55 protein-coding genes, 1 tRNA gene and 2 pseudogenes (1 of these 58 running past the window's edge) are annotated in these 57,671 nt (G+C 35.4%); 19 read left to right on the top strand and 39 right to left on the bottom strand.

Translation table 11 applies throughout. The features are described 5' to 3' along the window. The 3 genes from BUA89_RS16140 to BUA89_RS16130 form a co-directional block, all read left to right on the top strand. Window positions 1–387, top strand: partial view of an SRPBCC family protein gene (locus BUA89_RS16140; protein ID WP_072960511.1) — the 3' portion only. 42 nt of this gene lie to the left of the window's left edge; only the last 387 of its 429 coding nucleotides appear in the window; its start codon lies beyond the left edge, outside the window; its stop codon occupies window positions 385–387. A 27-nt stretch (window positions 388–414) separates the two neighbouring features. Then, on the top strand, window positions 415–870 hold the full coding sequence (locus BUA89_RS16135) for an SRPBCC family protein (protein ID WP_072960508.1): 456 nt from the start codon (window positions 415–417) through the stop codon (window positions 868–870). Between the two features lie 119 nt (window positions 871–989). Beyond that, on the top strand, window positions 990–1,451 hold the full coding sequence (locus tag BUA89_RS16130; protein ID WP_072960505.1) for a DoxX family protein: 462 nt from the start codon (window positions 990–992) through the stop codon (window positions 1,449–1,451). 69 nt (window positions 1,452–1,520) lie between these two features. On the opposite strand, the gene BUA89_RS16125 is transcribed toward BUA89_RS16130, so the two are convergent. The 3 genes from BUA89_RS16125 to BUA89_RS16115 form a co-directional block, all read right to left on the bottom strand. Beyond that, window positions 1,521–1,793, bottom strand: coding sequence for a hypothetical protein (locus tag BUA89_RS16125; RefSeq protein WP_072960502.1), 273 nt, complete (start codon window positions 1,791–1,793; stop codon window positions 1,521–1,523). A gap of 84 nt (window positions 1,794–1,877) precedes the next feature. Continuing rightward, window positions 1,878–2,219, bottom strand: coding sequence for a hypothetical protein (locus tag BUA89_RS16120; RefSeq protein ID WP_072960498.1), 342 nt, complete (start codon window positions 2,217–2,219; stop codon window positions 1,878–1,880). Window positions 2,220–2,239: 20 nt separating this feature from the next. Then, window positions 2,240–2,794: an RNA polymerase sigma factor gene (locus BUA89_RS16115; RefSeq protein WP_228420582.1), complete on the bottom strand. Its 555-nt coding sequence runs from the start codon at window positions 2,792–2,794 to the stop codon at window positions 2,240–2,242. Between the two features lie 555 nt (window positions 2,795–3,349). Here BUA89_RS16115 and BUA89_RS16110 point away from each other — a divergent pair. Then, window positions 3,350–4,000 carry a J domain-containing protein gene (locus BUA89_RS16110; RefSeq protein ID WP_072960492.1) on the top strand — a complete coding sequence of 217 codons (651 nt, stop codon included), beginning with the start codon at window positions 3,350–3,352 and terminating at the stop codon, window positions 3,998–4,000. Between the two features lie 534 nt (window positions 4,001–4,534). After that, the gene (gcvP, locus tag BUA89_RS16105) at window positions 4,535–7,393 is read left to right on the top strand and encodes an aminomethyl-transferring glycine dehydrogenase (protein WP_072960489.1); all 2,859 of its coding nucleotides are present in this window, start codon (window positions 4,535–4,537) and stop codon (window positions 7,391–7,393) included. An 88-nt stretch (window positions 7,394–7,481) separates the two neighbouring features. On the opposite strand, the gene BUA89_RS16100 is transcribed toward gcvP, so the two are convergent. The 3 genes from BUA89_RS16100 to BUA89_RS16090 are packed head-to-tail and all read right to left on the bottom strand — an operon-like array spanning window position 7,482 to window position 9,876. Beyond that, the gene (locus tag BUA89_RS16100) at window positions 7,482–8,048 is read right to left on the bottom strand and encodes a tetratricopeptide repeat protein (RefSeq protein ID WP_072960486.1); all 567 of its coding nucleotides are present in this window, start codon (window positions 8,046–8,048) and stop codon (window positions 7,482–7,484) included. A gap of 31 nt (window positions 8,049–8,079) precedes the next feature. Continuing rightward, window positions 8,080–9,132 (bottom strand): WD40 repeat domain-containing protein, encoded by a 1,053-nt coding sequence (locus tag BUA89_RS16095; protein ID WP_072960483.1) that lies wholly within the window; start codon window positions 9,130–9,132, stop codon window positions 8,080–8,082. A 27-nt stretch (window positions 9,133–9,159) separates the two neighbouring features. Further along, window positions 9,160–9,876: a hypothetical protein gene (locus tag BUA89_RS16090; protein ID WP_072960480.1), complete on the bottom strand. Its 717-nt coding sequence runs from the start codon at window positions 9,874–9,876 to the stop codon at window positions 9,160–9,162. A 447-nt stretch (window positions 9,877–10,323) separates the two neighbouring features. Between BUA89_RS16090 and BUA89_RS16085 the strand changes: the two genes are divergently transcribed. Beyond that, complete coding sequence (locus tag BUA89_RS16085) at window positions 10,324–13,320, top strand: LamG-like jellyroll fold domain-containing protein (RefSeq protein ID WP_228420580.1); 2,997 nt, start codon at window positions 10,324–10,326, stop codon at window positions 13,318–13,320. 335 nt (window positions 13,321–13,655) lie between these two features. Here BUA89_RS16085 and BUA89_RS16080 read toward each other — a convergent pair whose 3' ends face one another. The 3 genes from BUA89_RS16080 to BUA89_RS16070 form a co-directional block, all read right to left on the bottom strand. Beyond that, window positions 13,656–14,408, bottom strand: a complete 753-nt coding sequence (locus BUA89_RS16080; RefSeq protein WP_072960473.1) for an SDR family oxidoreductase — start codon at window positions 14,406–14,408, stop codon at window positions 13,656–13,658. A gap of 70 nt (window positions 14,409–14,478) precedes the next feature. Further along, the gene (locus tag BUA89_RS16075) at window positions 14,479–15,054 is read right to left on the bottom strand and encodes a Crp/Fnr family transcriptional regulator (protein ID WP_072960470.1); all 576 of its coding nucleotides are present in this window, start codon (window positions 15,052–15,054) and stop codon (window positions 14,479–14,481) included. Between the two features lie 116 nt (window positions 15,055–15,170). Then, on the bottom strand, window positions 15,171–15,548 hold the full coding sequence (locus tag BUA89_RS16070; RefSeq protein WP_072960466.1) for a hypothetical protein: 378 nt from the start codon (window positions 15,546–15,548) through the stop codon (window positions 15,171–15,173). 410 nt (window positions 15,549–15,958) lie between these two features. Here BUA89_RS16070 and BUA89_RS16065 point away from each other — a divergent pair, with 410 nt between their 5' ends. Then, window positions 15,959–16,417, top strand: coding sequence for a hypothetical protein (locus BUA89_RS16065; protein ID WP_072960463.1), 459 nt, complete (start codon window positions 15,959–15,961; stop codon window positions 16,415–16,417). A 77-nt stretch (window positions 16,418–16,494) separates the two neighbouring features. Here the strand turns inward: BUA89_RS16065 and BUA89_RS16060 are convergent, their stop codons facing one another. The 8 genes from BUA89_RS16060 to BUA89_RS16025 form a co-directional block, all read right to left on the bottom strand. Beyond that, window positions 16,495–17,235, bottom strand: a complete 741-nt coding sequence (locus tag BUA89_RS16060; protein WP_072960459.1) for a YggS family pyridoxal phosphate-dependent enzyme — start codon at window positions 17,233–17,235, stop codon at window positions 16,495–16,497. After that, a complete protein-coding gene (locus BUA89_RS16055) occupies window positions 17,232–17,951 on the bottom strand; it encodes an AAA family ATPase (RefSeq protein WP_072960455.1) in 720 nt (239 codons plus the stop codon). The genes BUA89_RS16060 and BUA89_RS16055 overlap by 4 nt, the downstream gene beginning before the upstream one ends. 16 nt (window positions 17,952–17,967) lie before the next feature. Further along, window positions 17,968–18,579 (bottom strand): MarR family winged helix-turn-helix transcriptional regulator, encoded by a 612-nt coding sequence (locus BUA89_RS16050; protein ID WP_072960452.1) that lies wholly within the window; start codon window positions 18,577–18,579, stop codon window positions 17,968–17,970. Beyond that, on the bottom strand, window positions 18,579–18,842 hold the full coding sequence (locus BUA89_RS16045) for a DUF2024 family protein (RefSeq protein WP_072960448.1): 264 nt from the start codon (window positions 18,840–18,842) through the stop codon (window positions 18,579–18,581). Before BUA89_RS16045 ends, BUA89_RS16050 begins: the two co-directional genes overlap by 1 nt. 84 nt (window positions 18,843–18,926) lie before the next feature. Further along, window positions 18,927–19,160: a thioredoxin family protein gene (locus tag BUA89_RS16040; protein WP_072960445.1), complete on the bottom strand. Its 234-nt coding sequence runs from the start codon at window positions 19,158–19,160 to the stop codon at window positions 18,927–18,929. 1,165 nt (window positions 19,161–20,325) lie between these two features. Further along, complete coding sequence (locus tag BUA89_RS16035) at window positions 20,326–21,060, bottom strand: DNA-formamidopyrimidine glycosylase family protein (protein ID WP_072960442.1); 735 nt, start codon at window positions 21,058–21,060, stop codon at window positions 20,326–20,328. A 3-nt stretch (window positions 21,061–21,063) separates the two neighbouring features. Further along, window positions 21,064–22,125, bottom strand: coding sequence for a hypothetical protein (locus BUA89_RS16030; RefSeq protein WP_072960439.1), 1,062 nt, complete (start codon window positions 22,123–22,125; stop codon window positions 21,064–21,066). A 36-nt stretch (window positions 22,126–22,161) separates the two neighbouring features. Further along, window positions 22,162–22,704 (bottom strand): hypothetical protein, encoded by a 543-nt coding sequence (locus BUA89_RS16025; protein WP_072960437.1) that lies wholly within the window; start codon window positions 22,702–22,704, stop codon window positions 22,162–22,164. A gap of 159 nt (window positions 22,705–22,863) precedes the next feature. On the opposite strand from BUA89_RS16025, the gene BUA89_RS16020 reads away from it, so the two are divergent. Then, the gene (locus tag BUA89_RS16020; RefSeq protein ID WP_072960879.1) at window positions 22,864–24,219 is read left to right on the top strand and encodes a deoxyguanosinetriphosphate triphosphohydrolase; all 1,356 of its coding nucleotides are present in this window, start codon (window positions 22,864–22,866) and stop codon (window positions 24,217–24,219) included. A gap of 63 nt (window positions 24,220–24,282) precedes the next feature. Here BUA89_RS16020 and BUA89_RS16015 read toward each other — a convergent pair whose 3' ends face one another. From BUA89_RS16015 to BUA89_RS15990, 6 genes are all read right to left on the bottom strand, one after another. Continuing rightward, the gene (locus BUA89_RS16015; RefSeq protein WP_072960433.1) at window positions 24,283–25,359 is read right to left on the bottom strand and encodes an NAD(P)H-dependent flavin oxidoreductase; all 1,077 of its coding nucleotides are present in this window, start codon (window positions 25,357–25,359) and stop codon (window positions 24,283–24,285) included. Window positions 25,360–25,391: 32 nt separating this feature from the next. Beyond that, window positions 25,392–25,844, bottom strand: coding sequence for a nuclear transport factor 2 family protein (locus BUA89_RS16010; protein ID WP_072960430.1), 453 nt, complete (start codon window positions 25,842–25,844; stop codon window positions 25,392–25,394). A gap of 2 nt (window positions 25,845–25,846) precedes the next feature. Beyond that, window positions 25,847–26,578, bottom strand: coding sequence for an SDR family NAD(P)-dependent oxidoreductase (locus BUA89_RS16005; protein ID WP_072960426.1), 732 nt, complete (start codon window positions 26,576–26,578; stop codon window positions 25,847–25,849). A gap of 6 nt (window positions 26,579–26,584) precedes the next feature. Next, entirely contained in the window at window positions 26,585–26,803 is a 219-nt protein-coding gene (locus tag BUA89_RS16000) for a tautomerase family protein (RefSeq protein WP_072960422.1), read from the bottom strand. Window positions 26,804–26,835: 32 nt separating this feature from the next. Next, entirely contained in the window at window positions 26,836–27,369 is a 534-nt protein-coding gene (locus BUA89_RS15995; protein WP_072960418.1) for a YceI family protein, read from the bottom strand. Window positions 27,370–27,472: 103 nt separating this feature from the next. Next, complete coding sequence (locus BUA89_RS15990; protein WP_072960415.1) at window positions 27,473–28,051, bottom strand: Crp/Fnr family transcriptional regulator; 579 nt, start codon at window positions 28,049–28,051, stop codon at window positions 27,473–27,475. A gap of 224 nt (window positions 28,052–28,275) precedes the next feature. Between BUA89_RS15990 and BUA89_RS15985 the strand changes: the two genes are divergently transcribed. Then, window positions 28,276–29,175 carry an SPFH domain-containing protein gene (locus BUA89_RS15985; RefSeq protein ID WP_072960875.1) on the top strand — a complete coding sequence of 300 codons (900 nt, stop codon included), beginning with the start codon at window positions 28,276–28,278 and terminating at the stop codon, window positions 29,173–29,175. 53 nt (window positions 29,176–29,228) lie between these two features. Here BUA89_RS15985 and BUA89_RS15980 read toward each other — a convergent pair whose 3' ends face one another. Then, entirely contained in the window at window positions 29,229–29,576 is a 348-nt protein-coding gene (locus BUA89_RS15980) for a DUF4377 domain-containing protein (RefSeq protein WP_072960411.1), read from the bottom strand. A 139-nt stretch (window positions 29,577–29,715) separates the two neighbouring features. On the opposite strand from BUA89_RS15980, the gene BUA89_RS15975 reads away from it, so the two are divergent. Further along, the gene (locus tag BUA89_RS15975) at window positions 29,716–31,737 is read left to right on the top strand and encodes a DUF3857 domain-containing protein (protein WP_072960408.1); all 2,022 of its coding nucleotides are present in this window, start codon (window positions 29,716–29,718) and stop codon (window positions 31,735–31,737) included. Between the two features lie 134 nt (window positions 31,738–31,871). On the opposite strand, the gene BUA89_RS15970 is transcribed toward BUA89_RS15975, so the two are convergent. Next, complete coding sequence (locus BUA89_RS15970; protein WP_072960405.1) at window positions 31,872–32,207, bottom strand: Mpo1-like protein; 336 nt, start codon at window positions 32,205–32,207, stop codon at window positions 31,872–31,874. Window positions 32,208–32,325: 118 nt separating this feature from the next. Then, the gene (locus BUA89_RS15965; RefSeq protein ID WP_072960402.1) at window positions 32,326–33,996 is read right to left on the bottom strand and encodes an APC family permease; all 1,671 of its coding nucleotides are present in this window, start codon (window positions 33,994–33,996) and stop codon (window positions 32,326–32,328) included. Between the two features lie 250 nt (window positions 33,997–34,246). On the opposite strand from BUA89_RS15965, the gene BUA89_RS15960 reads away from it, so the two are divergent. From BUA89_RS15960 to BUA89_RS15950, 3 genes are all read left to right on the top strand, one after another. Further along, entirely contained in the window at window positions 34,247–37,210 is a 2,964-nt protein-coding gene (locus BUA89_RS15960; RefSeq protein WP_072960397.1) for a tetratricopeptide repeat protein, read from the top strand. Window positions 37,211–37,299: 89 nt separating this feature from the next. Continuing rightward, a complete protein-coding gene (locus tag BUA89_RS15955) occupies window positions 37,300–39,063 on the top strand; it encodes a TonB-dependent receptor (protein ID WP_072960394.1) in 1,764 nt (587 codons plus the stop codon). A gap of 74 nt (window positions 39,064–39,137) precedes the next feature. Next, window positions 39,138–39,209 (top strand) — tRNA-Arg (locus BUA89_RS15950). Window positions 39,210–39,756: 547 nt separating this feature from the next. On the opposite strand, the pseudogene BUA89_RS23510 reads toward BUA89_RS15950, so the two are convergent. Together BUA89_RS23510 and BUA89_RS15940 are read right to left on the bottom strand one after the other, a co-directional pair. Next, a pseudogene (locus tag BUA89_RS23510) lies at window positions 39,757–40,737 on the bottom strand (recombinase family protein); the annotation flags it as partial. A 49-nt stretch (window positions 40,738–40,786) separates the two neighbouring features. Further along, a complete protein-coding gene (locus BUA89_RS15940) occupies window positions 40,787–41,011 on the bottom strand; it encodes a hypothetical protein (RefSeq protein WP_072960391.1) in 225 nt (74 codons plus the stop codon). A 629-nt stretch (window positions 41,012–41,640) separates the two neighbouring features. Between BUA89_RS15940 and BUA89_RS15935 the strand changes: the two genes are divergently transcribed. Continuing rightward, the gene (locus tag BUA89_RS15935; protein WP_072960387.1) at window positions 41,641–42,084 is read left to right on the top strand and encodes a JAB domain-containing protein; all 444 of its coding nucleotides are present in this window, start codon (window positions 41,641–41,643) and stop codon (window positions 42,082–42,084) included. A 343-nt stretch (window positions 42,085–42,427) separates the two neighbouring features. After that, window positions 42,428–43,684: an MBL fold metallo-hydrolase gene (locus tag BUA89_RS15925; protein ID WP_072960381.1), complete on the top strand. Its 1,257-nt coding sequence runs from the start codon at window positions 42,428–42,430 to the stop codon at window positions 43,682–43,684. Window positions 43,685–43,781: 97 nt separating this feature from the next. Here the strand turns inward: BUA89_RS15925 and traN are convergent, their stop codons facing one another. The 11 genes from traN to BUA89_RS15870 all read right to left on the bottom strand — a co-directional run bounded on the left by traN (window position 43,782) and on the right by BUA89_RS15870 (window position 54,023). Continuing rightward, entirely contained in the window at window positions 43,782–44,681 is a 900-nt protein-coding gene (gene traN / locus BUA89_RS15920) for a conjugative transposon protein TraN (protein ID WP_072960376.1), read from the bottom strand. A 21-nt stretch (window positions 44,682–44,702) separates the two neighbouring features. Then, complete coding sequence (gene traM / locus BUA89_RS15915) at window positions 44,703–45,995, bottom strand: conjugative transposon protein TraM (RefSeq protein ID WP_072960372.1); 1,293 nt, start codon at window positions 45,993–45,995, stop codon at window positions 44,703–44,705. Between the two features lie 286 nt (window positions 45,996–46,281). Further along, window positions 46,282–46,905 carry a conjugative transposon protein TraK gene (gene traK, locus BUA89_RS15910; RefSeq protein ID WP_072960369.1) on the bottom strand — a complete coding sequence of 208 codons (624 nt, stop codon included), beginning with the start codon at window positions 46,903–46,905 and terminating at the stop codon, window positions 46,282–46,284. A 15-nt stretch (window positions 46,906–46,920) separates the two neighbouring features. After that, on the bottom strand, window positions 46,921–47,913 hold the full coding sequence (gene traJ, locus BUA89_RS15905; RefSeq protein WP_072960872.1) for a conjugative transposon protein TraJ: 993 nt from the start codon (window positions 47,911–47,913) through the stop codon (window positions 46,921–46,923). Between the two features lies 1 nt (window position 47,914). After that, complete coding sequence (locus BUA89_RS15900) at window positions 47,915–48,547, bottom strand: DUF4141 domain-containing protein (protein ID WP_072960366.1); 633 nt, start codon at window positions 48,545–48,547, stop codon at window positions 47,915–47,917. A 21-nt stretch (window positions 48,548–48,568) separates the two neighbouring features. Then, window positions 48,569–51,079 carry a TraG family conjugative transposon ATPase gene (locus BUA89_RS15895; protein ID WP_072960362.1) on the bottom strand — a complete coding sequence of 837 codons (2,511 nt, stop codon included), beginning with the start codon at window positions 51,077–51,079 and terminating at the stop codon, window positions 48,569–48,571. Continuing rightward, the gene (locus BUA89_RS15890; RefSeq protein ID WP_072960358.1) at window positions 51,076–51,408 is read right to left on the bottom strand and encodes a DUF4133 domain-containing protein; all 333 of its coding nucleotides are present in this window, start codon (window positions 51,406–51,408) and stop codon (window positions 51,076–51,078) included. Before BUA89_RS15890 ends, BUA89_RS15895 begins: the two co-directional genes overlap by 4 nt. 11 nt (window positions 51,409–51,419) lie before the next feature. Next, window positions 51,420–51,725: a DUF4134 domain-containing protein gene (locus tag BUA89_RS15885; protein ID WP_072960355.1), complete on the bottom strand. Its 306-nt coding sequence runs from the start codon at window positions 51,723–51,725 to the stop codon at window positions 51,420–51,422. Window positions 51,726–52,192: 467 nt separating this feature from the next. Then, window positions 52,193–52,822, bottom strand: coding sequence for a hypothetical protein (locus BUA89_RS15880; protein WP_072960352.1), 630 nt, complete (start codon window positions 52,820–52,822; stop codon window positions 52,193–52,195). Window positions 52,823–52,824: 2 nt separating this feature from the next. Beyond that, entirely contained in the window at window positions 52,825–53,253 is a 429-nt protein-coding gene (locus tag BUA89_RS15875) for a DUF3408 domain-containing protein (RefSeq protein ID WP_072960349.1), read from the bottom strand. A 2-nt stretch (window positions 53,254–53,255) separates the two neighbouring features. Beyond that, window positions 53,256–54,023, bottom strand: a complete 768-nt coding sequence (locus BUA89_RS15870) for a ParA family protein (protein ID WP_072960346.1) — start codon at window positions 54,021–54,023, stop codon at window positions 53,256–53,258. 700 nt (window positions 54,024–54,723) lie between these two features. Here BUA89_RS15870 and mobA point away from each other — a divergent pair. The 4 genes and pseudogenes from mobA to BUA89_RS15850 all read left to right on the top strand — a co-directional run bounded on the left by mobA (window position 54,724) and on the right by BUA89_RS15850 (window position 57,408). After that, window positions 54,724–55,158, top strand: coding sequence for a conjugal transfer protein MobA (mobA, locus tag BUA89_RS15865; protein ID WP_072960343.1), 435 nt, complete (start codon window positions 54,724–54,726; stop codon window positions 55,156–55,158). A 2-nt stretch (window positions 55,159–55,160) separates the two neighbouring features. Further along, window positions 55,161–56,441, top strand: a complete 1,281-nt coding sequence (gene mobB / locus BUA89_RS15860; RefSeq protein ID WP_072960340.1) for a conjugal transfer protein MobB — start codon at window positions 55,161–55,163, stop codon at window positions 56,439–56,441. A 365-nt stretch (window positions 56,442–56,806) separates the two neighbouring features. Beyond that, a pseudogene (locus BUA89_RS23325) lies at window positions 56,807–56,899 on the top strand (Crp/Fnr family transcriptional regulator); the annotation flags it as partial. Window positions 56,900–56,964: 65 nt separating this feature from the next. After that, window positions 56,965–57,408 (top strand): carboxymuconolactone decarboxylase family protein, encoded by a 444-nt coding sequence (locus tag BUA89_RS15850; RefSeq protein WP_072960337.1) that lies wholly within the window; start codon window positions 56,965–56,967, stop codon window positions 57,406–57,408. Window positions 57,409–57,671 lie beyond the last annotated feature (263 nt).

The raw sequence follows: 57,671 nt of genomic DNA, 5'->3' as shown, positions 1-57,671 counted from the left end.
GAAAAAGTTTGGAGTGTTCTTTGGGACGACTTTTCTTTCAGACAATGGACCTCCGCTTTTACTGAAGGATCTTTTTATCAGGGAGTTTTGGTGGAAAATGGTATCATAAAATTTCTGGATTCTCAGAATAATGGGATGTTCAGTGAAATTGTTAAATTAATATCCAATCAGGAAATAACATTTTTACATCTCGGAGAAATTTACAATGGAGTGGAAGTTCCACAGGATTGGGGAGAAGCGACAGAAAAATACATTCTCACCGAGCATGAAAATACAACCCGTTTAGACGTTGAAATTCAGACTTCTGAGGAGTTTAAAGCGTTTTTTGAGGAAAAATTTCCTAACGCTTTAGCTAATGTAAAGCATCTTTCAGAGAATCAACTTTAATAGGATTAAACCAATAAATAATATAATATGGAAACTTTATCTTACGAAAAAATCATAGATGCTCCGAAACAAAAAGTCTGGGATGCACTCTGGAATGAAAAAACATATAGTCAATGGACAAAATTTTTCAATCCGGTTTCTGATTCTTTTATGAAAACAGATTGGAAGGTAGGTGGGAAAACATATTTTACTAATGCGGAAGGTGAAGGAATGGTTTCTACAATCGACAGTATTGAAGAGCCGAATCAGATCATTTTTAAACATTTAGGAATGATTGATAAAGATGGAAACGAAGATACCGAAAGTATGGAGGTGAAACAGTGGAGCGGATGTTATGAGAAATATATTTTAATTGATTTTGATGGAAAAACCAAACTTCATGCTGAGGTTCAGACTGAAAAAGATTGGCAGGATCACATGAATACAGGCTTTACAAAAGGGCTGGAAATTGTGAAAGATCTTGCGGAAAATAATGAATATTAATCAAATAACTTATTTTAACTGATTGTAAAGATTTGCATAGATGTTTGCGCTGTATTTATTATAGAATATGCATAATTATCTGTGCAAATCTTTTAATTTGTGGGAGAAAAAAATTAAGCATGAAACTATTAACCATTCTTTTTGCCACCTTTCTTCTGGCTTTAATAGGAACGAGAATTTTTCAGGAAAGTTGGGATTTTCTATTTTCCGGGAACTTGGGGATGGCTGTTTTCATCATATTTACAGGCTTCGCTCATTTCAAATTTCAGAAAGGAATGACGATGATGATTCCTGATATTATTCCTGCCAAAATGTTTTGGGTTTATTTTACGGGAATTATTGAAATTGCTGCCGGGATCGGACTGATGATTCCTGCAATCCGTGAAACTACAGCAATTTTATTAATTATTTTCCTGATCCTGGTTTTCCTGGCCAATATTAATTCCTCAAAGAAAAAAGTAAATCTTTTTAAAGCAGATTATTCAGGTCCGGGAATGGGATATTTGTATAAAGAAAGAATTCCGATGCAGATTATTTTGATTGTCTGGACCTGGTACTTTGGAATTTATTTAAACGGATAAAAAAGGTTCAGGCGGAAAGCAAAGCTTTCCGCCTGAACCCAACAATTTCAATTTAGTTACTTTCTATTATTATGCTTCTGCAACATTTTCTTTTCTTTCAAAACCTTTGTGGTGGCATTTTGAAGCGAATTCTTTCTTGAATTTTCCTTTCAGCTCCTGATATTCCTCTTCATTCATTTCTCTGATTTTATCTGCCAATCCGAAAGGAGATCTTTCTTTGATTCCGTATTCCTCGAAAATACCTTTTACAAATCTTTTTCTTTGGATGGCTTTTTTAGCGATGATGGCAACTCCGGCAACGGCTAATGCTCCCAAAGCACCTTTTAATACTGAATTTCTCATTTTTTCAAAATTTTAAATTTTACTACTTTGTTTTTTATATAGACGAATGCACTATAATTTACTTTACTACTTCTAAAATTTTAATTATTCGTTTGTTCTTTTGTTTCTGTTGAAAAAGCTTCCTTCACATCTGTTTTTCCAGACTTCTTTGAATTTTTCTCTTTCTTCCGGAGATAGATTCATCATCTTTTCTCTCATTTTTCTTTCTTTAAAATCTTTCATCCCTTTTCCGAAATGGAAACCTCCGAAAAGAATTTTACAAAGGATTAAAATTCCCATCGCCTGCCAATATGTTACCGACTTTACCCCTAAAATATCTGGAAGAAGGCAGTTCCAAAGGGACATGACGATCCATGTAACTCCCAGAAAAATTAATGGCGGACATAGAATTAAAAAAATCCAACCTTTTTTACCTTTATGATTCATACTATTTTCTTTCTAATTTTCTAACTGTTTAAATCTTCATATAATCTTCTCAATCGGTTTCTTAAATGCTTTACGGCATAGTTTTTCCGACTGATGATTGTTTTGATGTTTTCGCCCTGTTCATCGGCAATTTCCTGGAGGGTTTTGTCGTTGAGTTCGTTTTCTACGTAGACCAATCTTTGTTTTTCCGGCAACTCTTCCAACGCTTCGAAGAGTTTTTTCCAGATCTCATCCTGAAACATTTTGACTTCCGGTCCTGCACTTTCGTCCATCAGCAAAATATCTTTGATTGAAAAATCTCCGTCTTCATCTTCATAGACGAAATCTTCTAAATTTTCTGTTTTCTTTTTTCGGTATTTATCTGTGATCTTGTTTGCAGTCACTCTGTACAGCCAACCGCCAACGTTCACAATCTCAGAAAGATTGGTAATACTGCTGAACTGATACCACACCTCCTGCAGAATATCCTCCGCATCCTCCGTATTTTTCACTTTCGGGCGAATGTACGACATCAGCTTTCCTCCGTACTTTGAAACGGTTTGCGAGATGATATTTTCCTTCTCCTTCTGTGGCATTGTTATTTTTTCGACAACCTCCATATTGCTATGACGATTGATCTTTTTGTTTTACTTTAATAAATTTAAAATATTTTTTGCAAATTCCAATTTTTCTTTTATTCATCGGATTTTAATGCATTCAAAAAATTACTCATTACCCATTATTTATTGCTAATGATAAGGAGCTTTATCCAGCTTTCCGCACTCGCTATTTTTTTGATTTCGGCGCGGTAGCTTCGCTGCCGCGCCGAAATCAAAAAAATGAGCTTAAACAATGCTGCAATCTGGGCTAGGGTAGTAGTCATTTTTTTCAATATACACGCAAGCCATTTGAACTGAATAAATTAAACTATCACCCTTTGCTGAGTCAAGCGCCTTTGCCTCAATTATATGATTAATTTATTTGAATCGGCGAAACTTCGTTTTGCGAACGAAAAATACCCCAAAATATTTCAAGAAAAATCTTCGAACTTTATGGTAAGAAAAAAGAGTTTCAATAATAAATATCAATAATAAAAGAGATCGTTTCGCTTTGCTTACAATGACAAAAAATCCTTATTTTTGCACAGTTCAATGAAAGATTACTATTATTTTCTCGGGATTTCTCATGATGCTTCAGAAGAAGACATCAAAAAAGCTTATAGAAAATTATCTTTAAAATATCATCCAGATAAAAATCCGGACGATGATTTCTTTTCCGACCGTTTCCGTGAAATCCAGGAAGCTTATGAAACGTTGAGCGATAAAAGCAGGAGATATTCTTATGATCAGAATTTAGAAAATCATCAGAAAAGTTTCAGATACAATATTCCGCCTTCCATTAAAACATTTACGGCGAACAAAATTCATGTAAAAAAAGGGGAGGAAATCATTATCAATTGGCAGACGCAAAATGCCGACGTAGTGAAGGTTTTGCCTTTTGGATTGGAAAAGCCTTATGGAGAAAGAGTTTTTAAAATAACAGAATTTAAGGACGGAAAATTCCAGATTTTGCTTCATGCCACCAATTCGTTATTGCATAAAACAGTAGTTCAGGGAATTACAATTACTGAAGTCTTTGAAAATACTACAGAAAAATTCAAAGATAAAACAGAAGACTTATTCAAGTCGCAGCCGAGAACAGCTGCCAACCCGCATGGTCAGCCAAAAATTATGAAAATTATGGCCGGTGTTGTATTGCTGATTTTAGCAATCTATTTTTTAATAAAGAGCTTCAGCCATTAAGCCATCTTTTTTCTTCCCGGACAAGACTTGCATCTTTTTCCTTTTTTGAATTTTTTGCAGCAAGATTTCTTGGTGCCACAGTATATTTCTTCAGTATTTGCAGAAAAAGCGGGAGCCAAAGCCGGAACTTTGAAAGGGACAATCATATTCATGCTGCAAATATATTAATTTAGAATAAATATAGATAATAAAAAGTCATAAATTTTATTCGCTTGGTAATTAATCATTTAAAGATTGTTTTTGAAGATTATTTTTATTTAACTCTTAAAATATTTACAAAATCTCTCTTTAGCTTTTCATAGAAAATATAAATCGTAGATTTTACGAATTTTCCAAAATTAAGCCATGAATATATTTTATTTAAAAAGTGAATTTTAACTATTTTTATACTTAAAATGACAATAAAAACCTATTAATTTTGAATAAGATAGAATGCTTTTAGTGATTTATTTGTGATTTTAATTTAGTTGTACAATTTTCCAAAAAATCGTAATTTTACCAATCTTTTTTTACAAACAAAATCTAATATAAAAAATGAATACAGAACAGTTTGTGAGCCGTCACATTTCCTTGAATGAAGCCGATAAACAGGCGATGTTGGAAAAAGTTGGCGTTTCAAGTATCGAAGAGCTCATCTCTCAAACCATCCCTTCTTCTATCCGTTTAGAAAAAGATCTTGAAATCTCAGAACCGCTTTCAGAATACGAAATGCTGAACCATTCTAAGGAATTGGCATCGAAAAATACTGATTATACAAGCTACATCGGTTTTGGATATCATAATACATTGTTGCCATCGGCTATTCAGAGAAATATTTTTGAAAATCCGAGCTGGTATACAGCTTACACACCTTATCAGGCGGAAATCGCACAGGGAAGATTGGAGGCTCTTTTGAATTTCCAGACTGTTGTGTGTGACCTTACAGGTTTTGCTTTGGCAAACGCTTCATTGTTGGATGAATCTACGGCTGCTGCGGAAGCAATGCATATGTTCTTCAACAACAGAACGAAAGATCAGAAAAAGTCAGGAGCAAATAAATTCTTTGTTTCAGATCTTGTTTTGCCTCAAACGGTTTCAGTTTTGAAAACAAAAGCAGAGGGATTAGAAATCGAAATCGTAGAAGGAGATCACAGAACGCACGAATTTGATGCTTCTTATTACGGAGTTTTATTGCAATATCCTGGTAAAAACGGAATCGTTTTAGATTATACAGAAGATATTGTTGAATACAAGAAATTAGATCTTCAGGTTGCTGTAGCTTGTGATCCTATGGCTTTGGTTAAACTAAAATCTCCTGCTTCAATGGGCGCTGATTGTGCAGTTGGAACAACTCAGAGATTTGGTATTCCATTGGGTTACGGTGGTCCTCACGCAGCATTTTTCTCTTGCAAAGAAGATTATAAGAGAGATATTCCGGGAAGAATCATTGGGGTTTCTCAGGATGCGTACGGAAAACGTGCGTTGAGAATGGCACTGCAAACCAGAGAGCAGCACATCAAGAGAGAAAGAGCGACTTCGAACATCTGTACGGCTCAGGTTCTTTTGGCAGTAATGGCTGGAATGTACGCTGTTTATCACGGGCCGAAAGGTTTAAATTATATCGCAGATCAAATCCACTTTAAAGCAAATGCTTTGAAAAACGGATTGAAAGCGCTAGGATATCAAATTGTGGAAGAACCGATTTTTGATACGGTAAAAATCACAATGACCGAAGATGAAAAAGGAAGATTAATGAGAATGATGCTTGATCACAGACTTAATCTTAACTATTTCACAGAAGGAGTGGTAAGTATTGCGATCAACGAAAGTACAACATTGGATAAATTGAATTATTTAATGGCGTCTTTTGCTCAGTTCAAAGACAAGCAGACTTTCAAATTGGAAATTAAAGAAGGGTACAGTATTCCGGAGGAGAATTTAAGAAAAGACGAAATTCTTACGGAAGAAGTATTCAACAAATACCATACGGAAACAGAATTGATGCGTTACATCAAGCGTCTGGAAAGAAAAGATTTATCGTTGACTCATTCAATGATTTCTCTAGGTTCTTGTACAATGAAATTAAACGCTGCAACACAGATGTTACCGCTTTCATGGGAAAACTGGGGAGCAATTCATCCATTTGTTCCTGTAAATCAGGCTGAAGGTTATCAGGAAATGATCAGAGAATTAGAGAAAGATTTAGCAGAAATCACAGGTTTTGCAGGAACTTCTCTTCAGCCTAATTCCGGAGCTCAGGGAGAGTATGCAGGGTTAATGGTGATCAGAGAATATCATATTTCAAGAGGTGAAGGCCACAGAAATGTTGTATTGATTCCTCAGTCTGCACACGGAACAAACCCGGCTTCTGCAGCAATGGCGGGAATGAAGATTGTTGTGGTTAAAAATCTTGAAAACGGAGAAATTGACTTTCAAGATTTAAAAGCTAAAGCAGAACAGCATTCTGAAAACCTTTCTTGTGTAATGATCACGTATCCGTCAACGTACGGATTCTTTGATGCTAACATTAAAGAAATTACAGCACTTATCCACCAGCACGGCGGACAGGTATATATGGATGGAGCCAACATGAACGCTCAGGTAGGATATACAAGCCCTGGAAACATCGGAGCAGACGTTTGCCACTTAAATCTCCACAAAACTTTCGCAATTCCTCACGGAGGTGGAGGTCCTGGAGTTGGTCCAATCTGTGTGGCTAAACACCTGGTTCCTTTCCTGCCATCAAACGCAAACATCAGAATCGGAGCTAAAGAAGCTATCGACGGTATTTCTGCTGCACCTTACGGTTCTGGTTTGATCTTGAATATTTCTTACGCTTATATCAAAATGTTAGGAAATTCAGGGTTGAAAAAAGCAACTGAGCATGCGATTTTAAATGCTAATTATCTAAAAGAAATTTTAGCTGAGCATTTCCCGATTTTATATTCAAACGAAAATGGAAAAGTGGCTCACGAATGTATCGTAGACTTCAGACAGTTCAAGTCTTTAGGAATTGAAGTTGCTGATGTTGCGAAGAGATTGATGGATTACGGATTCCACGCTCCAACAGTTTCTTTCCCGGTTGCAGGTACATTGATGATCGAACCAACTGAGTCTGAAAGTAAAGCTGAAATCGATCGTTTTGCAGAAGCTCTAATTTCTATCAAACAGGAAATCGACGAGATCGCAAACGGTGAAGCTGATGCTACGAATAACGTATTGAAAAATGCTCCACACACTGAGCAAGTTGTAATCTCTGATTCCTGGGATAAACCATACAGCAGAGAAAAAGCAGCATATCCGCTGGAGTGGGTAAGAGATCACAAATTCTTTGCTTCTGTTTCAAGAGTTGACGAAGCTTATGGAGACAGAAACTTGGTTTGTACTTGTGAGCCGATTGAAGCTTATATGTAATTAAAAGTTTTTTAAATATAGAAACTCCCTTTCTTGATGAGAGGGAGTTTTTTTATTATTGCAAGTTATTTTGGGTAATTTACTTCTATTAATTCCTATCTATAATTTCACACAAAGCAGTCACAACTTCATGATGCTTTCCGTCCGGATATTTGTCTGAATAAATTTGATTTAACGCTAAAGAGTTATAATTATCATCATTCTGCAAATCAGTTGTTACGGCATAAATATAATTAAGCTCTTTGGCTTCTTCAGCATATTTACCATTTGGGAAAAGATTTTCGTATTTTTTTATAAGATCATTGGCTGCAATAAATTCATGGGTATCTTTGATCATCAGTTTGCAGAAACCTTCTTCACTGTCGATAAGGAATTTATAGGAATCTACTGCGGATTCCCAAATGTTATCTTCACAGGCATCAGCATCAAATCCATATTCCAATGCTTTTGAATAATGATTGGTAGCGCCCCAATAATCATTTTTTGAGAGGTAAATCATTGCACCGATCTGGTTATGATAGATGGCTTTATTGTTAGGAAACTTTTCCAGTAAAGTTTTAGAAAGATCTAAAGCTTCTTCATAATTTCCGGCTTGAATAGTATTTGAAAGTTCCCAGAAACCTTCTTTTTCTTCATCTGATGTAAAATTGATCATAGTTTTAGTTAAATATTACTGTTGTTTTAGTTTAATATTGATTATCTCTTTTTAAAAATATGGGTTCTGTTCCTCTGATATTTACCTTTATAACTCTGTAATTATCCAAAAGTGCTACAAAATGATTATCGTCTTCCCAAATCATAGCATAAGCATAATCAATTAAATTTCTGGTAAAAGTTCTGTACGTCAAATCTTCAGAATTAGCACTGATTAAACTTAACAATCCAGAACGATCATTAACTAAAAAACGTTTTCCGTTCGGGCTTAATGCGGGAAGCGTTGTCCAGGCTGTACATGCGGGATCGTCTTCATCTTGCCCGCTGTGATGTACTCCATGTTTTCCGTTGTAATAGTGTTTTTTTATCTCTTCTAAATCTTCATTCAATGTTAAAACAAAATTTCTGCGCTCAAAAGGAATCCAGAATACTCGATTTTCTTCCGAATAAAAAAGTTCTCCTGAGTTACGTAATTCTTTTGTTTTTACAGTTTCACCTGTTTTAAAATTTAGAATGCTGATGCGATCTCCATTCGATTCCAAAACTGTGATATAATCCTCATTTTTACTGTGTAAACAAAGCCCTGAAATAAATTCAAAGTCATTGCCGTTTATTTGATCGATTGTTTTTATGAAATTACAATCAGAATCGAAAACAAAAAGTGTATCAGAATTACTTCCAACAATATAATTATTCTTTGTCCAAACTAATTCTGAAATGTAGGATTTGCTTGCAGCACTGGCGAGTAGCTGTCCATTTTGTGCATCAAAGATCGCAATTTCTTTATCATCACTCGTTGTTACAATTTTTGTTTTATCCGGACTTACAGCAACAGATCTTCCAAATCCGTCTATGGTATAGAGAACATTTCCATTCCAATCTCTGCTGACGATAAATTTTTTCCAGCTGGCACAAAAGCCGTTTGCTAAACGATCTAAACGGAAATCTCCTTTTACTGATGAATACGTAAAATCGTACGGTTCGGGAATAACGTGATATTCTTTTCCATCATCTACATAGTCTTTAGGAAATTCGTCTTCGGTGATGTCTGAAATAATATTTTTTAATCGGTTAAAAAAATTCATGGGTTTAATTTTATTTTTATAGATGAATTAGTTGCTGTTACTGGTATTGGTCATTGCTTTCCATAAATCAACCAAAAGTTTTTTTAAAACTGGTGGTTTGTTGTTGGTTTTTTCTTTTTGTGCAGAGCTTAATGCTGTTCGTGAAGATTCAGGTTTTCTATATATAACGTAATCTGAAATATTACTTGGGTTGGGAACATCTATTTTTATATTTTCATTAACATAATTTTCTCCTTCACTAAATCCTGCAGAATCAAACTCCTGATATGTTTTTAAGTGCTCTGTCCATTTGGGATCGGTTGTAGTAATTCTGTAAATTGCCCAAGGAATTCTCGTGTAATCTTTCCAGAAAGCTCTCCAATGGGTGTCCCAGGCACTGCGCCAATTATCATCGCTTTCTTGTAATCCATCTTTTTCGCACAAAGCATTCATTTTTTCATGTGCTTCATCTTCATCCCACGGAAGGTTTTGTGTTTCGTATATGATAGTATCTTTTATGTAGGTATCTACCAATTCTACTAAATCTTCGGGTAAGAATTTTTCATGAGGAATTGCATGTCCCAAAGGACAGGTAGGAAATGTTGTGAAGTCTCTGGCATAGCCATAAGCTTCATGAAGTAAGAGTTGTAAGGCAAAATTTTTATCTTCGGGAAAGGGTCCTGCATCAGGATGATCAAATTTAACAAGTAAGTCGATGTAGTCATCCTTTTTTTGCATGACTGTCATTTTCCATAGTGTACTCATGTAGTAATTAGTTTTTTGTTTTTAAAATGAGTGTATCATGCACTATTCAGATATAGGTAATGTGCTGATCCAAACTGTAAGTTTTATAAAAGTAAACAAATATTTCAGAATTAAAATAAATATTGTAGATAAAGCTGCTTTAATTTGTTTTATGTTAAGATTTTGGGCTTTTAATTAAATACTTTTTCAAAGTCCTTTTTATCAAAAGTAATTAGATAACCAATATAAAGAAGCTATTAATTAAAATCTGAATTAAAGAAAATGTAACTATCAAATTAAAATCATGCTTAATTTTCTTCAATGATTTTCAATACATTAAATTTTGCTGACTTAGTGTAAAAACAATGATTTGAAATGTAATTATTTGATTTTTAAATGAGTAGCAGGATGGGGCAGGATGCCTGTGTTTTGGTTTGTGATTAGATTAGTTAACATAAAATTAATCTCATGAAGAAACCATTACTATTGAAGCGGATGATAACATCTTTGCTGTTTTGTGGGGTATCATTATCCACCTGTGACCTCGATGCACAGACATTGGCATTTCCGGAAGCTACAGGCTTTGGAAGATATACCACCGGAGCTAGAGGAGCTGCAAATCCTCAGATTTATTTAGTAACCAACTTAAACGACAGTGGTCCGGGATCATTCCGTGATGCAGTGAGCCAACCGGGAAGATTTGTCATTTTTAAAGTAGGAGGTATTGTTAACTTACAATCCATAGTTGCTGTTGCGCCTAATACGACTATTGCAGGACAAACTGCACCAGGGGAAGGAATTTTGTTCTTGGGGCCAAGGGTATCTTTTTCAGGTGCCAATAATACGATTGCAAGATATTTCCGGATCCGTTATGGCGGGACTTCTCAAAATCAGGATGCTTCAGGTATTTCTAATGGGGCGAATATCATTTTAGATCACATGACCTTTACCTGGGGAACAGATGAGGTATTTTCTGTGAATTGGGATAATAACGGTACAAGCCCGGATAATATTACCATTCAGAATTCTATCATCGGGCAGGGGATGCACCGTCATAATCACTCAGCAGGAGGATTAATGCAGCCACCGGCAGGTGGGAAAATCAGTTTGATCGGAAATTTATATATCTGTAACAAAACCCGTAACAATAAGGTAAAAGGGATTAATGAATTTGTGAACAATGTTGTCTACAACTGGGGCAATTACGGAAATACGTATGGACACACACAATCCGGAGAGGCTTATATTATGGGAGGAGATTCTGCAGGAGCTTCTTATGTGAACATCATCAACAATTATTTTATCGGAGGCCCAAATACAAACAGTGCGGTTACAACACCTTTCAGCGTAGGAAATGCTAATTTTAACTTATACGGTTCAGGAAATTATTTTGATAATAATAAAAACGGAATTCTTGACGGGACCTTGGTTCCTCAGGATTTAACAGGCTATCCGGTAGGTGATATGGCAGCCATACAGCCTACTTCTTACGATTATCCTATGAAAAACCCTACGCTTACTGCTCAGGGTGCTTTTGATAATATTGTAGCGGGCGTTGGAGCTTCTTACCCAAGACGTGATCAGGTGGATCAGCTAATGATTTCGGATCTGCAATCGAAAGGGACAGTGGCTACCTATGTTTATGTGCAAAGTGATCTTACGACCCAGTTTGGCTTTACTAATGGGGGAGCAGGACATGTTTATGGTGCTCCGGCTCCTCTCGATACCGATAACGACGGGATGCCGGATGCTTGGGAAACTGCCAACGGACTGAATCCAAATGTTTTTGATGCTTTAGCGGTAAGCACTACACATGCTCCGTATCTGAATATTGAGGTTTATATTAATGGTTTGCCAGGTACAGCACCGGCAGATTTCGTGATTCCGCCAACCAATCTGAATTTTACGAATGCTTTAACGGGGGGAACTCCGGCTGCCAGTTCTTTAACAGTAAACTGGAATGATAACGCAACCAATGAAACAAATTATGTATTGGAACGTTCTGCCAACGGAACTACTTTTAATGTTATAGCAACACTGCCTGCCAATACAACCAGTTATAACGAATCGGGTTTAACGCCTAATACTCAGTATTATTACAGAGTAAAAGCGATAAATGCTACAGATTCTTCTGTCTATACTACTAATGGATCTATCACTACACCACCTATTCCATCAGCCCCGACAAAAGCTGCCAACCCGGCTCCAGCAAATGGTTTTAATAATGTACAGCTTAATAGTGGCGGAGTACTTTTAAAATGGACAGGAAGTAGCAATACAACTAACTATGCGGTATATTTCGGAACAGATCCTTCCAATTTAAACAATGTAGCGAATGTAGCTTACAGCGCCACACCATCATATCAGCTTAACAATTTAAATACGGCAACCAATTATTATTGGAGAGTTGATGCTTCCAATGCTTTAGGAAGTGTAACAGGAGATGTATGGAGTTTCCGTGCATTAACGCCGGGCCTTGTGGGGAATTGGCCGTTTCTGGAAGCTCCATTGTCAGGTGAGCAGATTTCGGATCTTACTTCTTATGCCAATAACGGAACACTGAATGTAGCGTATGATAACTCGAGTGTAAGAGTGCCCGGAAAAGAAAACTTTGCCTTGGATCTGGCAACAGCACCGAATACTTATATCGCAAGTATTCCTCATCAGGAGCAGATCGCATTCGACAATAATTCGTTTACCGTTTCCTATTGGATGAAAGCTCCGACAAGTATGATTCCGTCTTCTTCGGCAACGAGTCTCTATGTATTGTGTAAAGGCTCATTTACGAAAAATACGACGACGGGAGCAACAGGAAAACGTTTTAATGTAGAAATCAAAGGCGGTCAGCTGAGATATGCGATTGATGATGATATTACGAAAAAGGAAATTACATCACCTATTGCGAATTATTTTACAGGAAACTGGGTACATGTGGTGATTATGAGAGATATCGCGGCACACAAGATGAGAATTTATACTAATGGTGTTTTATCCGCTGAAGGAGACGAAACTGCAGTTACAGGTATCGGGGAAGCAAGTGATCTTATCATTGGAAATATTGGTGAACTGGAGTTCCTGTCCACAACAAACGCTCCGGCTCCGTATAAAGGTGCCATCGACGAACTGAAAATGTACAATTATGCATTAACTCCGACAGAAGTATCTTCTCTGTATAACCAGGCGGTATTGGGTAATGAAGAATTCAGCATCAGTAAAAATGTAGGATTTGTTTATCCGAATCCTGTAAAAGACCAGATTTTCATTAAGCTTCCTGAGTATAAAAAATCAAGTCTTACAGCTACTTTATTTGATATGACGGGGAGAACCGTAGTGAAAGAAAAGCTTACTGCTGATGGAAAGAGCACCTTCAACTTACATCTTTCAGGCAGAAAAACATCAGGAAACTATATTCTGAACGTTTCAGGTGATAATCTGAACAGTAACTTTAAAGTTATTGTCGAATAATATTAAGAGCACTTTGTTAATTTCATATTCATTCAATGAAATCCTTTCAATTTTTTGAAAGGATTTTTTTTGTATTTTTAATTAAAAGAGAGTTTTATTTTATTGGTTACCAATATTTTATTTAAAGTTACACAAAGTCTTTCCGGTGAACAAGATTTTCATCCAGGTTAATAAGATATCTGTTTACAATGATAGGAATTCTTCTTGTAGTGTAAAGAGATGATAAAATTAAAAAGATTTATTTTTTCCAGATTAAAAAAGACTTTCCCAAACAGGAAAGTCTTTACCATTTACCCGGATAACTTAAAATTCATACAGGCAAAGTCATTACCAATTTATCTTTGATTTTGAGGATTGACGATCCAATCTTCATACTTTATCGTACTTTCAAAAGTCGCTTTCTGAGGAACCAATGCTTCGTATTCTAACGGGGCACCAAAGTAAGGCGCTTCTTTTTGTCCGAATACCTGCAGAGGGCTTTTCATTGCTGAAAGATAGTTTTCTATCCATGTGCTCATCGGCATTTTTTCGGGACCTGCAATTTCTGAGATACCCATTGTAGGAGTTTCTGTTGCGGTTTTTGCTAAGAATGCCGCTACTTCTGAGCTGGCAATAGGCTGTACCAGCGAGCTTGAAATAAATACCTCGTCGCCTTTTGTACCTCCGGCAGCAATTCCTCCGGCGAACTCGAAGAACTGGGTAGCATGTACAATAGAATAAGGAACCGGAGATTTTTCAATCAAATCTTCCTGAGCCTGTTTTGCTTTGAAATATCCGTTTACACTTAGTTTTCTTGTACCTACAATAGAGAGTGCAATATGATGTTTTACACCTGCTTTTTTCTCTGCCTCCAAAAGATTGGTCGTAGAAGTGGTAAAGAAATTCATCACATCATCGTCGGCAAAAGATGGTGAATTTGAAACATCTATTACCACCTCTGCATTTTCCAGTGCGGCGTCTAAACCTTCACCGGTTAATGTGTTTACTCCTGTGTTAGGCGATGCTGCCACTACTTCGTGGTTGTTTTTTAAAAGATTGGTAACCTGAGAACCGATAAGTCCTGTACCTCCGATAATTACTATTTTCATTGTTTTAATTTTTATGAATTAATTATACAACAAAGGTCAGCCACTTTGGTTTTAAAAAACTTAAACTGGTTTAAGAACGAAAATTTTTATTAAAATCATCAAGTTCTTCTGTAGAAATTCCCATATAGGAAGCGAAAACTTCATCCGGGAAACGTTGTATCAATACCGGATAAAGGTTGGTGAAATAACTGTGGAAATCTTTTTTGCTTGTGATGGCGAAGGTTTTTTGTTTCTGCAGGGCGGCTCCGTAGGCTCTCATGTGTATTTTATTGAAATAAAGTGCCATCAGCGGAAAACTAAGCAGCATCTCTTCAAATTTATATTTTTTTATGACCAATACTTCCACGTCTTCTAAAGCAGCAATACTGAAGCTGGCAGTCGGATTTCCCAGAAATGCGTTATATTCTGTCACCCACCAGTCTTCGATGGCAAAGTGAATGGTGTGGTCTTCTCCGTTCTGATCCGTGTAATACATATGCAGGCATCCTTTTAAAACAAAATAAAAAAAGTCCACTGAATCTCCCTGATCGATAAGTATGTGGTTTTTGGGAAAGCTCTGCGCTTCAAAATAGCCGGAAATTTTATCTATTTCGTTCTCAAAAGTGGGGATTAGCTTTAGAATATGCCGGGATAATTGATTATTCATGGGGTGCTGTTTTCTGAAAATATTCGTTAAAAATAAAGAATTTTGATAACAAATAACTGTTGTTTTCTTTGTATATTATTTTGACATACCAGAGATTCAAAATAAACAACAGATTTTCATATGCTTTTATTTTCTTCATACTCTTTTACCTGTTTTTTAGTGGCCAGACCCTTCCAGCTCAGTTCAAGAATTTCTTTCAGTAAAACCAGATCGTAGTTGTGGATCCACATACAAAGATAAGGATATGCTTTGAAGTGATCCGGAAGATGGAAAATCTCAGGATAACGCTCTAAATAATGATCTCTGATTTTAAAATCGAGCCGGATCGGGATAAATTCTCCGCTGTCATGAAGCCTGCACATTAATTTTCCACGCATTTTTACAGAAGGAGTTCCTTCATGGGAAACGCTTTCTTCCGTATTGGGAAAAGTTAAGGCTATATTTTTGACGGCTTCAAAATCTGTATAATCAAAACTGTGCATCTTATTTTTCATTTTCAGGTCTTTAGCGGTAATTTAAATTTAATAAAAAAGTATGTTATGAATAACCTGTCATCAAAATTTTTACTGATAAAGATCAGATAAGAAGCTTTAGTGAACATCTGAAATTAATTGATCTTCACAATTTCTTACTGTATGTATCAATCCTGTTGAAAATAATCTTTCAAAATGACACGCTTCCGCAAGTGTACTTAAAATTCTCTTGATAGAATATTTTCATTTCCGTTGTAATTCGAAGCCTTCAGTGCGATTTTATACTTTTAAGCTAATTCTGTGGATCCAGTTTTCTACTTCAGTTTTCTTTAATTTAATATGATCTGCTTTTTCTGACAGAAATAATTTAAAAAAACATGATCTTTCAAAAGAAAATTCTGAATATTCCGTTTAATTCTTAAATTTGACCTATGCGAAAGAACCTTTATCTCATCATCATATCATTTTCTCTTGTGAGCTGCTATACCTATCAGGTTAAAAAGCAGGTGAATCCGGAAACCGACAATAAGCAGGGATCTCAAAAAAAAGCAGCAGTTGTGAACAATACTGCTCCACAAGCGATGGAATTACAAAATACAAACCCACAGCAGGCTGCTCCTCCGATCAATATTCAGGAAAAGCTTACCGCTAATAAAAATGTTAAAATTGATGTGGAGGGTAGGTCCTATAAAGTGATAGTTGACCGTTGGGAAAGTGACAGTCTGGTGGCACATCCTGTTCATAATCCTAAGAAAATTCTGAAATTCCATAAAAACCAGATCAATGCAGAAAGGATTGCGGAAAAACGTTTTTCCCAACCCATTGCTGATATTATTACTATCGTTGCTTATGCGGGTATTGGTGTTGCAGTCTGGTCTCTTTTGCGCTAATTTTTAAGCTTTACAGTTTTGGAGTCTGTTTAAATTTTATTCAGCAATAAAATTTAAACAGATTTTGAAAGGTTTTATTAAGAATTTTTCCCGGTTTCGTCCCAATAATAAGAATCAGGATAATTTCTCGCGCCAAAAACAGCTGTTCCCACTCTTACAATCGTAGCTCCTTCTTCAATTGCTGTTTCCAGATCACCGCTCATTCCCATCGAAAGCTCTTTCATTCCGACATTCGGGATGTTTTGTTGGATAATTTCTTGCTGTAAGTTTTTAAGAATTTTAAAACATGCTCTTACTTTTTCGGTTTCTGCACTGAACAAGCCAATTGTCATTAATCCTTTGATTTTTAATGTTTCAAATTCAGCTGCCTTTTTCACTAAATCAATCGCAAAATCAGGATGAATTCCAAACTTACTTTCTTCATTGGAAGTGTTTACCTGAATTAAAACATCAATTGTTTTTCCTTCTGATAAAAGCCTTTGGTGTAATTTTTCGGCGAGATCCAGGCGGTCAAGTGACTGAACACAACGCACATCATATTTTAAAATATCTTTGATTTTGTTGGTCTGCAAATGTCCGATAAAATGATTTTCATGTGGAATATCTTTCAAATCGTCAAACTTATCTTTGAGTTCCTGCACCTTGTTTTCGGCAATTAATGTTTGTCCGTTTTCCAGAGCAATTTTAATTCTGTCAGGAGAAACGGTTTTGGTTGCCAGCAATAACTTCACATCATTAACATCCCGACCCGACTTTTCACAGGCATTTTTTATTCTTTGATTGATGATCTCAAGATTGTGAAGGATATCTTCTTTCATAATTGGATTAGGTGTTGATTTTCTAATTTTTTAATTAAATTTCCTTTTACAATCGTAAATGTGTGATCTTTCGCTTCAGCAAAAGAAACATGATATTTTCTGTCGATTTGTCTGAGATCTTCAGGGAATTTCGAAAGTAAGCTATCATAGAAACTATCCAAAAATTCCTTGGAAGGCATCCCATAATTTATTTTCAACTGAAAACGTCGGATCAAAGCTGTATCAATGATTTCGGGATGGTTTGTCGCACACAGTAAAAGTGCATTTTCAGGATAATAATCAATCAGCTGGATCAAAGTATTTACCAATCGTCTCATTTCGCCCACATCCTTGTCGTCGCTGCCTCTCGCTTTCCCGATCTGGTCGAGTTCATCAAGAAAAAGAACGGATCTTTCACGCGCTGCCTTATCGAAAATCATTTTGATATTTTGTGAGGTTTCTCCAATTCTTGAGGAAACGATATTGCTTAAGTTCAGGATGATAATATTTTTGCCCAAAGCATTGGCAATGGCTTTTGCAGTCATGGTTTTTCCACACCCGGAACTTCCCTGGAGCAGTATTTTATTATTTACCGGAAGTCCGTATTCCTGCAGTTCTTTAGAATAGGTATTTTCCTTAATGAGCTGTGTCAGCTGTACCTTATTATGAGGTTCAAGGAATATATCATTCAGCGTCACTTCTTCTTTATCCTGAATAATAAGGTTGTACAGATTCATTATTTTTACTTTTTAATTAGGCTTTCATTTGATGTTCAGGACAGTCGATTCTCAGGTCTTCGGAATAGAGCACTTTTTCCAGAAGCCCACATACTGGTTCTTTTCCTTCCGCAGAAGGTCTGAAATAAGCACAGGTAGTACACATCCGCTGAATTGTGATGACGCCCGTTCTGTTTAAATAATGGATAATATCAAAAAGATTCTGAAGCATATCTTCTTTACTTTTTTCATCAAGTTTTTGGATAGGAGCTGTTATTTCTTTAGTGAAATAAGAGGTTTTATCAGCAGTTTCCTTTCCTTTTTGGGTGAGATGGATGATGTAGCTTCTGGTGTCGTGGGGTTCATATTCTTTGGTAATCAGATTTTTTTGTTCCAGAGATTTTACGGTTTCGCTGATCGTGGCTTTCGTCATGTTGAATTCATCTGCCAGATAACTTACTTTTCTTTTTTCGTCGCTGTGATTCAGAAGAAAAATTAATACCTGTACCTGAATAGGGCTTAAAGCGTGTTCTTTACTTTCCTGCCAAAGCAAAACACGGAAAGCCTGTGAAATCCTTTCTAAAGAAGCCACAATTTTGCTTTCCGTGTTCTGGTTTTGATGCTTTAAATTAAAATCTGATTCGTTCATCAATTACAATTTTCCATTTCTATAATGGTGTAGCCCTTTTCATTAATTTCAGCTTCCCATTGTGGCAGAACGGTTTCTATGTGGCAAAAACTGCACTCTTTAGAAGAAAGTTCCTGGCCTTCCTGATCTTTTTCTTTTAAATAATCTTTTCCGTAACTGTAGATTACGTCCGTTGCGGTAATATCTTTTGGAGCAATAATATCAAAGTGCATTACTGATCCGTCTTTTTTAGTTACATAGGTGTCCCAAACTGCTACTTGCATTTTATATGTTTTAATTTTTTGTTTTTCTTAAGAATAAAATGCTTCACAAAGGTAGTAGTCCTAACTATGTGAAGCAAATTTTTTTTAACTTTTTACTTCTTTCATAGAAGCACCAAAGTTAATGTGTAGAACATTTCCGTTAGGAGTAACCAAAGCCGGAACAGATTTTACGCCCGCTTTATCTGCTTCTTCAATTCTTTCCTTATTGTCACCAAGATGAACGATTTCTACGTTATCCTGTCCGATTAAGCTAATAATGTCGTGTTCTGCACTTACACATACCGGACATCCCGCATGATAAAAAACTGATTTTTTCATTGTTGTAAATTTTATGTTAAACTTATTTTTTCTGATGCAAACATAGTTAGTATTCCTAACTAAAATAATTAAATAGAAATTTTTAACATTTTTTTAACGTTAATTAAAAATAATAAATAAAACGTATTTTTCAGGAAAACCGCTTGTAGAAGGGACTTGTAGGAAGATTATAAAAAAAGCCGAACACAGAATATGTTCGACTCTATCGGCTATTATAAAAATTAAAATTGTCTGATTAAAATATTGCTTATGTTTTTTCGCCCTTTTACCCGTTGTGAGTAAAAGAGCATCAATCTTAGGATTGAAAACATAAACAAGAGTGCGCGATTCCGAAAGCTGAAAATATGTCCAGCATATCCGGATAAACTAGTTCCCTTCTCTCTTAGCTGTAACGAAGTAAGAAGCGAATACTACTAAACATGTTGCAATTCCGATGTAAGTGATCATTTTGATATATTTTTAATTATTTGACTTTTTATTATCAATTTTACATTTGCAATATTACAACTTTCAAATGATGTGCCAAAACAAATAATTATGATGTATATCAGTGTTTTAAGGTGGTTGTGTTTAAGATTTGTATAAATTTTGTTTACATTAATTTAATATAAAATCAAAAAAATATAATAGGTTTTATTGTGTTATCTTTAAAAAATTATTAATCCTTCAATGTTTTCATATTTTGTATTTACAATTTAATAATCCAAAAAAGAAAAAATGCAATACATAATAACATCTTTTGGGACAATATGATGCCTTAATTTTTAGGATTAAAAAAAATATTATGTTAACAATATTTATTATTACTCATCCCGAAGTGAATTGATTGCCCTTTATTTTTGTAGATATAAAGGCTGTTATTACGGTAGATATGGTCAAAGAAATGTTTTTTAACTACTTTATAGACTGACTTTTGACTATTGGGGCGCAGGGTATTGATCTGATATCCGCATTTTTCGAAATTGCAGTTAATGCTTTTTTGAATATTGAGGGATATCCATTATAAAGTTGAATGAAGTTCTGGTAACAGCCTAAAAGATGTGATTTCTGAAGGTCTGGTTTTTTTAAGAAATAATAGAACTTAGCGCTGTATATAATATTGTTTTCAAACTATGGTGAAAGCTGACTCTTTTAGCAATAACTCCGGATCCTTTAAGTTTAAAAATTAATATAATTTCTGATCATTCTCACAGAAAAAACTTGTTCGTTTTCCGGAGCCGGTATCTTTTTTAATGATTTCTGCACCACATTTCGGGCAGTTTTCCTGATGGTATACCTGAAAATTCTTTTTCAGAACGTTCGCTTTTTTCCACTTTTTGAAATCGAAACTGTAATTTCGGGCTTCTGCAATTAATTCTTTTAATTTTTTTGAAGGTAAATTTTCAATCAGACTTTCGGGATGTACACCAATTCTGAATAATGCCTCGTTCTTAATAATATTGCCAACTCCTGAAAAGATATTCTGATCCATAAGGGCATCACAAACCATCATTTTAGGATTTGATTTTAACTTTTCCTCGGCTCTTTTAGGATTCCAATTATCACTCATCACGTCGGCTTCCCAATCGATTTGTGATAAAAATTCATCCTTTACGAGTTTTACATTGCAGGTATAGAAATACATTCCGCCGTTTTCGAATTTTAAACCTAACCGGAGATTATTTTCCTGATCTCTTTTTTCGTACAAACTGTAAGAACCGAACATCAATAAATGAATCCTGATATTCGCCTTATCAAAAATAAGGAAAGTCTGCTTCCCGAAAGTTTTGATTTCCCGTAAAATATGATTTTTAATTCCGGAAGTTTCCATAATGGAATTCCCCTTTACTTCAAGCACTTTTTTACCTGCAAATTTTTGCAGATCTTCTTTCATCAGAACAATAGTAGGACCTTCGGGCATGTTTTAAACTTTAAATTGCAGGTCTTCAAAAATAGACCATTTTCCATTTTTATATTCTGCAATTATTCTGCCACCGCTTGATTTTTTAAAGTAGGGGATATAAAATGTTTTTTCATCGGATCCATTTTTTATTCTGCCATAAAAAGTACCCAATAGATTTCTATAATCATCGTTAAGTTGGTATGCTTGAGTTCCTGAGAGAATCAAAACTCTTCTTTTCTGAGGATTCACTTTTTGAAAATATTCGCAATCCGAATCGTATAATTCAAACGAATAATGATTTTCCGAATTGCAATAAATGCTTGCATCCAGATCAATAATTTCTTCGTAAAGACTTATAAATTTACCTTTTTCAGATTTATGCAGAGGATTTAAATCGTCAAAATCAGAAATTCCATCACCATCGGTATCTTTAGATTGTGGATTCAAATAAATTAATTTTTCAAAAAAATCGTTGTATCCGTCATTATCAGAATCTTTTTTTATATCAGCAAGATTAACTTCAAAAGTTAAATAATCTTTTACGGCTTCCATTTCTGCAAACCGTATTTTTGATTTCACAGTAAGGAAACTTCCATCCAAATAAAGTTTATTATTTTGTATAAATTTTTCTTTTTGATTTCGATTGATATAAGTGTTCTTGCTGAATCCAATATAATATGCTTTCGGCTTTTTATTTTTTATTTCCAAAAGCCAATAACCAGATGAACTTTGTGCAACAGCATATAAAGAATTTTTCTCTTTCTGAAACTGAATATAGCTAAACTGGTTATTAAAAAAAGAACTAAATTTTTCAGTTATTTTCTTATTTTCTGTCTGTTTTTCAATAGAAATAGTTGGTGAAGCGGAGTCACCAAAATCATACATTTCATCTTTTTCATAGCTCGTATTGTTCTTATTTTCTTTAAACTTTACATGTTTAGGATTATTAAATAAAATAGATTCCAATGTATCTTTAATATCTAATAAACCCATTCCGGATCGATAATGTTTTTGTCCGTCATCAAAACAGTTTTCTTGAGAAAACAAACAAACCGGGAACAGTAACAAAAATAATTTTTTCATCGATTAAAATTTAGAACAATAATATAGATAAATTTTTTATTTGTGCAATTCATTAAACATTTCAATATACTTTTCCTTAAACATTTTCTCCGCATTTTCTGGAAAGCGAAAACCGTCCGGACCTACATAAATTTGTTTCAAACTGTCGTCCTTATTCAAAATTCGGATTTGATTATACTTTGTTAACCAAATATCAAAATGTTCAATCAGTTTTGTGGCTTCGTCTAATAATTTAGGTGGTAAGAAATGACCGTTATTAATCAATAAATTTCTGATATGCTGATTGGATTTCAGGATAATTTCATCTTCATAAAACTGATCATAATCCTTTATTTTAGAATATTTGTTTTGAAAAGCAAGCTTTAATCGATTCAGATGAATATAAACCTGTCCCAATAATTCAACAGTATTTTTTCGCCATTCGAAATAAGAGTTGTCTTTTTTCGATAAAGTTTCGAACTCTCTTTTGATTATAGAATTGTATCGTTCCGTTCTTTTGTGAAAATAGTACGCGATGATTGCTGTAAAAAAAGCTGTGACAATCGTGTTTCCCAGGATTTGTTGTAAAAATTCAGGCATGATTTCGGTCTTGGTTGTTAGTTATCTCAAAGTTAAGTTGAAATTTACTCAAAATTTCGGGTGTTTTTACGGAAAATAAAAGTTGTAAATACGAGTTTTTTACAAAAAATCATCCGATTAGTTCATAAAAAATAAAATTTGGAGTAATTTTGAAAAATGATGAACTTAAACGAGATTTTCACCAATCAGCGTACAGGAAACAATCCACATACAAAGGCTTCAAGAACGGATTTTCAGAGAGATTTTGACAGAATTATTTTTTCATCGGCTTTTCGGAGACTGCAGAATAAAACGCAGGTTTTTCCGCTTCCCGGAAGCGTTTTTGTACATAATCGTCTGACGCATTCGTTGGAAGTTTCCTCTGTCGGAAGAAGTTTGGGAAGTGTGATGGGTGAGTTTATTCATGATGAATTTAAAAATGATCTCACGGAAGATGCTAAAAGTTTTTATCTTCATAATTTAGGAAATGTAATCGCGGCGGCCTGTCTGTGTCATGACGTTGGAAATCCCGCTTTCGGACATTCGGGAGAAGATGCGATCGCAAGTTATTTTGAAAGAAATGAATCGGAATTAAAGCCGAAATTCAACGAAAAAGAATGGGCGGATCTGGTCAATTTTGAAGGAAATGCCAACGCCATCAGGGTTTTGGCTCAGCAGCAGCAAGGGAAAGATGCGGGGGGAATTCAGCTGACATTTTCAACATTGGCAAGCATTGCAAAATATCCTTGTGAAGCGATTGCGAAAAAGAAAGGAATTATTCACAGGAAAAAGTTTGGTTTTTTTCAAAATGAAAAGGATATTTTCCTGGAAATTGCAAAAGGCACGCAATTAATTTCAGAAAGTGAAGAGCCTCATATTTTCAAAAGACATCCGTTTGTTTGGCTTGTTGAAGCTGCCGATGATATTTGTTATAATATTATTGATATGGAAGATGCACATCGATTGGGCATTGTTTCGACAGCGGATTGTAAAAATCTATTTTTCGAACTGGTAAAATCTGAAACGGATGATGTAGAACGAGTAGAAAGGAAATTAAATTCTATAGGAAATGAAAACGAACAAATTTCATATTTAAGAGCGAAGGTAATTAATGCTTTAATTAATAAATCTGTTGAGCTTTATAAAAATAACTTTAATACAATCCTTGAAGGAAATCTGGAAAAAGGACTTCTTGATATTTATAAATCCGAAAACAGCGCTTTGCAGGATATAGAATCTTTCTCAATCGAGAAAATCTACAATCATAAAGCTGTTGTTGAAATTGAAAATGCGGGCTACAATGTTATGTATGAATTATTAGATCATTTTATTCCGTCGATTTTAAAGTCTAAAGAAAGCAGAAAATCCTACGATACAAAAGCATTAAAATTATTACCCAAACAGTTCGTTTACGATGAAGGAACCGATTATCAAAAGGTTTTGGGCGTGATCGATTTCGTTTCCGGAATGACCGATAATTACGCAACCGACCTTTACCGAAAAATCAAAGGAATTGAGATTGGAATGACGGTTTAAGTAAGGTGGAGGCTGGAAGCGGGAAGTTTTTGCAGACTTTTATTTAACTTCCAGCCTCCATCTTCAAACTTCCAGCAAGTTATTCGCTTCCTCGATCAATGATTTCATTAAAGTTGAGGCTTTTTTATGTTTTAAAATAGGGGCTATTTGTCCGCTCCAAAAGAAAACCAGATCATTTTTTTGCTGTTCTAAAGCTGCTTTTCTCAATGCTCCCATGAAGGTTGTCTGTAAAGGAAAAGGTAGTGTTTTATCGGTTGCGGCCAATACATTTCGAGTGATTTTTGTCGTAATTCCGCGTCCTAATCTTCCTGTGTATGCTCTGGAAAGAGTAGTGGATTTTGCTGCATCAGAAAATAAAAATTCTTTGTGAATCGGCAATGCACCAGATTCTTCGGTGGCTAAAAATGCGGTTCCGATCTGTACAGCTTCAGCTTTCAAAGTAAATGCTGCGGCAATGCCGCGACCATTGGCAATTCCTCCGGCTGCCACCACAGGAATTTTCACTTTTTCTTTGATTAATTGAACCAAGACAAAGGTTCCCGTCGTAGAAAGTTCGGATTTATCCAAAAACGAAGGCCGGTGGCCACCACTTTCGAAGCCTGAAGCGACAATAACATCAACTCCCAATTTTTCTAAAGCAATGGCTTCGTCCAAAGTTGTAGCATTTCCGAAAACGATAGTTCCCTGTTTGTGAAGATCTTCAATAATATTGGGATCTAAAAGACCAAACATAAAGCTGAAAACTTTAGGTTTAATATCAAAAACGACCTGCAACTGATTCTGAAATCTTGATTCAAAAGATGGTGGAAGTGGCGGAACTTCTGTATTCAATATATCAAAATAAGGTTTAAAAGTTTCTACAGCCTTCTCATATTGCTTTTGCGTGAGAGCATCATTGATAATGTCGTGATCATTTACCCAAAGATTAAGGTTATATGGTTTGTTGGTTTTTGCCTGTATTTGTTGATGAGTATTATAAATTTCCTGTGGTGATAGTGTATAAGCTCCAAATCCGCCCAAACCGCCGAGATTGCTCACAGTTGTCGTCAATTCAACCGTCGATAAACCTCCGCCAAATGGACCTTGCATGATGGGATATTCAATGCCTAATAATTCCGTAATTCTGTTCTTATTCCACATGATTTTGCTGATTTTGGTTAAAAAAAATTGCGTTAAGGTTGCACGTCGGTTAATGTTTTATTGACAATAAGCCATTCACCGTTAATTTTATTGAAAGTTATAAAATTATAGTAATTAAAATCATACATTTTTACATTTAATTTCGCTGTGGCAATTGAATTGATCACATCAATCGAGATAATTTCTGCCTTAAAATCTTTCCCCGATTTTTCAGGACTGATACGATTTCCAACACCATCAATATATTGTGCTGCCGTTTTAAAATAAGGAACCCCTTTTACATCTCCGAAAAGCAATGCATCTTTATAAAAAGCTTTTTTAAGAAGTTCGGTATTTCCTACATAAATTCCTTTGAAATAATAGTTTTCAATAACGTTTTTTATTTCTGTTTCCGGTGTCTGATCTGTTTTCATACCACTTGTTTTTTGTGCATAGCTGTTCAATGTGAAACTGAACAGCCATGCGATAATTAATAAAGTTTTCATTATTATAAACTGTGTCCGGCGCCCATTCCTCCGTCTACATTGATGATGGCTCCGGAAATTAATTTGTTTTTGGCAATGGCATGAATCATCTGCGCAATTTCCTCAGGTTCTCCGATTCGGTTGATCAGGTGCATTCCTGCATTATTGTCAATGGTTTCGTCGTGCATCGGAGTTCTGATGAGTCCCGGTGCTACGGTGTTTACTCGGATATTATCTTTTCCGAATTCTGCCGCCAGTTGCAAGGTTAAAGCGTGAATCGCTCCTTTACTGGAGATCGGAGCCGTTGATGGAGATTGTGCGATGGCATGATAAACCAAAGGCGTTCCAACGTTGATCACAACTCCGTCTTTTTGCTTCTGCATTTGCGGAATGACAGCCTGAGTGGTGAAGAAAGTTCCTTTTAAATTGGTCGTTAAAAATTGATCCAGATATTCTTCGGTAACTTCTAAAAACGGTTTGTTGTCATAGATTCCGGCATTATTTACCAAAACATCGATTGATCCGAATTTTTCAAGAGCAATTTTTGCTAACGCTTCCCCGGTTGATTTATCAGCTACATTTCCGGCTAAGAAAACAAGATTTTCACCAGCTCCCAACTCTTTATACACTTCTTTTAATTTTGATTCTGTCTGTGAATTAATTACCACATGATCACCTCTGTCTAAGAAGTAACGGGCAACTTCCAACCCAATTCCCGATGATGCGCCTGTTACAATTACTGTTTGTTTTTTCATTTTAAATTACTTTTTTGCGGTTGAAAATCCTTGTTCTTTTAATGCTGAAACCTGTTCTCCTGCGTATCCCCAGTTATCATCTTCGATTTCGTTGATCACGATATGGGTTAGGTGCGGATCTTTGTTTAAGACTTCGGTAACTGCTTCGTTGATTTTTCTGATTAACTGTTGTTTTTTCTCGCGGTTAAGATCTTCACGTAAAACATCTATTTTAATAAATGGCATGATGTAAATTTTTATGGTTAATGAATTTTGAGTTAAATGGCTTCTGCAACCAAATGAACATTCAGATCAAAGTTGTTGTAGATCAGCGTATCACCCAGATTGGTAAAGAAGTTTGATGATCTGAATTTGATGTTGAATTTCGTTCTGTCTACCACAATTTTACTGTCTAAAACTGCTGTGTTTTCTGTTTTTACAATTTGTAAAGTCGTGTCAATTTCGTGAGTAATCCCTTTAATAGTAAGGTTTCCTGTAACATAATAAAGATTGTTATCGCTTGGTTCAGCGTGAGTGATTTCGAAAATGGCTTCAGGAAAATGATCAGAATTGAAGAAATCATCGGAAGCCAAATGTCCTGCAAATTGTGCGTTGGTTTCAGCATCCTCAATATCAAGAATTTTGATTGATTTTGTATCAATTACAAACTTTCCTGCGCTTAATATTCCGTTTTCAAATATGAAGTTCCCTTCCTTTACATCGATCGTTCCGTTGTGGGCTCCGGTTACTTTTCTTCCAATCCAGTCGATATTACTGTTTTCGTTGCTTACTTTAAAATTTTTTGTGTCCATTTCGATTTGTTTTAAAATTATAGGACAAAGTTCAGCCGAATCCAATGAAAAGTTATGTGAGGTACATCACGAAATTATGGGAAGATTAAGGTCGAAAAATAGTTTAATGTTTTGCCTGATGCAATCTGCTCAGAGTTTCTCTGGTAACCCCTAAATAGGCAGCAATAAGATGTTTTGGAACAAGGTTGTACAATTGTGGATACAGCGCCAGAAGTTCTTCATACCTGAATTTCGCATCGTTATCCATAAAAGAAAGAAGGCGTTTCTGCAAAGCAATATATCCTTTATTGGTGCGCCATCTGAAGAAATGTTCTATCTCATGGATTTCATGGCAGATTTTTTCCCGGTCTTCATTAGAAATAGATAAAATGGTTGAATGAGAAATACAATCTACATTAATCGTTGCTCTGGTTTTATTGTAAAGCGCATCAAAATCCGTCACCCACCAGGTCGGCATGGCAAACTGAAGGATAAACATTTTCATATTGTCATTTAAATAGAATGCCTTCAGGCAGCCATCGATCACAAAATATTCATGATTCACAAAATCCCCTTCAGAAATCAGGCTTTGTCCTTTTTTCAAATGAATAAGATTGAAGTGCCCGAAAACATAATCCAATTGTTCATCAGAAAGAAAAGTGAATTTCGAGATATGTTCTTTTAATATTTCTTTAGCATCCATGGTTGATAATTAATATTCAAAAGTAAGTTTTTTGTGGAAATAAATGGGGAATATTGGTTGGAAGTTGGATGAGGGAAGCTGGAAGTTACAATTAAAGTCCTCAAAACTTCCATCATCCGGCTTCAAGCTTCCAAACTCCATTCCAAATATTTTTCCTTATATTTAAAAAAATACAAAGAGGATTTCTCTTGACAAACAGAATTATTACGAAAAAAATTAAAACTATGAGTCTTTTTTTTGCACCAATTATTTTTATTGGATTAATTATTTTATTTGCTTCATTTTTTGTAGTAAAGCAGGAAACAGCGGCAATTATTGAACGTTTCGGCAAGTTTCAGGCAGTAAAACATTCCGGGCTTCATCTTAAGCTTCCGATTATCGATCAGATTGCGAAAAGATTAAATCTTAGAATTCAGCAACTGGATGTAATTATTGATACGAAAACGCTGGATAATGTTTTTATCAGAATGAAAGTTTCCGTTCAGTATCAGGTCATCAGGAATCAGGTAGGAGATGCTTATTACCGCCTGGAAAATCCTGAAAACCAAATTACTTCTTTTGTTTTTGATGTGGTAAGGGCTGAAGTACCAAAATTAAAACTGGATGATGTATTCGTAAGAAAAGATGATGTGGCGATTGCTGTAAAGAGCGAACTTCAGGAAGCGATGAACAGCTACGGCTATGATATTATCAAAGCATTAGTTACTGATATTGATCCGGATGAGCAGGTAAAACATGCCATGAACAGGATCAACGCAGCAGAAAGAGAAAAAACGGCCGCAGAATATGAATCAGAGGCCCAAAGAATCAGAATTGTAGCAGTTGCAAAAGCGGAAGCTGAATCTAAAAAGTTACAGGGACAAGGTATTGCAGACCAAAGAAGAGAAATTGCCAAAGGTCTTCAGGAATCTGTAGGAATGCTGAATTCTGTTAATATTAAGCCTCAGGAAGCTTCAGCATTAATTGTTGTAACACAGCATTACGATACCTTACAGTCAATCGGTGCAAATAACAGAAGCAATCTGGTTCTTTTACCGAATTCTCCGACTGCAGCCAGCTCGATGCTGAATGATTTGGTGGTTTCCATGGCAGCTTCTCAGAAAATTGATGATGCTATTGGCTAATTAAAATAATCTTGATAATAATAAATAGACCTCTCAAATCTGAGAGGTCTATTTTATTTTTTAATTTTAGAAACCTGCTTTATTAAGGTATATTTTATGGAAGAACCGTCTGCAGGCGGATTTTCTATCTTTTCTGTTTTTACTTTTAAAACGTATTCAAAACCGGGTTCATAGGTAAATCCTTCAATATTGCTGTAGAAGTTGGTCCAGTTTCCGGCAGGTGTTTCTTTCACCTGTAAGCATTTCATCGGAACTACACCGTTACAGTCTGCGGTTTCGGGACCCACAATAAATGTTTTTTCATTTCCGTTAGAGGTATTGGCGGAAGCGGTACACTGCGACAATACGAAAATAATCATCGCGGAAAAAAATACTTGTAGTAAGGCTTTGCTGTTTTTCATAGTTTGGGAATTTAGAACGGAAGTGGCAATATTTATGCCGAATAATAGTAATCTTAATATTTCCGGCTCTTGTTTTTTTATTTTATATTAAGTAATTTGACCGCTCCTTTTAGACCAAGTACACAAAATAAAAACATATATGGACAAGCAGATTGAAATTGAAAATTACAGAATCAGGAAATCCGAGGAGTGGGCGGGGAATATTGATGATCAGGATCTGGTAGACAGAATAAAAGATTCTGAATTTGCGAAGCGGCAGATTGATGAAGGAAAAGATTTCTGTTATTTTTTAGACAAAAAATATTACACGAGCAATACCGAAAACAGTGAATATATCTGCATGGCTTATACACTGAATGAGCCTGCCAATCTTGAAAGAGCATCGGTGTCGGATATTGTGGTGGAAGAGAATGAGGTGTATAATATTCATCGAATTAGTGTATTGCGAGACGGAGTTTTGATCGACAAAATCCCGGATACCAAAATAAAAGTTCTGGACAGTGAAAACCAAAGCAGCGGTGGAATTTTAAGCAGCAATAAAAAGATCAATATTACCATTAAAGATCTCAGGCTTTATGATATTCTGATCATGGAGGATTCCCGGGTGAAAGTTTTCACAGACCGTGATTTTTTAAGAAAAGAATTTTCCAAGCATGTCTGGGTAAGTCCGGATAATTACTGGGCTTACGGAAGTTATAAATTTACCTTTATTAATGATAGGGAACAGAAAATTGCCTACAAAAAAACGTTCTTCAGAGACGAAAACGGAAAAGTTCTGCAGCCGGAGATCGGCTATTTAAGCAAAGGAGAAACGTTTGTTTTTGAAAAGCAGAATTACATCAACCCTGTAGATGCGAACCGCGAAATTTTTCCTTATATAGATTTTGCAACGGACGACAGTTGGAAAAATCTTTCAAATTATATTGCTCCGATCTACGCAGAGATTTTTGATAAAGCCTCACTAAAAGATTTTGCTCCGAATTTAATTGAAAAGCTTGATGAGATTGTTGATTTGGACGAAAAAATACAGTTTGCAGTAGAATACGTTCAGAATAATGTCTACTATGTTTTCAATGCCGACGAAATGAATGGGCACAAACCGCAGGAACCATCTGTAACATACGAAAACAAACAGGGTGACTGTAAAGCCAAATCAGTTTTATTAAAGACAATTTTAGACTATATCGGAGTGGATTCCTCCATTATTTTGGTTAATTTCCATACAGATTTTTATATTAAATATTACTTGCCGTCACTGCTTACTTTCAATCATGCTATTGTAAAAATCAATCATAAAGGAGAAGAATACTTTGTTGATGCAACGATTCGTGATGAATTCGGCTTGCTGGAAAACCGTGGACTTATTTATTTCATGCATTATCTTGAAGTAAAACCGGATCAGGAATTAAAGGAGAGAAAACCCTATAAATATCCTTATTTCTGTATCGATGAAAAAGTGGAATTCAATACACAGAATTCAACAGGAAATTTAGTGCTAACGACTACATACAAAGGGAACCGTGCCAATGCGATGAGGCGTTATTTCAGGAATACAAATAAAAGGGAAGTAATCGACAGCTGGAATAATTTTCTTTTTTACAGCCTGAATTATTCAAACGACAGAAACGGAACAGATGTAAGGAATATCTTTAAAGAAGCTTCGATAGACATTATCAGTGATGATAAAAAACTGAATGAATTTAAGATCCAATACAAGGCTTCGGTTGACAATCCGTATTATGTTGATCCTAAAAATAATCGTTTTTTAATGTATTTTGACAGAAATGTGGTAAAAGCGAGTGCCAGGGATTTTATGCATGAAGATCTTACATTCTGGCATAACTTCGATAGTGAGAAGTATGAGATTAATTTATACACCGACCAGAAAATCGATACTCAGGAGAAATACACGGTTCAGGAAAGTACGATTCATAATCCTTATTTTGATTTTACAAGCCGTAAGAAGATCACTAAAAATGGTGCTACGGTAAATATTGAATTTAATCCTTTGGTAAACCTTGAAATTCCTAAGGAGGATTTTGAAAAATTCAGAACAGATCATCATACGGTTGCAGACAGTAATTTCGGTCTGGGAATTGATATTATTGAACCCGGATTAATAAATATGCTGAAATTCAGCTTTAAAAAGAAGTTCAAATAAATCATTGAAGGATTTTTTAATTTGAATTTTTATAAAATAGTTTCGGCGGGTTTGCGAAGCAAACCTGCCGAAACTATTTTATTCGAAAAGACTACCCCAAGGCTTGCCTTGGGGTAGTCTGTTTATAAAGAAATTTATTCCAAAGGTTTCTGCTTGGGAATTCCCGTAAACTTCTGTCTCCTGATCAACAGTTCAAAAAATAATCTGAAATCAGAAATCAATGACCATAGAGGATATTTAAAAGTAGCAGGTTTGTTCTTTTCAATTACAGCATGACTGAACCATGCAAAGCCATACCCGAAAATCGGAATATACCATAGGAATCGCTCTTTTCCTGAGCTGATGACGTATCCAATGACAAAAAATACTAGTAAAGTTCCAATAAAATGAAAAATACGTGTTCCCATTTTACTGTGCTCTGTTAAGTAAAACTGGTAAAATTCTTTGAAGGTCTTAATTCTTTCAGACATGGCGTTTTTAGTTTAAAATTTTAAAATTTAAAGCAAGAAGTTCGCCAATTTGTGAACAAAAGAAAAAGGCAAAACTGCGATGTGCAATTTTGCCTTAAGTTTTATATGGTATTGAAAATTATGCTTTACCCAACTTGCTGTTTTTATATCCGTAGCAGAAATAAATAACCAAACCTATAGCGAACCACAGCCCGAACCAGAACCAGTTTTCATGGCTCATTCCGGTAAGAAGATATAGGCATGAACTTAAACCGATCAATGGGATTAACGAAAGATTTTTAACGAAAGTCCATACACAAAGCACTAAATTAATCAGGATAAAGAAGAAAATAGATGCTCTGAATTCCCCTTCTTTAGGATCGCTCCAATTCATTAGATGTTCAAAAAAATCAGGCTGCCAGGTATAGAAAAATACCAAACTTCCTATAAAAATGGTAGGAAAAATAAACTTCCCATTCACATAAGGCAAATGAAATCTTCCTTTGATTTTCTCTTTTGCAGGAAGCATTAAAACCCCTGCGCAAACCAATACAAATGCGAAAATAGTCCCAATGCTGGTAAAATCCAGGATGAAAGTTTTATCCGTAAATAAAATAGGAACTCCCACCACAATACCAGTTACAATCGTAGCAAAAGATGGCGTTTTATATTTGGGGTGAACTTTCTGAAATCTCTGAGGCATCAGTCCGTCCCGGCTCATGGCGTACCAGATTCTTGGCTGCCCCATCTGGAAGACTAAAAGAACCGTAGTGATGGCAACAATAGCGATGAAAGAAACAGTAAGTTCCATCCATGCAACATTGGCATTTCCTTTTTCAAAGATAAAGGATAGAGGATCTCCCACACCGTCAAACTTCTTATAATCAACCATTCCGGTTAAGACCAAGGTTAATGCAATATAAATGAAGGTACACAGTACCAAAGAAATAATCATCCCTTTTGGTAAGGTTTTTTGTGGGTCTTTTGTTTCTTCCGAAAGTACGCTTAACGCATCAAAACCAATGTAAGCAAAGAAAACTCCGGAAACAGCGCTCATTACTCCTACAAAGCCATTCGGCATGAAAGAAGGAGTTCCGGTTTCAGGGCTTATCGGGGTCCAGTTTTCTGTATTGATATAAGCAAAACCTACCAGAATTACCAAAACAATGACGGCCAATTTCAGGATAACCAATGAATTGTTGAAGTTTTTACTTTCTTTTACACCTACATAGCAAAGCCATGTAATCAATCCGTTGATAACCAATGCAGGAACATCAACGATAAATTTTAAACTTCCTAATAAAGGTGCTGTTTGCCATGCATTCAGCAGTTCCTTATTTTCAGAGCCGTTCAGAAATGCTTTCTGAGCTTCGGTATAACTACAGGTCAGATAATCAGGAATATGCATCCCTAAACGATGCAGGAAGCTGGTGAAATAATCAGACCATGAAAAGGCTACGTAAATATTTCCGAAAGAATATTCCATAATCAAAGCCCATCCGATAATCCATGCGATTAATTCTCCGAAACTGGCATAAGCGTAAGTGTAAGCAGAACCTGCAGTTGGAATTCTGCTGGCAAATTCGGCATAGCATAAAGCTGTAAAACCGCAGGCAAAACCACAGATTAAATATAGTAAGATCACTCCGGGACCTCCTCTGAAAACGGCTTCTCCCAAACTGCTGAAACTTCCTGCACCTATAATCGCCGCAATACCAAAAAATACGATGTCCCAAACACCCAAAACTCGCAGTAAACTGGTGGATGTATCTGAATCTGAATAGATTTTTCTTCTAAAAAGTTGACTCATTCAATACTATATTTGATTTTGAAAAAAGCAAATGTAATTATTTCTCTTAAATAATTTTTATTTTCTTAAGGTTTCTTATAGAAAAGTTAAGAAGTCTTAAAAAAATATTGAGTTATTAACAATGTGTTAAAAGGCTTGTTTATACAATATCTTTTCAATATTTTCGTTGATAAATTGTGGATAAATATTTCCCGTAATTTTAAATATTAGCCTTGATTATCAGGCTTTTTCATTTTAAAATTTAAAATTAATGAAATCAAAAAAAATACTTTTAGCGGTTGCTGTCATGTATTTCGGAATCTCCGATGCCCAGCAGTCTCAGTACTTTACCCAACAAGAAAACTACAGATTCAATTTAGCTGAAAATCTTTATCAGACCAAAATATACAATGCTTCCCAATACGAATATGCCAGACAGTATTTCTATAATCAGAATTTGTCGAGGTCGAGGAAAGAAGCTGCGCAGTTTTTTGATAATGTGATCGGGGTGATTCTTCAGAAAAATCATGCGGAAGAAGGATTAACGGCTTTCATGAAAGAATATCCGAATTCTGCTTATTTTGCGCAGGCAAACTTACCGCTGGCTGATTATTATCTGGCGAAAAAAGATTTCCCGAAAGCATTGGAAACCTTGAAAAAGGTGAACCAGTATCAGCTTTCAAAAGAAGAAAATACACAGTACATTCTGAAATTGGGATACGCCAAATTCATGATGGGCGATTCTAAAGGGGCAACAGATGCTTTAGAAGAGGCATATAAAACGGTAGACGAATCCCAGAAAGGCGATATTGCTTATATGTTGGGACATTTGTATTATTCCAACAGACAGAATGATAAGGCGTTCCGTTATTTTGATTCGGTAAAAGATCAGCCAAAGTATTCGAAATTGGTGCGTCCTTACTATGTTCAGATGTATTACAACGATAAGGATTATGACAAGGCGATAACAGAAGGAACAGCTTTGCTTAACGAAGATATTTCAGATTCTTACAAGGCGGAAGTACACAAGATTATTGGGGAGAGCTATTTCATGAAAAATGATTATACTTCGGCATATCCTCATTTGAAAGATTATTTAAGCGTTCAGCAGAATCCGTCTGAAAATGATTTGTATGAAATGGGATTTGTTGCTGCTCAGCTTAAAAAATACGATGAAGCGGTTTCTTACTACAACCAATTGTTGAACAGCAATTCTGCATTAGCTCAGAATGCTTATTATCAGCTTGGAAATGCTTATTTGGCGGTGGGCAAAAAGCAGGAAGCACTTTCGGCATTCCGTTCGTCTTACCAGATGGATTATGATGCTAAGGTGAAAAAACTGGCGCATGAACAGTACGCAAAACTGAGTTACGACATTGGTAACCCGTTTGAAAATGCATCCAATGTTATCCAAAAATACATCAATGAAAATCAGAATGCTAGCAATGCTTCTGAAATGAGGTCTCTTTTGGTGAAATCTTATCTGTATTCGGGAAATTATAAAGAAACGTTGAATGCAATCGACAGACTGCAGAATTCAACGCCGGAGATCGATAAAATTGATCAGGAAGTTTCTTATTTATTGGGAACAGAGGAATTCAATAAAGGGAATTATGATGAAGCGGAACAGTATTTCTTAAGAAGTTTAGGGTTTAATATTAATAAAGAATTCAATAACAGAGCTTTATATTGGCTGGGCCAGGTGTATTATCAGAAAGGAAATTATCCATCTGCAATTGTACGTTATGAAAAACTGTTGAATGAAACTTTCCCTGAAAAACAACAATTGCCTTATGATTTAGGATATGCTTATTTTAAATCTAAAAAATTCGATCAGGCGGAACAGTATTTTACACAGTATTTAAAAAATCCGAAAACTGAGTTTAAAAACGATGCGGAACTTCGCCTGGCAGATATTAATTATGCCAATAATAATCTGAACGAAGCGATTGCGATTTATGATAAAAACGAGGATGCAACGGATTATACTTTATACCAAAAAGCAATGGCTTTAGGATTTAAAGGAGATACTCAGGCAAAAATTACCAACCTTAAAAATCTTTTATCAAAATATCCGGGATCTGATTACTATGATGATGCTCAGTACGAAATAGGAACGGCGTATGCGGCTCAGGATGATTTTAATAATTCTAATGATTTCTTTAATAAAGTCATTAAAACTTCATCAGATAAAGATTTGGTAGCCAATGCTTCAATTTACAGAGCGCAGAATTATATCGATCAGAATCAAAGCGATAAAGCGTTATCTGAATTGAGAATTTTAGGAGAGCAGTACAAAAATACGGCTTATGCAGAAAAAATCGTTCAAGCGGCAAAACCGATCTTTACGAAAAACGGAGATGTTTCAGGATATGAAAGTTTTGCTAAAAATATCGGGGTAAATGTAGATGCTTCTGAAATTGATGAGATTAACCTTTCAACGGCGAAACAGTATTTCACGAAGAAGGATTACAAGAATGCCATTTCTTACTACGAAAAATATTTAACGCAAAATCCGACTGGGGAAGGACTTTATCAGGCCAAATATGAATTAGGCGAAAGTTATTACCAGACCAAAAACACAACAAAGGCACTGCTTGTTTTACAGGAAGTTGCGAATGTTCAGAACGATTATCAGGATGATGCGCAAACCCGTTTGGCACAGATTTACATTGCTCAGGGAGACAATGCGGAGGCTAGAAAATATTTGGAAAACATCAAAAATTCTTCAAACGTAAATGTTAAAAATTATGCGAATGTAGAATTAATGAAATTGTATGCTGAGGAAAAGAATTTTGCACAGGCAGAAAAACTTGCGGATGCGGTTATTGCCAACACTAAAAACTCGGCTGCCGTTATTGAAACTGCCAAAGTGATCAAGGCGAGAAGCTTAATGAATTCAGGGAAAGATAAAGATGCCCAGACTGCTTATGCTTCTCTTGAAAAATCATCCAATACGGAAGTGGCGGCGGAAGCAATTTATGCAAAAGCTTTCTATCAGAATAAAGCTAAATCATTCAAATCTTCTAATGAAACGATCTTCAAACTGGCTAATAATTATGCTTCAGAGGAATATTGGGGCGCTAAAGCACTGGTCTTAATGGCGAAGAATTACGTTGGTTTAAAAGATAATTATCAGGCAAGTTATACTTGTGACCAGATCATTGAAAATTATAAGGATTTCCCTGAGATTGTAGCGGAAGCGAAGGAGGTTAAAAAGCAGATTAAAAAGTAAAGTATAGAATGTACAACGTAGAATGTAAAAAGTAAAATGTAGTAAAATACATGATACATCCGACATTATACATTAATACCTATAAAAAAATGAACAAAAGAATTCAATTATTATCCATCATATTTTTAGGGATTTCGTCGGTAGCGTTTTCCCAGATCAAAGAAGAAAAGCTGATTCTTAATAAAAAAAGAGAACCGGAAGTAAAAAAGATCGAAAAGAAGAAAACTTCAGTGGAAACTATTAAGAATTATCCGCCTGAAGAGAAATCTCAGAATCCTGTACAATACAATATTACAGATGTTCCTGCGGTTTCAGATTTCAAAACATCAACGATTCAGGGACAGGACGTAACTCCGAAATTTGAAGGTTCGGCTCAGAATAATTACGTGCAATTCGGAATGGGGAATTACGGGAAGATTTTGGGGGATATGAACATATCAAAAACACTTCAAAATAAAATTGAAGTAGGAGCAGACGTGCATTTTCTTTCAACCCAGGGTCTGAAAAAAGAATATGTTTGGGATTCCAAACAAAGCTCGACGACATTGGGCGCTTTTTTAAACTCTTATGGAGATAAAGGCAAGTTTAATTTAAATGCTGAGTATGGCCTAAACAGCTATAATTACTACGGTATTTATGCTTTGCAACCCGGAGATGTGGATTTGGATCAAAGAGTAAATCAGTTTAAGGTAAACGGTTATTACGATTTCTATTCCAATGAAATTTTGAATGATGTACGTGTAAAATCTTCATTCTTAAAGGATCATTTTGATGCTCAGGAAAATCAGGTTTCGATATTGGCGAATTTGTCAAAACATGCAGTGGAAATAGGAAAATCCGGAATTAATTTAAATGCTGATTTGGGAGTTGGCTTAGAAGCTGTTAAAAGTGAATTTGCCATCAGGGATCAAAATACATCCAACTTTGTGAATATGAGTCTGGCTCCGAAAGTGACATTCAGAAAAGGAGAATCTTATTTGATGCTGGGTTCGTCATTTGCATTTTTGAATTCGAAAAATCAAAACGATCTGATGGCTGATCAGATGAAAAATAATAAGACCTATTGGTTCCCACAGGCAGAATTTCAATATGCGGCGGCTAATGAATTTAAATTTTACGGTGGAGTAGACGGAGGTTTAAAATTAAATACTTACGCAGATTTACTGCAGCAGAATCCCTTCATTGTAGCTGATCAGTATCTGAGACCAACGGAAACGAAATATCATTTTTATGCCGGTTTAAGAGGGGATATCGATGAGACTTTTAAGTATGATGTTTCTGCAGGTTACGGTAAAATGAGGGATATTATGTTCTTCAAGGCAAACAGTATCTTCGATAACAATTATACTTTAAACCGTTCCGCTTATAATTTCGCCAATACTTTTTCTGCCATTTATGATGATGGAAATGTAAGTGATATTAAAGGAAGTTTACAGTATTTCCCGTTGGCAAATCTTGTCCTGGATACCGAGGTTAAATTTACCAAGTTTGATCTTAAAAATTACGAAGATATCTACAATGTACCTCTGTTAACGGCTACAATCGGTGCAAAATATACCATGCTTGACCAAAAATTATTGTTGGGTTTTAAAGGTATTTTTGCAAGCGACAGAACGACGAATTCGTTTGCTATTGAGGGAGTTGGAAGTCCGATGATGTATCAGTCTACAGAAGATACGAATGATAAAGTAGGAGGGTATGCAGACTTAAATCTTTCGGCAGAGTATAAAATTCACAAAAATTTCAGTATTTTCGCACTCGGAAACAATCTTCTGAGCTCAAAATATCAGACGTACAAAGGATACAAAGTTCTGGGTGCACAGATTTTGGGTGGTGTGAAGATCACGTTTTAGAGTCTTAGGGTTTGAGAATTTTAGTGTGTAAACGTTTATTAGCCCTAAAACTCTCAAACCTACAACTCAAACAAGGCTGCATAGTTTAATGGATAGAACTTTGGATTTCGGCTCCAACGGTGAGGGTTCGAATCCTTCTGCGGTCACTCTGCGGGAAACAGCATTTTTAGAAGTGCTGTTTCCTTTTTTTTTAATTTGTAACTGATTGTTAATCAGTAATATTTGGGTCAGTGCGGAATTTAATTTGGGTGTTCGAAAAGCGTTTTCTTGAAATTCAAGTTTTTCGGCCAAAATCGAACACAATATAGAATTTTTTGTCTCATTATCACCTTTAATGTACAATTGAGAAAGGTTTGGCAAAATGTTTAGAACTTGGTCAAGCTTTGCTCTAATATCTATATTTTTATGTGATAGCCTTTGGTTCTGAAGTTCCATTTCAAGCTCATCAATTTTTTTCTTACTTTCATTTTTAATAATCTGATAATCCTCAAAATCTAATCTGTCTTCGAGATACTTTTCTCTAGCGCTAGATAGCCTATTGGTTAAATTAACAATCTCTTCGGAAAGTTCCCTTTTCTTTCCATCAATATTTTCCTGTATGTATTTAAAATTGCTTAATATTATTTCTTTTAATAACGTATTTATGCTTTCATGGTAATCATATTTCACTAATTCTTTTTCAAAGGCAGAATTAACCTTGTCTGAGCTATGTCTATAGCCGCACTTAGAATTGCAGTGATAGTAATAATAAACATTTTTCTTGCCCTTAGATCCGCTACCTGAAATATGTCCTCCACATCGTGGACATTTTAAAAAGCCTCTCAGTGGAAATTCACTAGCAGCGATAATTTTACCTTGAGGTCTTTCAGCCAAAGTTTTTCCGCTTAAAACATTTTGCACTTTATAAAATAGGCTTTCTGATATCAGACTTTCATGATTGGCCTCAACAATACAGGCCTCCTCGTCTTTGTATGCTTTAATATATATTTTACCAATATAAACCGGATTTTTTATTGCTCTGTAAAAAGAAGTACTGCTAATTTTTGCGCCTTCCATCTTATTCATTTTAAGTCTTATCTGGTTGGTCGTATATTTACCCTTAGCAATTTCATTAAATGCCCACCGCATATTTGAAGCCTCAGGTTCTTTTAGGGCCACATATTTTCTTCCATCTTCAGTACATTTATTAATATAACCATAAGACGCGGTGCCCATCAGTCTTCCTTCTTTTTGAGCTCTTCTCATCCCATAGAAAGTATTAAGTGCTCTTCGATCATTTTCTACCTCTGGTGCAGCTAAATAGATGGCAAGCATCATTTTGTTTTCCGGTATAGACATATCCAAAGGTTGTTCTATAGCTTGAGGTGAAATATTATTACTCAACAGTAATTTTATCATTTGATAGGCATCACCAGCGTTTCTACTAAAACGATCCCATTTAGTAAATAAAACTAAGTTGGATTTCAGATTTCTTTTTTTGATATAATTGATATATTTAGTCCACTCTGGGCGATTGAAGTTCTTAGCTGAATGATCTTCAAAGATTACTTGTCCAATAGTAATTTGGTTTTGATGACAATATCTTTCCAATCTTTCATGCTGATCACGTTGAGAATAGCCTTTGTCAGCCTGTTCATCAGTAGACACTCTTATGTATAAATCTGCTATCTGCATAATCTTTCTGTTTTTATTCAAAGTGGTAGTAACCAGTGCAATATATGAATTATTTAGAAATGAATTCTTTTATTACAAGTTCTGCAATCTTATGCATAATATCGGAGATTTCCTTGACCTCCTCATCTGTTAATTTGAAACCAGAATCTAAAAGTATTTTTTTTGATTTTTCGAATGAAAGCTTTTGAATACCATTGTACCGATATAAAGATTGTGGTAATTCTTTAGTAATAGAAGTACTCTTTCTTGTCTTTATATGGTGATTTCTCTTCATAAATTTATGTGTTTATAGAGATAACGGCAGTATTCATTTTTATTCTGACTTAAATTATAATTATTGACATTGTAATAACAAAAAATTGCTTTTTATGGATATTAATGTCCATTGTTGGCCGACCTTACAATTAGCAATTTCCAAAAACCTTATGTTAACCGAAAAACGAGCGGCTTTTCTTATAGGTTTAAATTTTCAGTAAAAGGCGTGTAGAATCTAGTAGGATAAATTTCAGTTGTGCTTTTAGCCAATGCTAAATTATTATAGATAAAAATATTTTCTCAATAAACCGGTAAAAAGGCAGCTAAGGTATATAGTTCAGCCCTTGCTTAATCCAGTCAAAAGACTACGGCATAAACGATTTCCTCCCTAAAGGTACCCTCCAATTATTCCGTTTCCTTTTGACTTTTTCTATTGCCCTATAAGATTATCTGCTTTCTTTTTTCCGGTTTTTCTTTTGAAAAATATTCAGAAAAGTTCATAGAAATTTTTAAAGTAAGACCGCTAAAAGATCGAAAAGTTTTTGAGATTAATAATCTTAGAAATAAGTACTGATTGTAAAGAACGAAATTAATTAAAGCTATAAGTGCGGGAAAAATAGAGTCTCTGCCGTATTCAGAGCGACCAAGATGAAATTTGATATTGTCAATGAAATAAAATTAATTTATTCAAGAAAAGGAAATTCTGAAAGAGTTATTGCAAACTCTAAAGACGCGGTTAAAGTTTTTCGTGAACATTTTGACAGTGAACAAATGGATTATAGAGAATCTTTTTTTAGCTTATATCTCAATCAGGCCAATAAAGTGTTGGGTATTAAAAGAATTTCCGAATCAGGGATCTCTTCTACACTTGTTGATGTAAGGATTATAATGCAGACAGCGCTTTTGTGTAATGCTTCAGGAATTATTCTTGCCCATAATCATCCATCGGGAAATCTTACCCCTTCAGTGGAAGATTTAAAAATTACACGTGATATAAAAGAAGCTTCAAAATTTCTAAATATTCATTTGTTGGATCATTGTATACTGACTTCTGAGAATCATATATCTTTTGCAGAAGAAGGAAAATTGTAAATTATTCTTTTTGTAATCAAATAAACGGTAATTCCGGAATTGCTGTTTATTAAATTTTTGGCAAAAAGATAATACCTAAGTTCGTAGGAACCGTCTTTTTGCGATTTATAAGGCGCAACAACTTTCAAAATAAGATAAATTTTGATTATCATATTTTAAAAAATGTTGCAAAATGATCGTATTCTATTTCAAATAGAAAGGGTAAAATTGTCCGTAGATTTTTGATGAAGTGGTTAAAAATCGATTACAATGGATGATCAACTTTCTACTTAATTATTTTTATCATCTCATTAATTCAGGCATTATTTTTTTTAATATATTTAATGTAATAAACTAATATACTATGACTTACATGTATTCTTCTAAAAATGAGGCAACAATTTATGAAAAAGTTATTGCCAACAAAGGTTCCCATGCAATAAATAAAATTTTGATGGGAACGTACGTTAATATTACAGCAGAAGACGGTGATTGGTATCATGTAATTACTGCTGGTCCCAATGGATGGATTCATAAGAGTGATTTATCAGACAATATGGGAATAAAGGTGTTTTTTTTAGATGTAGGACAAGGAGATGGAGTATTGATTGAGGTTGGGAAATATAGAATTCTAGTTGATGCAGGCCCAGGTTCCAATATGTACAATTATCTGACAAAATATCAATACAGCTATTTATTAAAGGAAGAGAAGGAAATACATATCGACTATGTCATTATAAGTCATTTCGATATTGATCATTACAAAGGGATTACAGAAATAATTAATGATACTCAATTTACTTTTGGAGAGATCATACATCCTGGAATACTAAAATTTGCGAAAAAAGATAATGGGTATTCTACCGGCTTAGGTGACGTTATTGAGGAAGGTGGGCAGAAATATCTTCTAAATATATATGATGATTTATTAAATATCAATGAGGATAAGGACTTTAATAGAGATATCACTCCTTTTCTTAGAGCACTTAAATATGCAAATGATGAAGGGAGAGTCTCTACATCACGCAGATGTCAGAAGGGTGATTTTATACTGAATGAGAGTATTGAACAGAAGCCCTTTAGTATTGAAGTGTTAGCACCTATTACAGAGCGTATATCTAAAGGAAATGTTTTTCCTTATTGGAAAGATGACGGAATTACCATAAACGGGCATAGCCTTGTACTAAAATTTACATTTGGAAGTCGGACATTTTTACTTGGAGGAGATTTAAATACAGAATCTCAAAAATATTTGATTGCAAAGTATGAAGGGCATAATCCTTTTGAAGTGGATGTTGCTAAATCTTGTCATCACGGTTCTTCGGATTTTTCAGAAGATTTTATGGCGCTGATAAATCCATATGCAACAGTAATATCTTCCGGTGACAATGAAGGTCACAGCCATCCAAGAGCAGATGCGATCGGATGTGCAGGAAAGTACTCTAAAAGTAAGAGACCATTAGTATATTCTACTGAATTGGCACGTTCAACTGATATAAAAAAAGAAAAAATTCTTTTTGGAATGATTAATTTAAGATGTAATGGATCAGAAATATTTATGAGCCAAATGAAAGAAGTTAAAGCTAATACTGATCTTTGGGATTCATATAAAGTTAAATAATCGTTTTAAATCAAATATGAAGATTGTATGCAAAAAGATACAATCTTCATATTAATAAATGATACTGTTGAAATTGTATCGTATTACTTTTACAAGGTTATTTAAGTCTTAACTGCAAATCCTTGACAACCTTTGCCGCAATCAAATCAGAATTGTTGATCTTGATTTTTTGATGTCTACCTCCTGCCTTTTCTGTTATGTCAATCTCTAGTACCTGATCTTCTAAAAGCGTAAGCTGATCCATGAGATAAAGGAATTCACCATCGGATTGGTAGTTTACGGTAGAGTTAGGAGAATAAGTCCGGAGAGGGGACAATACTTTATCCTGAACGGCTGTCCTTTTCAGATTCTTTTTGTCGGTAATTTTGAAAGTCACAAAATCAACGTCAAAGGAAATACTGCTCTTGTTTTTAATTTGAAAAATAAAATAAAACTTTCCTTCATGTACATACAGAGATTTTAACAGAAACTGAATTCCAAAACTTTTTGAACCAATGTGCTTTACTGTTCTTTTGGGAAGTTGGTACAAGGTTTTTATCAATAGTTCAGTCAATGATGAAGATTCTCCCTTAAGTTCTTCAAAAAGGACATCTGTAGAGTATTCTTTTTCCTGATTTCGCTGTAATTTCAGAAGGTCATAATTCAGAGTGTCTGGATAAGAACTGTAAAAAACATCAAAATTGTAAAATTTACCATCCTCAGTAATGACCGAAAAGTTCGTTTCTTCCTCGAAATCTCTTACTGAGGATTTTATTCTGAGAACATTCGCTACATCTTCCGCTTTATTGGCAATCAAATTTTCGCTTCCCAGATCCACGTATCGTATGGGAGATGGAAATAATATATGTGTTGTTTTATTGTACGTAACTTCCATCTTGTACGGTTCCAGTTTGGCCTGAGAAAGCGATGCGAAACCTGAATTTTCCTGAGCTGCTAATCTGCAGATACCGAAGAGTATCAACAGAACCGAGAAAAATATATTAAGTCGTATTTTCATTAATTTTAATTTAAAGGTTAATTATTTTTTTGAAACTAAAAGCACCTGATGCCCTGCCTTAACAGTAACTTTAGGCTGTCTTACTTTCTTTTGAAAGTATCCTGAAACTCCCTGAACCAAACCTCTGGTGAGATCGGCAGCAACCTGTTGTCCTGCCGATTGGGTCATCATAATATTGGTGCCGGAATTCTGGCTCATGTTGGATGCTATATCCTTAATGGCGGTCTGTTCTGAAGAGTAGGGAATGTAAAGCCCCAACTGCCCATCATTATCATGAATATTAATCTGGACAGGGGTTATAGTGCCTTTATATTCAATGCTTGAAATTGCTAGTAACAGTCTCCCTCCCTGAAACTTTCCTGTTGCTTTTAGTACAGTACCTGAAGGAATGGTTGTCTTTCCAAGGAGCAAACCTTGTGTTAGTCGTAACGGCACCATACTTTCATTTACCAATGTCATGGTTTCATGTATTACTGCATGGATACTGCTGTTATTTTGGGATACAGTATTTTTCTGTTCATTCTGTAACCCCGCAAATCGATTATGACTGATGGATGCTGAAAACGTACTGTCTGAAGGTTCTCGATACAAACTGGATACGACGTTGCGTTTTTGAAGTTGTACTGCCGTTATTTTAACTTTGTTTTCTTCAGGCTTTGCCTCAAAGGTTTTCTTTGGTTCAGGTTCTTCCTGCTGTTTTGGCGCAGGTAGATATTTTGCAGCCATCTGATAAGACTTTTCCATCAATTCTAACTGATCATTAATTCCTACAGTACTTGGAACTGCATCCTTATGTGAAATTTCATTCTTAAGCCTGTTAATTTCCCTTTTTAATTGGGTAACCTCATGGTCGTCTTTGCTGTAAAATGAGCTTAATGTTTGTTGTGCATTACGGTAGCTGTTTAAAGCATTCTGATCTGCGTTCGTATTGTTATAAGATTCTGGAGATAGAGCGATCAGCTGATTCGAGCCGTTTGATTCACTCCAATAATCTGAGAGGCTTGTCATTGCATTTCTTTTTTCTTCATTTTTCTGCTCCAACAATTCTAGCTCATACGCCTTCTGCTTATCTGCTTGTAATTTGTCATCCGCGGCTTGTGGCACTTCAGCATTTAAACCTACCTCTTGATTAGTTGTTTTATCATCTTTTGGTTTAAAAATCAGATACAAGGATCCCATACAAGCAATGAACATTAAAAAGTAAATGATCGGCTTTTTAAATTTTTCCCACCCTGGCTTACGATCTAAAGGTTCATTTTCGTCTGAGGAATGTATACTTCCTTCAGTGATTCTGATTTGACTTGTCTCTTTCATGGGGATGTTTTATGGGGTGAATAATTAGCTGTGTTTTCAAGCGGCTGATGTTGCATCTTTATCTCCTTTGGAATGTTATTGATATGTCCAACTGAAAGAATGGTTTGACTTTTTGAATCTTTTGACCATAGATGAATAACCGTTAAAATCGTCATTATCGCATACCCTGCAAAAAATATCTTGGTCAAAGAGCGTTGTCGTTTGGTAGATAAGGATTTCCATTTCCGTTCTGCTTTTTTAACGAATTCCTCTATTTTTAATCTTATTTTTTTTCATATAACTGTTTTTATCGGTTAACAGTTTCAACATCTTTGTTCTCAATGACATTGAATTTTTCAATAGTAAACCCCTGAGGGTTGCTGTCTGACCTGACGGAATTGACCAGTTGACAATTCGTTACAAGATTTCGGATCGTTAAATTACTTGCGCGGATAATGAATTGCTTCCCATAAGTCTTTACAGCATAGGGATAGTTGTTAAAATCTGCTACTACACTGTCAATTTCAACGCGCTGTTGAATATTTCCGCTGATGATCCTGTTGTAATACCCTTTCTCAGAGAGATCCTTATAGTAATTGAATGCAGATTGGTCGGCCATATTAAAAGCTCTTTTTACATTGCTCTCAATAGCACTTTTATCAGGAGCTACTGTAAAAAAGAGTTCGTGAAAACGTCTTACATGTTCTCTGGCTTCTATAGGTCTGTTGATAGACATATCCTGGGATAGGGCAACCATCAGTGATTTACCATTGTCAAGGACATATATCTTTTGTCTTTGTTCTTCTGCAAAACTGTACGATTTGTACACAACAATGCCGACAACTCCAAAACAAAGTATGGCAAAAACAAAGGTGAACAATCTGATTTGCTTAAAACTGTTCTCTATATTTCTTAAGGTTTTAAATTCCATTTTTTTGTTTTTTGATTATTTAAGGAGTTGTCCTGAAATATTACCTGCCGCTGCGCCAGCAGTTGCACCCGCAACATTTCCTGACTTTTGTGCCATCTGGGTAACATTACGCATAAAGTTTCCGGCTCCGCCCGCCTGAATGATCCAGCCTGTAACGGTAGGCACAGTGAAATAGCCAATGATTCCAATGATCATGTAGATAATGTAGACCGTATTGGAAGTATCTGGAATAAAGTTGGGATCTGCCAGCATTTCAATATCCCTTTCTATAATAAGGGATTGAATCTTTGCCAGGATAGCACTGAACATATCAGCCACCGGTAACCATAGGTATACACTGATGTATCTGGTCAGCCATTGGGTAAGCGTAGACTGAAAACCATCCCAAACCGATATGGCAAATGCAATAGGACCAAGGATCGAAAGCACAATGAGAAAGAAAGTTCTGATTGTATCAATCACCAATGCCGCTGCCTGAAAGAGTATTTCCAGAAATTCTCTGAAACCGTCTCTGATATCTTTTTTAATGGCAAACATTTCCCTTTCAATATACATTCCCGACATTGTCACCAAATCAGAAGGTGACCATCCCAGTTCTTCCAATTTTTTGTCAAATTCTTCATCAGAAATGAGATAAGCCATTTCAGGATTTCGAAGCATAGCCTCCCTTTCCAGCAGATCTTTTTTCTGCTGGAGTTCATTAAGATCTAATACCTGACCCTCCAGCATGGAGTGGCTGCCCTGAACGACTGGACTTAATACTCCGTTGATGCTGCCTAAGACAATTGTTGAAAAGAACATAATGCAGATTCCGATGGCAAATGGTCTGAGCATAGGAAACAGATCAATCGGTTCGGCACGACTTAATGCCTGCCAAACCTTTACGGCCACATAAAATAATGCTCCCAGCCCTGCAACTCCTTTTGCAACTGCTGCCATGTCAGCACACATCGGCATCATCTCTTCATACACAGAACGAAGCACCTCATGTAAATTAGTAGGTTCCATCTTACCAGTATTTTTGATTAACGGTACCATACAGGTTGAGAACTCTCTGCGTATTGTTCTGCTTTTTGGCTCTCAGATAACTGACAGAAATATTCTTATTGGTGTAATATCTTACCAGATTGTGATAATCTTTCACCTCTTTATATACTCTGTCAATAATTTCCATTCTTTCCTTATCATTCAATGATAGATCGGTAGAAGTGACAATCTGTTTTAGTTCTTTAAGCAGTTCAGTGCTTTCGTTCAATAGTGTTGAATAACCGTTAGCGATAGCGGTCAACTCCTGAGCATTGAAATTGGGATCATTCAGCATCTTTCCGAAATTATTTACATACATTTCGGAAACGTCACCCACCAATAAAACAGTCTGCTGAACTTTACGGGCATCTTTTACTAAATTGTTTACTGCTTTCAGTTTGTCATAATATTCCTTACCCTGCTCATACACCTTTTTAACTTCATTGAAATTCTTAACTACATTCGAAACGGTCGATGAGGTCTGTACGATTTCATTAGCAGAGTTGAGTATTCCTGAAGCCAGATTAGCCGGATCAGTAACCACAAATTGTGCTTTTGCAAATGATGTTATAGCTAATACAATAACCATAACGCTTGAAATGATTAGATTTTTCATTGGTATAAAATTTTAAATGATTTAAGTTTCTTTTGTGTTCGATTTGATTCTCCTAAGGGAAATCCTCTTGATGGCATGCTCTACATTGCCATCAAGTTCAGAAGCCAATTGCATGACTTCCATTTTCTCTGTTTCTTCTGTGGTATAGGCCAGATATTCCTCTGTGGAAACTTCAGTGGCATATACTGCAGAGTGTGTTCCTCCCAATCCAATCCAGACCTCCTTATAAAGCCTTTTAGAATCATTATTCATATTGATGGAAAGAACCTGTGCTTTTTCTTTGTCTGTAAGACCCAGCATAGCCTGAATGTCATCAAACTTGTTCATGTATTTTCGCTGATCCAACAGGATCTTGCAGTCTGAATTGTTGATGATGCTCTCCTTAACAATAGGGGACTGAATGATGTCATCCACCTCCTGTGTAACCACTATGGCTTCTCCAAAGAATTTTCTTACAGTTTTGAAGAGATATTTGATATACTCAGCCATTCCTTCTTTAGCAATTGCCTTCCAGGCTTCTTCGATCAGGATCAGTTTTCTGATTCCTTTCAGTCTTCGCATTTTGTTAATGAAAACTTCCATGATGATAATGGTTACAATTGGAAAAAGGATTTTATGATCTTTGATCGCATCAATCTCGAAAACAATAAACCTCTTGGACAAAAGATCAAGCTGTTGGTCAGAATTAAGCAGGTAATCATATTCACCATCTTTATAGTAAGGTTCCAGTACATTCAGGAAGTTGGCAATATCAAAGTCTTTTTCCCTGACTTTTTTTTGCTCTAATACTTTTTGGTAATCATTTTTCACATACTCGTAAAAGCCATTAAATGAAGGGAACTGCTCATTATTTTTGATTCGGTCAATATAGCCGCTGACTGCATTTGATAAAGCAACTTCCTCGGAGCGGGTTGGCGGTTCATCATCTCTTTTCCATAGTGTGAGAATAAGTGTTTTGATGCTTTCCCTCTTTTCAATGTCAAAGATGCCGTCGTCGGTGTAGAATGGATTGAAGGCAATCGGATTGTCTTCTGTATAAGTAAAGTAAACTCCATCTTCACCCTTGGTTTTACCTTTGATCAGTTCACATAAACCCTGATAGGAATTTCCGGTATCAACTAACAGAACATGGGCTCCCTGCTCATAATACTGCCTCACCATATGGTTAGTGAAGAAAGACTTCCCACTTCCAGAAGGTCCCAAAATGAACTTATTTCGATTAGTAATAATTCCCTGCTTCATCGGAAGATCTGAAATATCCAAGTGAATAGGTTTTCCCGTCAGCCTGTCAGCCATTTTGATCCCAAACGGAGAGGGTGAATTCTGATAATTGGTTTCCTCAGTGAAAAAACACAATGCAGGTTCAATAAACGTGTAGAAGCTTTCCTCACTAGGAAAATCCCCGGCATTTCCGGGAATACCAGCCCAGTATAATGTTGCAGTATCTGATGTATTATGCCGCGGCTTACATTCCATGAGTGCCAAAGCACTTCCTGTGTCATTCTTAAGTTGCTTCAATTCATGGGGATTGTCAGACCATGACATCACATTAAAATGAGCACGGATGGATTGTAATCCAAAAGAATGCGCTTCGTTGAGGTATTTCTCAATCCATTCTTTATTGATCTGATTGGCTCTGCTGTACCTTGCCAGTGAATGCATATTTCTGGCGGATTTTTCAAACTTGTTCAGATTGTCATCACTGTTATCAATAAACAAATACTGATTGTATATATGATTACAATTGAGCAAAAGTCCGACAGGAGAAGCAAATGAAAGCAGGCAGTCACTTCGGTCGGTACTCAGTTTCTCATATCGACTGTGGGAGGAAACCGCTCCTGGAAGATCGTCCGTATCTGACAAGGTGTGCATAGTGATACGGTTGTTACCGATGCGCATTTCTTCTGCTCCTAGATTCAAATCCTGAAGAGAAGGATTGATTTCTCTGGATAAGGTCAGATATTGTTCAAGAAGACCTGAATATTTTTCAGTTCCTGTAATTTCATCAGCGGACATCTTTTCTAAGTAAATAGATCCACTGTCATTCATAATCCTTTCAAACTGATCAACCGCTTCCATGAATCTGCTGATTACTTCTTTATTCCTGATCTCTTTTGGAATCAAAACTCCTTTGCAAAGTGATGAGAAATTACTCTGCGTTCTCATCCTTTCCTTTGTAGTTTTGGTAAGAAACAGATAGCAATAATGATTCAGGAAAGGTCTTTCGTTAAAGTGCCTTTCAAAAGACTTGGACAGAAAACTTTGATCGTCATTAGATAAATCAGGACGGTAGTTTTCTTTGATAAACCAGTCCTGCTTATGAACAATACTGTAATCAGGTAAAGTCTTTATGGCTTTAAACCAAGCCGAATGGATAGCTTTATACTCAGCTGACGCTACTGTAAACAGTTCCGGAAGCCTTACCTTGAAACAAACCGTAACATCAGCGTCTTTTGAAATAATGCAGTTCTCTTCTACACCTAGCAGTGGAAATCTGCTTTCCAGCGTTGCCGCTTTGGATTGATTTCTCATGCTACAGTTTTTTTAGAGTGTATCTTGATATACCTGAAAATAGATTTTCGGCTGATGATATACTTTGGATGCTTCTTTTTTGCTCCCAATTTCATTAATCCATGTTCTCCATACTTTCTGTTGAGAGAAAAGGTCTTCCAAATGAGAAGACCAGCAGTAGTTCCTCCAAGAAGTAAGCAGATATAGGTATTGACACCAGCCATATACATGATCATGATGAATACGAGTATTCCCAATAATCCTCCTGCAAAAATGAACAGGTACTGTGCTTTCAATCCTTTGAACTCAACCGTTCTTCCTATTCCTTTGTTGATATGATAGGTATTCATCATCAATGATTTTAAAGGAAGAATGAACGTAGGATGGTAGCTGCAACTATTAAAAAGATACAGGCTCCAAACCAGCTGGCTGCGGTTTTGCTGGTATCAGGATCGCCACTGCTGAATTTGTTGTAAACCTTGACCCCGCCAATTAAGCCGACTACCGCACCAATGGCATAAATCAGTTTCGTTGCAGGATCAAAATAGGAGGTGACCATCTGCGTAGCCTCAGTGATTCCTGCAGAACCGTTTCCTTGGGCAGCTAGTGGGATGGTAAAGATTAAAACCAATGCTGAAATCAACATCTTTTTTCTTTGTTTTTCCATAATGTAAACAGTTTAGATTGTTAGCATTACCCACACACTGTGGGCTTTGGAGACAAAGGTGTAGGGAAGGAGGGTGCTTTTTAAGAATGTAGCACTTTTAGGAATTGTTTGTCCTTAAGTGGGATCCCAATCATTTAAGAAAAACGAACTGAAGAGGGGTGGAAGACAAAATATTTAATTCAATTAAAAATTTAGAGGTTTTCGTGGATATTTAATATCTACGACCTTCTTCATATTAGTGGCGAAAGTATTTTAAAGTGAAACTTGAATCTTAAAGAAAAGATCTGTAGAGCAAAAATTAAATGACATAAAAAAACCTAGCCGAAGCCAGGTAAAAACTAATAACCATGAAAACTCAAATTAAACATGAGAATCGTTTCTTTTTGAAGCAATAAAGGTGCCTAATAGTTCTAAAAAAAATATAATTATAGTTATAATATGTTAAAATTAGGTTGAAGGATAAATTGTTAAGTAAATTGTTCGATATCAAATTCGTCAAAATTGTTATTCTCTAAAAAGGAAGAATTAGAATTAATTTCAAAAGAAAGCTTTGTATCCAATAGCTCAGCTATTTTGATGGAAGCGCCTTCAACAGAATTTTCCAATAAATTGAACAATTCGGTTCCATGTATTTTTTGAATAATATCTACCGCTGTTTCCTTTTGAGCCTCTTCTAATTTTTGGTTTTTTAGAAGTGCCTCTACGGTGTTTAATTCTTCAAAGGTGACCCCTTGGGCTGAACCGTTGTCATGATCGAATATTTGATATTGACTCCATTCTTCTTCCTCTTCCTCATAATCTGGAGTACTCCTGAAAATATCATCTAATTCTTCCTGGGGAATTTGAATATCAACTTTCTTTTCGTTGATATCCTGATCAAAAGTAAGAATCTGATCTGCGTCGTTTTCGATATGAGACTTAGTGGAATGCCTTGACTCCAATTGGCTTTTTACAGATTTGGATGGTCCTATAATAACGGGGAATTGTTGATGTATTTGTGGAGGTGATTCTCTGGATGATCTTTTCTGAAGGACGATTTTGTCTTGCATCATTAATATAATAATAAGCAACAAACAAACTAAGATTAAAATTTCCATAATTAAAAAAGGGGTTTAAAATGTTCATTAAAATCTGAAGTGATAGCTGCCTCGAAAAGTTCAAAATGATGCTCTAAAATATTATCTAAATAAGCATATAAGGGAATTTCATCTTTTCCTATTACCTGAATGATTCTGGATAATCTCTCATGATATTCTTTACGAATGTAGATACTTTTGTCTCCTCGTTTTGTCATCGAATGGGTAACAAGAAATTGTTCCCCATAACTCTCTATAATCTTTGAAGCTTTTTTTAAGGTTTGAAAGGATTTACTTGTATTGCTTTTTTTGTTTTCAATGTCACTTGCTGTTGCTGAAATATCTGTTTCCGGAATCTCCAGACCTTCTTTTTTTACTCCGTCAACCATCAGGTTCATCATCTGTTCCTCATTGATATCCGGGGTGATATTTTTTTTATTGTCTTTTTCCATAACTATAGTTGAATGATTTTTAAGAATTCATTGACGAACAGATCGAGTCTGCAAGCTCTTAATAAACTTTCATCTGCTGGTAGTAATGTAGAACGAAAAACTGTTTTTGTATTTTCTTCACCCTCTTTACGAAAACGTGTCGAATTTTTTATCTGGCTTTCCATTAAATTTAATCCCAAATGATGGATCAAGTCATTATAGATCGTATACAAAGGAGTACTTTCCCTGCCATCGACCTGATTCCAAAACAAATGAATACTTTTAAGTGAGGTTTCACCCTTTTTCATAATCACGTCCTGTAAAAGCTGTGTGAAGACCAATGTACTTTCCATTACTAAGCGGTCAGCGGTGATAGGTGAGAAAATATAATGCATTCCTGCTAAAGATTTCAAGATTCCCGGTGTATTAACGGTTCCCGGAAGATCAAAAAAGATAACATCAATAGGAATATATGAGGTTTCTATGAACTTCTGTGCAGCTCCCAAAATATTCTCTGCTTTATATTGTAGAATCGGATAAGCTTTTTTGTTGATCGTGCTGAATTGCTTGTAAGCCATTTTTTTTAAATGCTGATTTTCCATGACCATTGCAAGATCACGGGTTTTCATTTTCATTAAACTGTGTTGAGGGAAGTCTGCATCAAATACTGCAACATTATAGCCCATTCTATAATGTAAAAGACTCGCTAAAAGTGTCGTAAATGTGCTTTTTCCGACTCCTCCTTTTTGTGATGAAAAAGCAATAAACAGAGGTTGATTTTTTGTGTTCATATTTTAGATATTAAGGTTTGAAATTTAATATTCAGACTGAGCTTCAGCTTTACGGTGATCATGAAATCATTCTTGCATTATGCTTGACCAACAATCAGAGCGGATGGCTTTCATACTTTCATGGTAGATCTCCATCTCGGAGTCAATCTTTTTTTATTGCAATCCTTCACGCTGGTCTGAGATCAGAAATGCAATCACTCAAAACGATCTGACTGTAATCTATCTGTAACTCTTCTATTCCAGATGGCTTGAGGTCAAGATTGCAGGATTGCAGGCAATCCGGGTTGCTTACTATCTGTTCTTCTAGATTGAAAGATTGCATTACAGAATGCCTTAACAAAGAACTTATCATTTTCTTTTGATGTTATTAACATGGATGTCTTTGACTGTGAAAGGTAGAATTTGAATATGTTGTGAATAGATCATTTGTTGTCAAATGTATTTTACTTTGTAAATCAACTGACTGTATGATAGCTTATGAGTGTATCAAATGGATTTGTATCAAGCAGATATAAAAGCTTTAAGCTTTTTAATAGGGAGGTGATAATCTGTCCTGATGACAGAATTGTTGTTCGATAGAACACAGCAAGTTGTGTTTTGAGTGCCTCATAACTGTTTTTGTGCCTCAAAACAACTTGCTCCTGCAGAGGGCTGGAAAAAACTTCCAAAGTCAGTTTTTTAATGAATTAAATTTAAATAGATGGAACAGAAAAAGAATGTAAAACAAAATAGAGGAGGAAGAAAGCCTAAGATGAACGCTAGGGTTCATCGTCATGTTTTTCGATTAACAGATGAAGAAAATGCTCAGTTACTAAACCGTTTTGAAACTTCAGGAATGAACAATAAAGCCGAATTTATTACTTCACTGATATTCAAAAATGAGATTAAAACGGTCAAAATCGATAAAGGAACTACCGATTTTTACATGAGATTGACTTCTCTCTTTAGTCAATTTCGTGCTGTTGGTGTAAATTATAATCAGGTAGTTAAGCTTTTATATAGTCGCTTTACTGAGAAGAAAGCCGCCGCATTTCTTTATAGGTTAGAAAAACAAACCGCTGAAATGGCAAGTTTGTGTGAAAAAATCATTGAGTTAACGGAAGAATTTAATCAAAATTATCTTCAAAAAAAGTAGGTATGATTGCCAAAATCGGAAGGGGAAATAGCCTGTTTGGAGCTTTAGCTTATAATCAACTGAAGGTAGAAAACGAAAATGGGAAGATTTTGTACATGAACAAAATGATTGAAACGAAGAACGGAAAATATTCTGTTTCTCAATTAGCTTCATCCTTTGAACCTTATTTGATAGCAAATAAAAATACAGAAAAAGCAACCCTACATATTTCTCTTAACCCAGATCCTAAAGACCAGGTTTCGGATGAAAAGTTTATCCAAATTGCTCGGGATTATATGGATGAAATGGGATACGGTGAGCAGCCTTATGTTGTGTTTAAACATACAGATATCAGTCGTACTCATATTCATATAGTTAGTGTTGGCGTTGATGAAGAAGGGAAAAAGATATCTGATAAATTTGAGAAAAGAAAATCAATGAAGCTTTGTCGGGAAATTGAAAAAAAATATCAACTGCTTAGTGCTAAAGATAGAGAGCTTACACAAAATGAAAAGATTTTCACTCCCGTTGATTATCGCTATGGAGATATTAAAAGGCAACTCGCTTCTGTAGTTCGAAATATTTCAAAGTATTATCAATTTCAGACAATAGGAGAGTACAATGCCCTGCTTTCATTATTTAATATTACCGCCGAAAAAGTGGAAAATTTAGAAAATGGAGTGTTGAAAGATGGACTTTTATATTTTGCTTTAAATGATAAAGGTGAGAAAGTAAGCCAACCTTTTAAAGCTTCATTATTTGGAAAAGATGCTGGATTAAAAGTTCTGAGTGCCCATTTATTACAATCAAAAGAAGCACTTAAAGCAAATCCTTTTCACGAAACATTGAAAGTTGCTTTAATTTTAGCAAAGAAAAATCAGCCCAATGAACTTGAATTTAAAAAAAAGTTACAAGAAATAGGAATTAGTACGGTAATAAGACGTAATATCACTGGACGAATTTACGGAGTTACCTTTATTGATCATCAATCTAAATCAGTTTGGAATGGCTCAAGATTGGGAAAGGAATTTTCTGCTAATGCATTTAATAAAATTTGGAATGGGGTTGATAATCCGGAGAAACAAAAGAAAAGTGAAAGGGAAAAAGTAAATAGCATTAAGGATGATGTTAAAATTTCATATTTCGAAAGACCTCATAAGTTATTTGATTTTTTAGATAGTGAATCAATTTCTGTAATAAATGGAATTGGAACTATCTTGCCGGAAAGTCAAGGTGAAAATTACGAAGAGTTAGATTTTGAAAATAGAATGAAGAAAAAGAAACTACAAAAACCAAAGAAATAGCATTTGGCGAGGAATATTAATTGGGAGTGTAGAATTCTTTATAAATGCATCTTCTATATCCTGAGATGATCTGTCCCAGTAACCGACGGCAATTCCAAAGCTGTCGTGCAATCTATGCAATATGATCGAATCCGTTTTGGGCATCATTATTTTTGTCAAGCTTAGATACCATTGTGAGATCATTCTAATCTATAAACTCTATATGGCATTCATGACCCCATTATTAATTTGAGCTTTAAAGATAAAAAATTGGTATTAGATACGCCATCATTAAACCAGGTAATCGCCTTATAGTAATACCTTATTTTATAAATAAAACATTTTTTATTCTGAAGATCCGTCAATTTTTCAAGAAGGAACGTGCATTTCTGGAAAGTGTTCCACAATATCTCATTGCTTCCTATCTGGGTTTCACACCCGAGTATCTGAGCGAAATCCGAAAAAAAATTTTTTCTTAAACCCGTTTAAGTTTTTCCGGCTCTCATTTTTCCAACTTTGTAGTAGCAAAATAAAAAAAAGAAAAATGGAAAAACGAATCAACATCAGCACGACAGAACCGCAGGCATTCAAAGCAATGTTAGGATTGGAGGGCTATCTTTCAAAAATTGATATCTCACAAACATTAAAAGAGCTAGTCAAAATCCGTGCATCACAGATCAACAACTGTGCTTACTGTATCAGCATGCACACCAAAGATGCCATTAAAAATGGGGAGACCCCTGAACGTATATTCCTGATAAGTGCGTGGAGAGAAGCAACAAAATTCTTTACAGAACAGGAGCAGACCGTCCTTGCCATGACAGAGGAAATTACCCTTATCCACCATAGCGGACTGAGCGAGGAAACTTACCGCAAGGCGTCTGAATTTTTCACAGAAAACCAGATTGCACAGATCATCATGCTTATCGTGACAATTAATGGCTGGAACAGGATTGCGTTGAGCACTCACTTGCAAATAGAAGATTAACATGCAGGCCCACTGGGAGCTGAAGAAAAAGACCAAGAAAATTTCATGGGCTCCCAAAATCAAGGCCTGGTGAAGCATATCTTAAATTAGGTTTTGAAGATCTTTTGCATTTTTCTATTGCGTTCAAAAAAATAGTTCCGAAAAACACCAGATGAGGCGGCACAACAGATTTTAAATCGAAATCAGAGAATATTCTGAAAAACTATTTGCCTATCACTTTAACAGGGTAAGCTTGTCTGTTAACTTTAAAATGTATCAAATTG

Source organism: Chryseobacterium arachidis (assembly GCF_900129245.1).
Classification (GTDB): domain Bacteria; phylum Bacteroidota; class Bacteroidia; order Flavobacteriales; family Weeksellaceae; genus Chryseobacterium; species Chryseobacterium arachidis.
This window is presented reverse-complemented; position numbering and strand designations above follow the sequence as displayed.

Coding starts and splice junctions, on each gene's coding strand:
- BUA89_RS16135 (WP_072960508.1), top strand. CDS start 415: ATGGAAACTTTATCTTACGAAAAAATCATAGATGCTCCGAAACAAAAA.
- BUA89_RS16130 (WP_072960505.1), top strand. CDS start 990: ATGAAACTATTAACCATTCTTTTTGCCACCTTTCTTCTGGCTTTAATA.
- BUA89_RS16125 (WP_072960502.1), bottom strand. CDS start 1,793: ATGAGAAATTCAGTATTAAAAGGTGCTTTGGGAGCATTAGCCGTTGCC.
- BUA89_RS16120 (WP_072960498.1), bottom strand. CDS start 2,219: ATGAATCATAAAGGTAAAAAAGGTTGGATTTTTTTAATTCTATGTCCG.
- BUA89_RS16115 (WP_228420582.1), bottom strand. CDS start 2,794: ATGCCACAGAAGGAGAAGGAAAATATCATCTCGCAAACCGTTTCAAAG.
- BUA89_RS16110 (WP_072960492.1), top strand. CDS start 3,350: ATGAAAGATTACTATTATTTTCTCGGGATTTCTCATGATGCTTCAGAA.
- gcvP (WP_072960489.1), top strand. CDS start 4,535: ATGAATACAGAACAGTTTGTGAGCCGTCACATTTCCTTGAATGAAGCC.
- BUA89_RS16100 (WP_072960486.1), bottom strand. CDS start 8,048: ATGATCAATTTTACATCAGATGAAGAAAAAGAAGGTTTCTGGGAACTT.
- BUA89_RS16095 (WP_072960483.1), bottom strand. CDS start 9,132: ATGAATTTTTTTAACCGATTAAAAAATATTATTTCAGACATCACCGAA.
- BUA89_RS16090 (WP_072960480.1), bottom strand. CDS start 9,876: ATGAGTACACTATGGAAAATGACAGTCATGCAAAAAAAGGATGACTAC.
- BUA89_RS16085 (WP_228420580.1), top strand. CDS start 10,324: ATGAAGAAACCATTACTATTGAAGCGGATGATAACATCTTTGCTGTTT.
- BUA89_RS16080 (WP_072960473.1), bottom strand. CDS start 14,408: ATGAAAATAGTAATTATCGGAGGTACAGGACTTATCGGTTCTCAGGTT.
- BUA89_RS16075 (WP_072960470.1), bottom strand. CDS start 15,054: ATGAATAATCAATTATCCCGGCATATTCTAAAGCTAATCCCCACTTTT.
- BUA89_RS16070 (WP_072960466.1), bottom strand. CDS start 15,548: ATGAAAAATAAGATGCACAGTTTTGATTATACAGATTTTGAAGCCGTC.
- BUA89_RS16065 (WP_072960463.1), top strand. CDS start 15,959: ATGCGAAAGAACCTTTATCTCATCATCATATCATTTTCTCTTGTGAGC.
- BUA89_RS16060 (WP_072960459.1), bottom strand. CDS start 17,235: ATGAAAGAAGATATCCTTCACAATCTTGAGATCATCAATCAAAGAATA.
- BUA89_RS16055 (WP_072960455.1), bottom strand. CDS start 17,951: ATGAATCTGTACAACCTTATTATTCAGGATAAAGAAGAAGTGACGCTG.
- BUA89_RS16050 (WP_072960452.1), bottom strand. CDS start 18,579: ATGAACGAATCAGATTTTAATTTAAAGCATCAAAACCAGAACACGGAA.
- BUA89_RS16045 (WP_072960448.1), bottom strand. CDS start 18,842: ATGCAAGTAGCAGTTTGGGACACCTATGTAACTAAAAAAGACGGATCA.
- BUA89_RS16040 (WP_072960445.1), bottom strand. CDS start 19,160: ATGAAAAAATCAGTTTTTTATCATGCGGGATGTCCGGTATGTGTAAGT.
- BUA89_RS16035 (WP_072960442.1), bottom strand. CDS start 21,060: ATGCCCGAAGGTCCTACTATTGTTCTGATGAAAGAAGATCTGCAAAAA.
- BUA89_RS16030 (WP_072960439.1), bottom strand. CDS start 22,125: ATGAAAAAATTATTTTTGTTACTGTTCCCGGTTTGTTTGTTTTCTCAA.
- BUA89_RS16025 (WP_072960437.1), bottom strand. CDS start 22,704: ATGCCTGAATTTTTACAACAAATCCTGGGAAACACGATTGTCACAGCT.
- BUA89_RS16020 (WP_072960879.1), top strand. CDS start 22,864: ATGAACTTAAACGAGATTTTCACCAATCAGCGTACAGGAAACAATCCA.
- BUA89_RS16015 (WP_072960433.1), bottom strand. CDS start 25,359: ATGTGGAATAAGAACAGAATTACGGAATTATTAGGCATTGAATATCCC.
- BUA89_RS16010 (WP_072960430.1), bottom strand. CDS start 25,844: ATGAAAACTTTATTAATTATCGCATGGCTGTTCAGTTTCACATTGAAC.
- BUA89_RS16005 (WP_072960426.1), bottom strand. CDS start 26,578: ATGAAAAAACAAACAGTAATTGTAACAGGCGCATCATCGGGAATTGGG.
- BUA89_RS16000 (WP_072960422.1), bottom strand. CDS start 26,803: ATGCCATTTATTAAAATAGATGTTTTACGTGAAGATCTTAACCGCGAG.
- BUA89_RS15995 (WP_072960418.1), bottom strand. CDS start 27,369: ATGGACACAAAAAATTTTAAAGTAAGCAACGAAAACAGTAATATCGAC.
- BUA89_RS15990 (WP_072960415.1), bottom strand. CDS start 28,051: ATGGATGCTAAAGAAATATTAAAAGAACATATCTCGAAATTCACTTTT.
- BUA89_RS15985 (WP_072960875.1), top strand. CDS start 28,276: ATGAGTCTTTTTTTTGCACCAATTATTTTTATTGGATTAATTATTTTA.
- BUA89_RS15980 (WP_072960411.1), bottom strand. CDS start 29,576: ATGAAAAACAGCAAAGCCTTACTACAAGTATTTTTTTCCGCGATGATT.
- BUA89_RS15975 (WP_072960408.1), top strand. CDS start 29,716: ATGGACAAGCAGATTGAAATTGAAAATTACAGAATCAGGAAATCCGAG.
- BUA89_RS15970 (WP_072960405.1), bottom strand. CDS start 32,207: ATGTCTGAAAGAATTAAGACCTTCAAAGAATTTTACCAGTTTTACTTA.
- BUA89_RS15965 (WP_072960402.1), bottom strand. CDS start 33,996: ATGAGTCAACTTTTTAGAAGAAAAATCTATTCAGATTCAGATACATCC.
- BUA89_RS15960 (WP_072960397.1), top strand. CDS start 34,247: ATGAAATCAAAAAAAATACTTTTAGCGGTTGCTGTCATGTATTTCGGA.
- BUA89_RS15955 (WP_072960394.1), top strand. CDS start 37,300: ATGAACAAAAGAATTCAATTATTATCCATCATATTTTTAGGGATTTCG.
- BUA89_RS15940 (WP_072960391.1), bottom strand. CDS start 41,011: ATGAAGAGAAATCACCATATAAAGACAAGAAAGAGTACTTCTATTACT.
- BUA89_RS15935 (WP_072960387.1), top strand. CDS start 41,641: ATGAAATTTGATATTGTCAATGAAATAAAATTAATTTATTCAAGAAAA.
- BUA89_RS15925 (WP_072960381.1), top strand. CDS start 42,428: ATGACTTACATGTATTCTTCTAAAAATGAGGCAACAATTTATGAAAAA.
- traN (WP_072960376.1), bottom strand. CDS start 44,681: ATGAAAATACGACTTAATATATTTTTCTCGGTTCTGTTGATACTCTTC.
- traM (WP_072960372.1), bottom strand. CDS start 45,995: ATGAAAGAGACAAGTCAAATCAGAATCACTGAAGGAAGTATACATTCC.
- traK (WP_072960369.1), bottom strand. CDS start 46,905: ATGGAATTTAAAACCTTAAGAAATATAGAGAACAGTTTTAAGCAAATC.
- traJ (WP_072960872.1), bottom strand. CDS start 47,913: ATGGAACCTACTAATTTACATGAGGTGCTTCGTTCTGTGTATGAAGAG.
- BUA89_RS15900 (WP_072960366.1), bottom strand. CDS start 48,547: ATGAAAAATCTAATCATTTCAAGCGTTATGGTTATTGTATTAGCTATA.
- BUA89_RS15895 (WP_072960362.1), bottom strand. CDS start 51,079: ATGAGAAATCAATCCAAAGCGGCAACGCTGGAAAGCAGATTTCCACTG.
- BUA89_RS15890 (WP_072960358.1), bottom strand. CDS start 51,408: ATGAATACCTATCATATCAACAAAGGAATAGGAAGAACGGTTGAGTTC.
- BUA89_RS15885 (WP_072960355.1), bottom strand. CDS start 51,725: ATGGAAAAACAAAGAAAAAAGATGTTGATTTCAGCATTGGTTTTAATC.
- BUA89_RS15880 (WP_072960352.1), bottom strand. CDS start 52,822: ATGGAAATTTTAATCTTAGTTTGTTTGTTGCTTATTATTATATTAATG.
- BUA89_RS15875 (WP_072960349.1), bottom strand. CDS start 53,253: ATGGAAAAAGACAATAAAAAAAATATCACCCCGGATATCAATGAGGAA.
- BUA89_RS15870 (WP_072960346.1), bottom strand. CDS start 54,023: ATGAACACAAAAAATCAACCTCTGTTTATTGCTTTTTCATCACAAAAA.
- mobA (WP_072960343.1), top strand. CDS start 54,724: ATGGAACAGAAAAAGAATGTAAAACAAAATAGAGGAGGAAGAAAGCCT.
- mobB (WP_072960340.1), top strand. CDS start 55,161: ATGATTGCCAAAATCGGAAGGGGAAATAGCCTGTTTGGAGCTTTAGCT.
- BUA89_RS15850 (WP_072960337.1), top strand. CDS start 56,965: ATGGAAAAACGAATCAACATCAGCACGACAGAACCGCAGGCATTCAAA.